Source organism: Bacillus sp. AP8 (assembly GCF_000321185.1).
Taxonomy (GTDB): Bacteria; Bacillota; Bacilli; order Bacillales; family DSM-1321; genus Bacillus_AD; species Bacillus_AD massilioanorexius.
On the sequence record NZ_CAPG01000050.1, the window covers coordinates 1 to 41418 of the forward strand.

A 41418-nucleotide genomic window follows, 5' to 3' on the forward strand; every position below is an offset into this window, starting at 1 on the left:
CCTTAGTCTGTCTCTTTCATTCGTGCTTGTAACGCATTCCACGCCTGATCTTTACCTTGTCCAGTTTCAGAAGAGAAGAGAATAATCTCATCCCCTTTTTCAAGTTGCAATGTCTCTTTTGTTACTTTTAAATGTTTTTGCCATTTACCTTTCGGAATCTTATCCGCCTTTGTTGCAATAACAATACAAGGAATATCGTAATGTTTAAAGAAATCATACATCATAACATCATCTTTTGTTGGTGGATGACGTAAATCTACAATAAGTAATGCAGATTTCAGCTGTTCTCTTGAAGTCAGATATGTTTCAGTCATTTTTCCCCAAGCTGCTCGTTCTGATTTTGACACTTTAGCAAATCCATAGCCAGGAACATCAACAAAATAAAACATTTCATTAATGATAAAAAAGTTTAATGTTTGTGTTTTGCCTGGCTTTGAAGATGTTCTCGCTAAACTTTTTCGATTTAGCATTTTATTAATAAAAGAGGATTTCCCTACATTCGAACGACCTGCTAATGCAAATTCAGGTAAATCTCCTTCTGGATATTGCTCTTTTCGAACAGCGCTCATAACAATCTCTGCGCTTGTAACCTTCATTTATTTTCCACCTACCAATGCAATCTCTAATACCTCATCGAAGCTTGAGACTGGGTGAAAGCTTAATTCTTTACGAATACTTTCCGGAATCTCATCGATGTCTTTTTCGTTGTCTTTAGGAATAATGATGGTAGTCAAACCAGCTCTATGTGCGCTTAATGTTTTCTCTTTCAATCCACCTATCGGAAGAACTCTACCTCTTAATGTAATTTCTCCCGTCATACCCACTTCCTTACGAATGGCTTTTCCAGATAAGGCAGACACAATAGCAGTAGCAATCGTAATACCAGCTGAAGGTCCATCCTTTGGAACAGCTCCCTCTGGAACATGGATATGAATATCATATTTTTCATGAAAATCTTCATTAATACCTAACTCTTTAGCTTTTGAACGTACACAAGTTAAAGCTATTTGAGCTGATTCTTTCATTACATCACCAAGCTTACCTGTTAAGGATAGCTTACCTTTTCCTGCTGACAATGATACTTCAATTTGCAAAGTGTCTCCACCTACCGTTGTATAAGCAAGACCAGTTGCAACTCCTACTGTATCATCTTTTTCAGCTTGTCCATAGAAAAATCTCTTTTTACCTAAAAATTCCTCTAGGTTTTTAGAGTTAACAATCACTCTTTTCTTCTCACCAGCTACAATAATTTTAGCAGATTTACGACAAATACTAGCTAGTTGTCTTTCTAAGCTACGAACTCCTGCTTCACGTGTATAATAGCGGATGATATCCATGAATGCTTCATCCTTTAATTGAAGCTGAGTTTTCTTTAATCCGTTTTCTTCAATTTGCTTAGGCAATAAATGTTCTTTAGCGATATGCAATTTCTCATATTCCGTATAGCCTGCAAGTGTAATGATCTCCATTCTATCTCTTAGAGGACCCGGAATCGTTGAAAGATTATTGGCAGTTGCTATAAACATTACATTGGATAAATCATACGTTTCTTCAATGTAATGATCGCTGAAATTATGATTTTGTTCTGGATCAAGAACCTCAAGCATAGCTGACGAAGGATCTCCTCTAAAATCATTGGACATTTTATCAATTTCATCTAATAAAAACACTGGATTAATTGTGCCAGCTTTTTTCATTCCTTGAATAATTCTACCCGGCATCGCGCCCACATAAGTACGTCGATGACCTCTTATCTCTGATTCATCACGTACCCCACCTAATGATACACGAACAAAATTACGATTCAATGACGAAGCAATCGATTTAGCCAAGCTTGTTTTCCCTACACCAGGAGGGCCAGCTAAACAAAGAATTGGACCTCTTAAAGATTTTGTTAATTGCTTAACGGCCAAGTACTCTAATACACGTTCTTTCACTTTCTCAAGCCCAAAATGTTCTTTATTTAAGATTCTTTCTGCTTTTGCTAGATTATGGTCATCCTTCGTTGATTGAGACCAAGGTAAAGCGATAAGCCAATCAATATAATTTCTAATAACAGAACTTTCTGCAGAGCTTGACGGCACTTTTTCATAACGATCTAATTCTTTAAATGCCACTTTTTCAACGTGTTCAGGCATTTTAGCTTGTTCAATTTTTTCAGTTAAAACTGCAATTTCTCCAGTTTTACCTTCTTTATCTCCCAGTTCTTTTTGAATAGCCTTCATTTGTTCACGTAAATAGTATTCTTTTTGCGTTCTTTCCATCGAACGTTTTACTCGTTCACCAATCTTCTTCTCTAATTGTAAGATTTCACTTTCATTGTTTATAAAAGCAATAACGATTGCTAAACGTTCTTTAATATCTACCGCTTCTAACACTTCTTGTTTTCCTTTTAATTCCAAAGGAAGATGAGAAGCAACAATATCAGCTAAACGACCCGGCTCCTCTATATCAGCTGTAGATGCATACATATCATTATTATTTTTCTTAGACATTTTTATGTATTGCTTAAATGAACCCAATAAAGTTCTCATTAACGCTTGATGCTCTGCGTCCTTTTCTTCTGAATCATCGAACGTTTTTAAAGAGGCTTCTAAATAAGTATCTCGATCATTCACTGAAATTATTTCAGCTCTTTTCAAACCTTCTACTAAAACACGTATCGTCCCATTCGGAAGTTTCAGCATTTGCTTCACTTTCGTTAATGTACCCATTTTATATATATCATCTTCATCAGGATCTTGTGTTGAAGTATCAATTTGAGTTGTTAGAAAAATCAAATGATCTTCAACCATTGCTTTTTCTAATGCTTGGATGGACTTATCCCTTCCGACATCTAAATGAAGTACCATAGTAGGGTAAACAATCAGTCCTCGTAACGGAAGGAGGGGAACGATGATTTCATTCGTATTAGCCATGTCTAACACCTCCACAAATTATGTAAATTAGCATGTATTGCTCTATCAGTCTTTAAGTCATTTTATCGTATTTAATAGCTAGTGTCTATTAGTTACCATTTCTGCTTTCTATTTGTATTTTCCCTTCATTTAAACACAAAAATCGGGCTGATAAAAAAGCCATTTTCATCACTTTTTTATCGCCCTTGTGCTTTATACATATTATGTGTACGAATAGGTTAAATCATACTGTTATGTTATAAACACTACGTTTCACTCAAAGTAAGTTTTCTTTCTGTACAATATCTATATCTTTTACAAATTCTTGTATAGGTAGGTCTTTTTTTAACGTGTGTTGTATAACTTCAGAGAAATGAGTCACTGGAATAATATTCAGTTCCGTGAATTCCTTTAACATACTTTGCATATTCTCGCGAGGTATAATAACTGTTTTTACTCCGGCTTGCAAGGCTGCTTTAACTTTTGGATAGATTCCTCCAATTGGTTTAACCTCACCATGAATACTGATTTCACCAGTCATTGCTACAGTATTATCAATCGGTATTTTATAAATTGCTGAATAAATGCCAATAGCCATAGCAATTCCAGCAGAAGGTCCATCTATAGGAATACCTCCAGGAAAATTCACATGAATATCAAATTGATCCGCTGGTACTCCCATGCTTCTTAACACCGTTACAACATTTTCAATTGAACCACGTGCCATACTTTTTCTCCGTATTGATTTACCACTTCCACCAATGCTCTCTTCTTCGACAATACCAGTAGTTGTAATTGTACCTTTTTCTTTAGTAGGGATTACCGTCACTTCAATTTCAAGAAGAGCGCCGCTATTTGGTCCATATACCGCTAGCCCATTGATTAGGCCAATTTTGGGATGCAAACTTATTTTTTTATCCATTCTAGGACTTAATTGACTACTTTGGACGATCCATTCAATTTCTTCTTCCTTCAATTCTTTACGATTTTCCGAAATAGCTAAACCTGCTGCAATTTGAATCATATTGACAGCTTCTCTTCCATTTCTAGCATATCGAGCTAGGAACTGTAGCCCTTCTTCACTAGCTTTCAACCCCACTTTATTTGCAGCATTTTTCGCAACTGTCACCACTTCATCTTGTTCTAATTCACGAAAAAAAACTTCCATACATCTTGAGCGGATAGCCGGTGGTATTTCATTAGGTGTTCTAGTTGTCGCACCTATTAAACGAAAATCAGCTGGCAATCCGTTTTTAAAAATGTCATGAATATGTACAGGAATCTGTTGATTTTCCTCAGAGTAATAAGCACTTTCAAAATGAACTTTTCGATCTTCTAGTACCTTTAATAACTTATTCATTTGGATAGGATGCAACTCACCTATTTCGTCAATAAATAGAATTCCTCCATGGGCATTTGAAACGGCTCCCTGTTTTGGCTGAGGGATACCAGCTTGCCCCATTGCTCCTGCTCCTTGATAAATAGGATCATGAACGGACCCTATTAAAGGATCTGCAATACCTCTTTCATCAAATCTTGCAGTTGTTGCATCTAGTTCAACAAAGACAGAAGAATATTGAAACGGTGAGTTCTTATTCTTTTTAGCAAAATCTAATACTAGTCGAGCTGCTGCGGTCTTCCCAATACCCGGAGGACCGTAAATAATAACATGTTGAGGATTTGGTCCACATAGAGCAGCCTTTAAAGCTTTTATACCATCTTCTTGACCAATAACCTCTTTAAAGGAAGAAGGACGAACTCTCTCTGCAAGCGGCTCAGATAATCTAATAGATCTCATTTTCCTTAGTTGCTCCATCTCTTTTCGTGATTCACGATCTATTGTCACTTTATTAGCTCTTTGTCCTCGTAATAAATTAAGAAAATACATCCCGATTACAATCCCGAAAAAAAGCTGTATGATAACGATTATATTCATCCAACTCATGATCTTCCCTCCATAATACACCAAGTTAGTTCATACATTTAAGTATCTCCTTTTATCGGAAATATTAACCCCTTAGCGTAAAGAACAATCCATTTTTTGGATTATTTTATTCATTTATGAGTTTGAAAAATAGCTATTAAAATCGATCATATATATTAGTAGTATGTAACTGCATTTTTACAGAACGACAAAAACCGCTAACCAAAATTGGATTAGCGGTTTCATTATTCATACGAAATGGACCAAAAAGGACCTGTTACGTTTGCTTATATTATGCTGAAGTTTTTGTTTCTTCTTCAGGAATAATTGTACCATCTTTAAGCACTAATTTATGCGCTTTAGTATCAGAAACTGTTTCACCTGTTATAATACATTTTTGTACATCATCGCGTGATGGTAGCTCGAACATTAAATCAAGCATAATCCCTTCAATAATGGAACGAAGACCACGCGCACCTGTTTTTCTTTCAATTGCTTTTTTAGCAATCTCCACTAACGCACTCTCTTCAAATTCTAATTCAACATCATCTAGCTCAAGCATTTTTTGATATTGCTTCACAAGCGCATTTTTAGGCTTTGTTAGAATTTCAATTAAAGCCGATTCATCAAGCTGCTCAAGGTTTGCAATTACAGGAAGACGACCGATAAATTCCGGAATTAACCCAAAGCGCAATAAATCTTCAGGTAATACTTTTGATAATAAATCTTTATCAGCTATATCAACTTTTTTATTATCAGATCCAAATCCAATTACTTTTTGTCCTAAACGACGTTTAATAATTGGTTCGATTCCATCAAAAGCTCCGCCACAAATAAAGAGAATATTTGTTGTATCGATTTGAATAAATTCTTGATGAGGATGCTTTCTTCCACCTTGTGGTGGTACACTAGCTACTGTGCCCTCTAGAATTTTTAGTAATGCTTGTTGTACTCCTTCACCAGAAACATCACGAGTAATAGATGGATTCTCTGACTTACGAGCAACCTTATCAATTTCATCGATGTAAATAATACCTTTTTCTGCTTTTTCAACATCATAATCCGCTGCTTGGATCAGCTTCAAAAGGATATTTTCTACATCTTCACCTACATAACCAGCTTCTGTTAAAGAAGTTGCATCCGCAATAGCGAAAGGTACATTCAATAGACGTGCTAATGTTTGAGCCAATAATGTTTTACCACTACCTGTAGGTCCAATTAAACAAATATTACTTTTTGAAAGTTCAACTTCATCAATCTTACTGTTAGAATTAATTCGTTTGTAATGATTATATACGGCTACCGCTAAAGATTTTTTAGCTTGATTTTGTCCAATTACATACTCATCTAGAATTTCTCTAATCTCCTGAGGCTTTGGAACATCTTTAAATTCTACTTCTTCTTCTGTACCTAATTCTTCTTCAACGATTTCAGTACATAATTCGATACATTCATCACAAATATATACGCCAGGTCCAGCTACAAGCTTACGAACTTGTTCCTGCGTTTTTCCACAAAAAGAACATTTTAAATGTCCTTTTTCATCATTAAATTTAAACAATTTCTTCACCCCTTCATAATTAATCTAATTGTCACTCTCACTGAACAATTAGCTAGAATAACGAAAACATCATTATGTATAATCTATATTCTATGTGAATTGCATTGTATCATTTTAACCAGTTTCATGAAAAATTATATGCTTTTTCACAGAGAATAGGTAAACCTAATTTTCTTCCACATATGTATAATGCCCAGTTCAAAATTGAATCAAACTTCCAGTTAAAATTATGTATTAACTTTATTAAAAATAATCTACACTTATTATAATAAAAAATCAATAAAGATACTTGTAATTATAAATTTTTTATTTTTTCTTCCTAGTATTCAAATTATTCAAAAACAAAGAAAAGCATACATAGATTATACAAAACAAGGCACGATCATCTCGCGCCTTGTTTTGTATTTTGAGACTATATATGTTTAGAAGAAATTAAGCTTGTTTGCTGTTATCTACTAAGAAGTCGATAGCTTTACGGAAAGTAATATCAGATTTTAATGCATCTGAACCACCTAAAGCTTTTTTAATATCTTCTACTGACATTTTGTACATTTCTGCCATTTTTCCAATTTCAGCTTCAATTTCTTCTTCTGAAGCTTCAATTTTCTCAGCTTCAACGATAGCTTCAAGAACAAGATTTACACGAACACGCTTTTCAGCATCTTCTTTCATTTGTCCTTTTAAAGCAGCTTCGTCTTGACCAGAGAATTGGAAGTATAGGTCTAAGTTCATACCTTGCATAGATAGGCGTTGTTCGAATTCTTGAAGCATGCGATCAACTTCGCTTTCAACCATTACTTCAGGAACGTTGATTTCAGCATTTTCAGCTGCTTTTTCAACTACTGCATCACGTACTTTGTGTTCAGCTTCGTGTTTTTTGCTATCTTCAAGAGATTTTTGAGTTTTTTCTTTAAGTTCTGCAAGTGTTTCCACTTCTTCGTCAGCATCTTTTGCAAACTCATCATCAAGCTCAGGAAGTTGTTTTGTTTTAATTTCATGAACTTTCACTTTGAATACAGCAGGTTTTCCTGCAAGTTCAGCTGCATGGTATTCTTCTGGGAAAGAAACTTCTACGTCTTTTTCTTGTCCTGCTTCAAGACCAACAACTTGATCTTCGAAACCAGGAATGAAAGAATTTGAACCTAGTTCTAAAGAATAGTTTTCAGCTTTTCCACCTTCAAAAGCTTCTCCGTCAACAAATCCTTCAAAATCGATAACAACTGTATCACCGTTTTCAGCTTTGCCTTCTTCTTTTACAACAAGCTCAGCAAAACGCTCTTGCATACGAGTTAATTCATTGTTTACATCTTCTTCAGTAACTTCAGTATTTACTGCTTCTACTTCTAAACCTTTGTAATCACCAAGTTTTACTTCTGGTTTAACTGTAACAGTAGCTTTGAAAACTAAAGTTTCGCCTTTTTCCATTTTCTCAACGTCGATTTCTGGACGATCTACTGGGTTAATTTCTGCTTCTTCAACTGCAGATGCATAAGCGTCTGGAAGAATGAAGTCTAAAGCATCTTGGTATAATGATTCTACACCAAAACGTTTTTCAAACAATTGACGTGGCATTTTTCCTTTACGGAATCCTGGAACGTTAATTTGTTTTACAACCTTATTAAAAGCAGCGTCTAAGCCTTTGTTCACTTTATCTGCTTCTACTTCAATAGTTAGAACCACGCGGTTCTCTTCTAATCTTTCTAATTTTACAGACATCTATTTCCCTCCAAAACATCTATTAATAGTTATTAAAACTTATTCATTATAAGACAAGCTTGTTTCATAGTGCTAAAACAGTCTTGTTTACATCCTTTTCATCTTACAAATGATGGGATTTTTCGTAACTATATTATTACAACCATTTCATTATATCACAGCTTTACTGTCTTTCAACAGCTTAAGCTTAAATATTATATAGAAGATATTTCTTCTAATTTATGGATGAATTGAAGTACTTCCATTACTTTTGTTTCTATTGCGTGGTAATTGTCTAGTATTTCATCTTCATTGGATTCTATTCCCTGATATTGTTCGGCAAGTATATGATAAGCTGCAGCCCAACTTTCATAGCATTCCATTGGTTCAAACGGGTATAAAACCAGCTGATGTCTTTCTAATAAATGTCTTGCTAATTCAAACAATGATGGGTTTTTTTGTTCCAAACACTTATCTAGTAATTCTTCAATGTTTCGATAGTAATCACGATTATGAATAAATTCTATTCCTGATGGAATAATAGTAGTTTCTTTCGAAAACTTAACAATGACACATTCATCTTGTATTTCTTGATCACTTAGAGCGATTAGTAGTAACGTCTTAATAAGTGGATGTCCTTCAGGAGATTGGAGAAATTCTTTAATTTCAACTAAGTATTTACGAATATTATCATCCTTAAGCTGATTAACAATAATTAATTGTTCTTGTGGTGTCTTATGTAGCAATTCTAAACTTTTTTCTATGACCGATTCATCTACTGGGAATTCACTTTGCTCCATACGCATTCTTTTACAAAATTCAAGCATATTTTCAAAATGCTCTTCTTTTTCTACTGGTAAAAGACCTTCTTCAAGCAAAGCACTTATCGTCGCTTCCATCTCTTCGTATTCGTTAAGCTGAAGTAGAACCATGATATACATTTCCATTGTTTTAGAATAGTCTCCTATTCCTCTATGAAGTATGTACTGACAATGCTCTTTTGCCTCTCGATATTTACTTAACTCTACTAAAGCTACAATTAGACCAAATCTTGCATTATAATCTTCTTTTTCTAATTCAATGGCTTGCTGCAAAAGGTCTGCCGCTTCCGCAAATCTCTTATGTAAAAGAAAATCCATTCCTCTATCAACTAGTCTACTTGCCAACTCAGGAAAAGGAATAATCTTTGCACTTTCTTTTTTCTCCTTCATATTTCATTCCGCCTTGATGCTTCTATTATTTTTCATCAGTTTACCATTTTCTAAACATCAATACAAAATTATTAGAAAAATAATCCTGCTCCTGTAAGCTTTGATGAAGTTATTTATGTACTTCCCCTCGTATCTATAATTAAACATACGAGATAAAATACTTTTTCGCATTTTTCCTAATAAACTTTCATCTTTCTACATTTTTCTATCCCAATTATTTGTCGTCTTGCAATATACGACAAATAAAAAGCAGGCATCCAAATCGGACACCCACTTTACTCTAGATCTATCTTTGAAACAGTATTATTTATGAATCAAAAATTCATATATACCTATTTTCTTCCTATATTATTACATTAACACTGTATCTACTTTATTTTCATATTCTTTTATTTTTTCATCATATTGTAAAGTAATCGAAATCTCGTCCCAACCATTCACAAGCATCTCTTTCCAATAAGGATGAATTTCAAATGAAGCCTTAAAGCCATTTTGATCACTTACTGTTTGATTTGGGAGATCGATATCAAGATGATAATCTTGTTTATCTTTTGCTACTTTCATTAAATGAGCAACCTCTTCTTCTTTTAAACGAATTGGAAGCATACCATTTTTTAAGCAATTTTGATGAAATATGTCAGCAAAAGAAGTTGCGATGACAATTTTAAATCCATAATCTAACAGAGACCATGGTGCGTGCTCACGTGAAGAGCCGCATCCAAAGTTTTCACCTGCTATTAATATACTAGCACCACGAGCTTCTGGCTTATTTAATTCGAAATCAGCGTTTTCTGATCCATCTTCGTTAAAGCGCCAATTAAAAAATAAAAATTGACCAAATCCAGTTCTTTCAATTCTTTTTAAAAATTGCTTTGGTATAATTTGATCTGTATCTACGTTTCCTCGATCTAAAACAGCTACTTTTCCATTAAAGTTTATGATAGGTTCCATAACGCACCTCCTATAAGATTGAACTATAAAGCTGGTTGCTCTTCAGAATTTTTCAATTGACGAATGTCAACGAATTTACCATATAATGCTGCTGCTGCTGCCATTTCAGGGCTTACAAGGTGAGTTCGAGCTCCTTGTCCTTGACGTCCTTCAAAGTTACGATTTGAAGTTGAAGCACAGTGTTCTCCAGCCGGAACAACATCAGGATTCATACTTAAACACATACTACAACCTGATTCTCTCCATTCAAATCCAGCGTTTTTAAATATATCTGCTAATCCCTCTTCTTCTGCTTGCTTTTTAACTGTTTGCGATCCTGGTACAACCATAGCTCTAACAACAGGGTTTACTTGTTTCCCTTTTACAATTTCTGCAGCTGCACGTAAATCTTCGATTCGGGAATTCGTACATGAACCAATGAAAACATGTTGTACATCAATGTCAGTAATAGCCATGCCTTCTTGTAATCCCATATAAGATAAAGCTCTATCTAACTCTTGTTGTTTAGCTTCATTTGCTTGCTCTGTAATAAGTGGTACATTGCCCGTTACTGGACTACACATTCCGGGATTTGTTCCCCAACTTACCATAGGTGATATTTCTGCTCCATCTATCGTAATAACTGAGTCATAGGTTGCATCCTCATCACTTGCTAATGCAGACCATTTTTGAACATACTTATCAAAATCTGCTCCCCGCGCTACATATTTACGGCCACGTAAATATGAGAATGTCGTCTCATCAGGGCTAACTAAACCCGCTCTAGCTCCACCTTCAATACTCATGTTACAAATAGTCATGCGCTCTTCCATAGAAAGATTACGTATAACATCGCCGCAATATTCAATAACATGCCCTGTACCGAAATTCACACCAAATTTAGAAATCACATACAAAATAACATCTTTTGCTGCAACACCTGATCCTAATTTTCCGTTTATTTCAAGCTTTAATGTTTTTGGCTTTGTTTGCCATAGTGTTTGTGTAGCTAAGACGTGTTCAACTTCACTTGTTCCAATACCGAATGCTAATGCTCCAAAAGCACCATGAGTACTTGTATGACTATCTCCACATACAATTGTCATACCTGGCTTCGTAATTCCAAGTTCAGGTCCAATAACATGTACAATACCTTGTTCTGGACTATCTAAATCTGCCAGCGTAATGCCAAATTCTTTACAGTTTTTTTCTAATGCTTGTAGCTGACTTTTCGCTACTTCATCTTGAATAAAATATTTATTAATAGTTGGAACATTATGGTCCATCGTCGCAAATACTTTATCTGGTCGTCGAACTTTTCTCCCCTTAACACGAATTCCTTCAAAGGCTTGCGGTGAAGTTACTTCATGAATATAGTGCATATCAATATATAGTAAATCTGGCTTATTTTCTTCACTACTTACAATATGATTTTCCCATATTTTTCCAATAATGGACTTACCCATAATTCCCCTCCTAATTAAAAAAACGAAATCTTTCCTTTTTATTTGTAAGAAAAGACACGCGCGCAAATTTCGGCGTGTCTTTCCATTTGTTCATGCTATTACGAGTATGCATTCATAATATTTGAGATTGCTTCATGGTCAAGGATGGTTGCTTTAACCTCTGCTACCATCTCTTCAGTAGTTAGCACCTTCGAGCGAGTGGATGCAATATCCTTCGTTCTATATCCTAAATCTAAAATAGAATTAACAGCTTTTTCAACAGCTTGTGCTTCTTCCTCTAATCCAAAAGATAAACGAAGCATTGAAGCTGCTGAAAGAATCGTTGCTAAAGGATTTGCAAGGTTTTTCCCAGCAATATCTGGTGCAGATCCATGAATCGGTTCATATAAATGCAATCCTGAATGTGAAAGACTAGCTGAAGGAAGCATTCCTAGTGATCCAGTTAATACTGAAGCTTCATCACTTAGAATATCTCCAAACATATTTTCTGTAACGACTACATCAAATTGTTTTGGGTTGCGAATCAGTTGCATAGCTGCATTGTCCACTAACATATGTTCAAGTTCAACGTCAATATATTCCTTAGAAACTTCTTCTGCTACTTCTCTCCACAGCTTACTAGTAGTTAATACATTTGCCTTATCAACCGAAGTTACTTTTTTACGACGCTTACTAGCTAATTCGAAGGCAAGAGTAATAATACTTTTCATTTCATCACGTTCGTAATAAAGAGTATCTACTCCACCCTCTTTTCCGTCACGCTCAACCCGTTCACTTGGCTTCCCAAAATATAAACCGCCTGTTAATTCACGAACGATTAATAAATCTACATCTTCAATGATTTCTCTTTTTAAAGGTGAAGCCTCCGCTAAGCTTTTATAATACGTAATCGGTCTTAAGTTACTATATAAATTAAGCTCTTTCCGAATTTTTAAAAGACCTACTTCTGGGCGTAAATGGGAAGGACTATGATCCCATTTTGGACCACCAACTGCTCCTAGTAAAATAGCGTCACTTTTTCTACATGTTTCTAACGTCTCATCTGGAAGTGGTGAACCCGCTTCATCAATCGCATTTCCACCAATTAAGCCGTATTCAAACTGAAATGAATGCCCGTATCTTTCAGCAACTGCTTTGAGTATTTCAACAGCTCCCTTCGTAACTTCCTTTCCAATCCCGTCACCCGGCAATACGGTAATTACTTTCTCCATACGGAACATCTCCTCTTTGTTTGAATAGTACATTACATTTTGACAGTGTCACGGTCCTTCAAATAGATAACACGATTCACTGCATTTAAATACGCTTTTGCTGATGCTTCTAGTACGTCTTGTGCCAATCCTCTACCACTTGATTCAATATCTTGATATCTCATTTTTACAAAGACTTGAGCTAATGCATCATCACCAGCTCCCACAGATTGAATGCGATAATCTAGCAATTCAACGGTATCTTCAATGCTTTTCTCAAGGGTATTATAAATGGCTTCGATACTACCAGCACCTGTCCCTGCTTCTTGAATGATTTCATTATTTGGACCCGAAAGTGTAACTGTAGCTGTTGGAACTTGATTTGTTCCGTATTGAATTTGAATAGATTCTAAGTTAAAGAACTTCTCTTCATTTGATAGCTTTTCTTCAAGTACTAATGCTACTAAATCATCATCAGTCATTTCTTTCTTTTTATCAGCCAGCTCTTTAAATGTTTTAAACAATTTGTTAGCTACTTCTTCACTCACTTGAAGATCTAACTCTTCTAAACGTGTTTTAAAGGCATGACGACCAGAATGCTTACCTAAGAACATATTCTTCACATTAAAACCAACTAATTCTGGATTAATAATTTCATAAGTAGTTTTTTCTTTTAACACTCCGTCTTGATGAATACCTGATTCATGTACATATGCATTATTTCCTATAACCGCTTTGTTGCCCGGAACAACCATACCTGTTAAACGACTTATAAGGTCACTCGTTCTTTTAATTTCATTTAATGTAATACCAGTTGTCGCTTGGTAATATTCATTTCTTGTATATAAAGCCAAAATGACTTCTTCTAATGCTGTATTACCCGCTCTTTCACCAATACCATTAAATGTTCCTTCCACCTGATTTGCACCCGCTTGAATAGCTGCAATAGAGTTAGCTGTAGCCATCCCTAGGTCATCATGACAATGTGTAGATAAAGTTACCTTATCAATAGAAGGCACGTTCTCTCTTAAGTATTTAAAGATATTTGCATATTCAAGTGGCGTTGTAAAACCAACTGTATCTGGTATATTAATAACTTTTGCACCTGCAACAATTACTTTTTCGACAATATGAGCTAAGTAATCTAGTTCCGTTCTACTAGCATCTTCAGCTGACCATTGAACAATAGGAAATTTTGAAGCTGCATATTTCACATTTGCTACAGCATTTTCAACTACTTCCTCTTTAGACATGCACAGTTTATATTGACGATGTATAGGTGATGTTGCAATAAACACGTGAAGTCTTGGTTCGGCACTTCCTTTTAAGGAATCCCATGCGATATCAATATCTTTCTGAATTGAACGAGCTAAACCTGTAACTGATGAATTTTTGATAACTGTAGCAATTTCTTTAACAGAAGCTGCATCTCCAGGAGACGCGGCTGGAAAGCCCGCCTCCATAACATCTACACCTAATCTTTCTAATTGTTTTGCTATTTCTAATTTTTCCGAAAAATTCAAATTTACGCCAGGTGATTGCTCTCCATCACGTAAAGTGGTGTCAAATATATTAATTTTTCGCAACTGCCTCCACCTCTTTCTGTTTTTGCTGCTTAACAAAAGGCATCATAGCACGAAGTTCCCGACCTACTTTTTCAATTGGATGTTCATTTTCTTTTCTTACAATCGCATTAAATTCTGGGCGATTAGCTTGGTTTTCTAAAATCCAACCTTTAGCGAAGCGACCTTCTTGAATATCAGTCAAAACATTTTTCATTTCAGCCTTTACAGAGTCTGTAATAACGCGTGGTCCTGAAACAAAATCTCCCCATTGAGCAGTATCTGAGATCGAATATCTCATATTTTCTAGTCCACCTTCATACATCAGATCAACAATCAGTTTCAGTTCATGTAAACATTCAAAATAAGCTAATTCTGGTTGATATCCAGCCTCTGTTAATGTTTCGAAACCTGCTTTTACTAGTGAAGTTAATCCACCACATAGAACAGCTTGCTCTCCGAAAAGATCTGTTTCTGTTTCTTCTTTAAATGTTGTTTCTAGTGCTCCAGCGCGAAGTGCACCGATTCCGTATGCATATGAAAGAGCTAACTCTTTTGCTTCACCAGTTACATCTTGATAGATAGCAAATAATGCTGGTACACCTGCACCTTGTTCATACGTTCTACGTACAAGATGTCCTGGACCTTTTGGTGCTACTAGTAATACATCTACATCGCTTGGAGGAACGATTTGAGAAAAATGAATATTAAATCCATGTGCAAACATTAGGGCTTTACCAGCCGTAAGACCTGGTTTAATTTCTTCATTGTAAACTTTAGGTTGCATTTCATCAGGTAATAGAATTTGGATTACATCTGCTTGTTCAACAGCTTCTTTTACTGAATATACTTCAAATCCATCTTCTACAGCTTTATTCCATGAACGACCTTGACGAAGTCCAATTACTACCTTTACACCACTATCGCGTAGGTTTTGAGCATGTGCATGACCTTGTGATCCATATCCTACGATTGCTACTGTTTTCCCTTGTAAATATGATTGATTTGCGTCTCCGTTATAGTACATTTTTGCCATGATTATAATCTCCTTTTTATATGAAAAAATTTTTATATAAGTACATTGCTAGAAACGCAATGATTTAAACTATTAAACAATTGAGAAATTGGGATTCGTATTACTTTTTTGTGTTCCTCTAGGAAATGCTGTTGTTCCAGTACGTGCTATTTCTTTAATACCGTATGGTTTTAACAGCTCTACAAAAGCTTCTACTTTTTCTGTTTCCCCTGTTATTTGAATAACTAAACTATCCTTACTAATATCAATGACTGACGCTCTAAATGGCTCTACGAGAGAATAAATTTCTCCACGAGTTTGAGGTGATACAGATACTTTAATTAAAGCTAGTTCTCTAGCAACTACTGATTGGTTTGTTAGCTCAGTTACCTTAATAACATCAATTTGTTTATTTAATTGCTTTGTCATTTGCTCAAGAATCGCTTCATGATCCACATTTACCACAACTGTCATACGGGATATTCCTTCTGTCTCAGAAGGGCCAACAGTAATGCTTTCAATATTATAATTTCTTTTAGAAAAAAGATTTGTAATTCTATTTAACACACCTGGACGGTTCATAACCGTTAGCGTAATAATGCCTCTCATAATTCATATCCCTCCATCTCATGTAGTCCTTTTCCTGGAGCTACCATAGGATATACTTTTTCCATTTTTTCTACTCTCATATCAATTAAAACTGGCTCTGGAATTGCAAAAGCTTCTTTTAATACTTCCTCCGCTTCAGACGTTGTAGAAGCTACAGAGGCTTTAATACCATATGCATCTGCTAATTTTACAAACGAAGGCTGAGTAGTTAGCAAACTATGAGAATATCTTTCTTTATAAAATAGTTCTTGCCACTGACGAACCATTCCAAGTGCATAATTATTTACAATAATAATCTTGATTGGTAGGTTCATCTCAGCAATGACACCAAGCTCTTGAGATGTCATTTGGAATCCTCCATCACCAACGATGGCAACGACCGTCTTTTCTGGTTCGGCTAGTTGAGCTCCAATTGCAGCTGGAACACAAAAGCCCATAGTACCTAGACCACCAGATGTAACCCATGCATGAGGTTTATTAAATGTATAATATTGAGCTGCCCACATTTGATGTTGTCCAACATCCGTTACAACAATAGCATCACCATTTGTATATTCATGAAGCAATTCAATAACTTTTTGTGGTTTCAGACCATCTTGACTTTCTCTATCATAATGAAGTGGATACTTTTGTTTCCAATTGAAAATAGTCTTCTTCCACTCATCACATTCGCTTTTCTTGCCATCTTGTTTAATTAAACTTAATAGCGTTTCTTTCGCATCGCCTACAACCGGAATAGCAGTTGGAACGTTTTTACCAATTTCCGCCGGATCAATATCGACATGTGCAATCGTTGCATTCGGTGCAAAAGTTTTTAAATTTCCTGTAACACGATCATCAAAACGAGCACCGATACTGATTAGTAAATCCGTTTCATAAAGGGCCATATTAGCTGCGTATTCTCCGTGCATTCCTGCCATACCAACAAATAATGGGTGATCAGCTGGAAAACCACCTAATCCTAATAATGTGTGAACAACAGGAATTCCTTGTTGAACCGCATATTCTTTTAACTGATCCGCTGCTTTTGCATGTAATACACCTGCTCCAGCTAAAATAACAGGTTTTTTCGAAGCACTAACTGCTTCAATTAACTTACGAATCTGCAAATGATTTGGCTTAAGAGTAGGCTGATATCCTGGCAAATAAATTTCAGGATCTTCATCTGCTTCAGCTTGCGAAATGGCCATATCCTTTGGAATATCGATTAAAACTGGCCCTGGTCTTCCTGATGAAGCAATGTAAAATGCTTCTTTTATAATTCGTGGGAAATCTTCTACATTTCTTACTTGATAATTATGTTTCGTAATAGGTGTGGTAATTCCTAAAACATCTGCTTCCTGAAAGGCATCTGTACCAATTACTGAAGTAGAAACTTGCCCTGTGATAACAACTAGCGGTATAGAATCTATCATGGCATCAGCTAATCCAGTAATAATATTGGTTGCCCCAGGTCCAGATGTTGCAATAACTACTCCTGGTTTTCCTGTAATTCTTGCATACCCTTCAGCTGCATGAATAGCTCCTTGTTCGTGACGAGTTAATATATGTGCAATTCCAGCATCATACAGTGCGTCATAAATCGGTAATACAGCCCCACCTGGATATCCAAACATGACTTCAACATTTTCTCTCTTTAGAGCATTTAATAAATATTCTGCTCCCGTTTTCTTAGTTTTTGCTGCTTTTTTTACGGCCATCGCTGTTTCTTGAGTCACAAAATCAACCTCCCCACAAATTCTACAATTATGATAAAACTTCTTTTGTTAACAATATGCGGCTAAAGAGATAAATAGAAAAACCCCTACACCCACAAAATGTCTATAAACATATAGACTAAGGGGTGAAGAGGCTTATTAACCAATCCACGGTACCACCCTTATTCGTACTAAATCAGTACGCACTAGTTGTTTTAGTTAACGAGTGCTGGTAACACCCGTTCAGCTTTACTTACAAATGTTTCAAGCTGACGCTCCGAGGTGAGTTCACTTTATGCTGATCATACTGGTTTCCACCCTCCCAGTTCTCTGTCATGTCAATTCATAAAGCTAATTGTCCTCTTCTACACTTATTATTTATTAAATTAGAATTTTCTAAATATTAATTGTTATTGTGGCTTATGATACGCTGATTTATCTAAACCGTCAATAGCTTTTTGCAACAATTTTTAGATAATTTGGATTAATCACTTTTTGAATCCGCTTACAATACTGTTATATAAATAAAACAATAATTTCGACATTTTCACCACATTTTGATTCTCTTTCTTTTCAATTACATTATCTACAACCAGTGGAAAAAATTTATTCCACCGGTTGTTTTTTTACATATAAGGGATCAATTTGTTCCCATACTCCATATGATGCTCTATAAAATTAGTAAATCTTTAAGTAAGTTTATCAAACCTCTTCTAGTAATGAAATTAATACTTCAACTGCTTTTGTCTGAAAGGAATTTTTAATGGCATATGAAAAATTTCTTTTTACATAAAATTCTTCAGGTGTTATTACTTTTAATGTTTTGAGCTTCTCTTCTTTTTGAAAAACAGATCGTGATAATAAGGCAATTCCTAATCCAGCTTCTACAGATTCCTTAATAACCTGTGTACTCCCAAATTCCATTTTTAGGGCTGGGTTAATATTCAGCTTTTGAAATAACTTTTCTGTTGCTTCTCTTGTCCCTGATCCATGTTCTCTTACAATCCACATTTCCTTTTCTAAATCCTTTATCGAAACTGTGTCATTAGGAAGATGATAATCCGGAGCAGCAACAATATTTAGCGTATCTTCAGCGAAATGAACTATTTTAATCTCGCGCTGCTTTCTAATCTCTCCCTCAATAATACCTATATCTAAGCTATAATTATTGACCATCTCCAAAATTTCTTTTGTATTAGCTATCGTGATATTAGGAGTGATGTTTGGATATAATTCCTTCATTTTCGCAATTATGTGAGGAAGTTGATATTCTCCATATGTATAACTTGCACCAATGGATATTTCTCCATTTACATCATTTGATAAATCTTCAAGAAGACGCTGCATTCTCCCATAAAGGTTCAATATTTCTTTTCCCTTAACATATACAATTTCTCCAGCTCTTGTTAGCGAAATGATTTTATTTGTTCTTTCTAGTAGTCTCATTCCTATTACTTGTTCCAATGATTGAATGTATTGACTAACAGCAGGTTGCGTCATATATAAATCCTCAGCTGCACGAGAAAAACTTTTTAATTCAACTACTTTAACAAAAACAGATAGCTGTTGTTTCAATTAAATCCCCCCACTATAAGTATTTACTTATGATGAATATTCAAATAAATTATTTTTCTTATAGACAAAAATTTATTATCTTAAAACTATTAGAGTATTAGGAGGATTATATATGACTAATAACAGATTAAATCAATACATACCTTTTGTTGGTGGTATTGCATTTACATTCCTCATTGCACTAATAGGCTTCCTATTCGCTAAAATACCTGGTATTCAAATGATTGGACAAATGGGTTGTGCTATTATTCTTGCAGTGATATTCCGACAAATTTGGGGTTATCCTTCAAATCTTGCAAAAGGAATTCAATTTTCGTCAAAAATTTTATTACGGTTAGCTATTATTTTATATGGATTAAAATTGAATATTTCTATCCTCTTATCTGAAGGACCAATTTTACTCATGAAAGATATTTTAGTTATAGCTTTCGCTATTTTCTTCATGCTTTGGCTATCAAAAAAATACTTCAAAGGAAACAGCAACATTTCACTTCTTCTTGGTATCGGTACTGGAGTATGTGGTGCAGCCGCGATAGCTGCTGTTGCGCCAATAGTAAAATCAGATGATGATGAAACAGCCATAAGTGTTGGTATCATCGCTCTAATTGGTACGATTTTCTCTATTGCCTACACACTACTATATCCAATATTAACAATTAGTGCATCTGATTATGGCATATGGAGTGGTTTAAGCTTACATGAGCTTGCCCATGTAGCTTTAGCGGCAGCACCAGCTGGCGAAGATCCATTAACTATGGCTTTATTAGCTAAACTCGGCCGTGTTTTTTTCTTAGTACCTCTGTGTTTTATACTCATATGGGTCATGAATCGAAAAAATAAACAAAGCAATGAACCACAAAAAATTGCATTTCCATATTTTTTAATTGGATTTGTCATAATGAGTATATTAGGTAGTTATGTTATAGGTCCAATTATAACAGTTCCTGAAAGCATCTTAAATGGTGTAAACATATTGACAACGTGGTGTTTAACAATGGCAATGGTCGGTCTTGGCTTAAATATTCATTTGAAAGAAGTCCGAACAAAAGCACTAAAACCATTAATTGCTATGATTATTACATCTATTTGTCTTTCTTTTTTAAGCTATTTAATTCTTTAAACCATTTAGATTATGAAATAGTAATCTAAATCATTAGGGTTTGCATCTTTACTATGCTATACTAACTTTACCATTTTATTTTACTTGTATTAAATAGAACCCTATCCATAATTTGTGGATAGGGTATTTTTTATTTAGGCTATTTTCGCATACTTGGTTACGTATGAACAAGTTAGTGCATTTAGGCTGAGTTGAATTCCGCTCCAGGATGCTCGCACCTTACGCTCCAAACGACTTTTTTCATCTTTATCCACTGAACTTATTTAAACACCATAATCTTTTAGAAAACAGTCTCGATTCAATACATTCATTTTTTACTTATATAAAACGTAAGTATCTTTAGTCGAAGTAGCAAAACATACTATGGTCGAAGATTAACAACATAGTTAATATATAGTGTAAACTTAACCACACTTATATCCAGCTTACCCGCCTTCTTATTCACTGTCATGATGAAGTTATAGTTTTACAGCTAGAGTGGTATAAAAAAAACAGACCCTTTACTAGAGTCTGTTTGAAAGTTATTAATTATAATTTAACAACGTTAGTAGCTTGTGGTCCACGTTGACCTTGTTCTACTTCAAAAGATACGCTTTGACCTTCGTCTAAAGATTTGAAACCTTCGCTTTGGATTGCTGAGAAATGTACGAATACGTCTTCTCCGCCTTCACGCTCGATGAATCCAAAACCTTTGTCTGCGTTAAACCATTTTACTTTACCTTGTTCCATGTTTGTTGCCTCCTAGTGTGATATCCACACATTGTAATACTATCCTTGCTCAAATCTATAGACGAGCTACTTTATCACTAATCAATTTAAACCGAACAAAAATAATTCTTCTTTAGAATAGCAGAATTCCTAAAGAAAAGCAAGAAAAGAACATAGCCCCAAACATCAAATCCACTCTTAAAATCTATATTTTTTCCATTTTAAACCAATTACTATTAGTAAAAGGTTTCCAAACGAAGATGAATTACGCATAAAAAATTCCATATAACACCACTATTAACGAAATTAGATAAAAAATAACAATTACAATACCATTTTTTATCTATAAAAACTGTTCTATTTACAATTTCCTCCTAAATTATGTTTCTTTTGTAACAGAAAAAGGAACGATTTATGAAAACAGAATAATCGACCTCACATTATCATGGGATATTTCTTAAATAAAGGCTGTTTTCTAAAAGAGTGTTGTTTTTAAATAAGATCAGTGAATAAAATGACCATAAAAAGGTTGAGTAGATTAGAATGGTCGAAACTAACGCCCACATCGCTGAAAGTGAGCATCTGTAGCGTCATTCATCTCAGTCTATATGCACTAACTCGGTCATAGGGAACAAAATATGAAAAAACGGTCTAAGTAAAACATGTATAGCTATTCTCATTTGTTTCATATATAAGTTTCAATTATGATATTACTAACAATAAGATTTTGAAAAAGGAGTGTTTTCATTGAAAAAAGCATTAATCAATGTTGATTATACTGTAGATTTTGTAGCAGAAAATGGAGCTCTAACTTGCGGAATACCTGGACAGAATATAGAAAAGAATATTGTGGCAATAACAAAGCAATTTATCGAAAACAATGATTATGTTGTATTCGCTATTGATTTACATAAAGAAAATGATTCCTTTCATCCAGAAACGAAGTTATTTCCTCCACATAATATAGAAGGAACACCGGGTAGAACTCTTTTCGGGGATTTAGACAAAGTATATGAGGATAATAAAGAGAACAAGGAACAAATCTATTGGATGGATAAAACAAGATATTCTGCTTTTGCTGGTACAGATTTAGAAATTAAACTCCGTGAAAGAAATATTACAGAAATTCATCTTGTTGGAGTTTGTACAGATATTTGTATACTTCACACAGCAGTGGATGCCTATAATAAAGGATTCAAAATTGTTATTCATTCTAATGCAGTAGCCAGCTTCAATCCAACAGGACATGAGTGGGCAATTGAGCACTTTAAGCATTCATTAGGAGCAGAAGTTCTATAAACAAGGAATCATCATCAATCTTTTAGGATACTATGTCGGATTTCAGAAATGTTAATTATCAGCAATGTCACATATTGTTGATTTTTCACAATATAAATGAGTGAAAATCCTAATAAAGAAAGCTTGTACCATCAGCTTTCTTTATTAATAAGAACGTACTTAACTTAAAACATTCCCATAATTAAAGTAAGAGCCTCTGAAAAGTGATTTTTTATCACTTTTCAGAGGCCTCTTTTTTTATTCTCTAAAACATACGGTTTTCATTTTGTATGTCAATATTCATAATCTAATATTTTACTAAAATAGAAATGCAAAACGTCTATTATTTCCTTTAATATAATCATATCTAAATGGAGACTTCATTATACGGCAATCGACAGTATGATCAGACACACGATTACAAAATCTCTCGTAATGTTACAGAAATATTACATAAAACACAAGTGTATTACATTATTCGATTCTGGGCATTTTTTCATTGTATTTAGTTCGATATAACAATAAACTATTAATTGGGTTCGAAAATATTAAATTATAACCATTTAGAAAATATGAATATAAATATAAAAGATCGGGAGATTTAAATAATATGATAAAATCGACAAAGAAAAAAGTCGCAGCTACAGTTCTTTCAGCTGCATTACTATTACAAGTTACCCCTACATTTGCAACACCAAACACAACAACTGAAACGACAACGACAATTTCTACATATGAAAAAAGAATTGAAGATTTACAAACGCGTATTCAAAAATACGATAACAGAATCATCGAATCAATTCATAATGTTCAAAAATTGAACAAACAAGTAGAAGAAAGTAAAACTCGCGTTGAAAAAACTCGTAAAGAAATCGTAGAGTTAGAAGAATCATATAATCGTACAATGGAATTATCTAAATCTCGTTTAGAAGATATCCAAATGAATGGTTCAGTATCATCTAACTTCATTGACATTCTTTTAAGTTCAGATGGAATCTCTGACTTCGTTCAAAAAACAACTGCTATGATGACTATCATGGAAAGTGATAAAGAACTATCAGAAAGTCTATTAAAGAAAGATCAAGAACTTAAAGAGAAAAAAGCACTTTTAGATAAAGATCTTGCTGCAATTCAAACTAAGCAAGAAAAAGCTAAACAAGAACAGCTTAAAATCAAACAAGAAAAAGCTAAAATTCAAAATGATTTAAAACAAGTTCAAGCAGCAAAAAAAGCAGCTGAAGAAGAAGCAAGAAGAATCGCTGAGCAACAACGTCAAGCACGTATAGCAGCTCAAGCAGCAGCAGCAAACAACACAACAACAGAAAATCAACAAACAACAACTCAGGCACCAGAATCTAATAATAATTCATCCAATAATCAAGACAACTCTGTAGCGGATATTCCAGTTTCAGCACCATCTGCTTCAGCGGCATCTGTTATTGCAAAAGCTAAACAATATCTTGGTGTGCCATATGTATGGGGCGGAACAACTCCAAGTGGATTTGACTGTTCTGGTTTCACTAGTTATGTATTCCGTTCAGTTGGAATCAGCTTACCACGTGTTTCAAGTGCGCAACAAAACTTTGGAACAAAAATTTCAACTAGCCAAGTTCAACCAGGAGACTTAGTATTTAAAGGTAAACCTGCATACCATGTTGGTATTTATATTGGAGGCGGTCAATACATTCACGCACCTCAAACTGGTGATGTTGTAAAAATTGCTTCTTATAATCCATCAAAATTCTCATCTGCATCTAGAGTATTAAACTAATATTATAATTGATTACCAAGCGATACTTACGTTGTAAGTATCGCTTTTATTATTTACCCCCTTTCTTCATATTAAAACTACATTCTAATTAAGTTTTTATTATTTTCCAATTCCTTTTAAATGTTCATGAGTTACCATTTACCCTTTTCACTTAATTATTTAATAATTATTATTTCTCCTTTCATAATTGATAGCGTTTTCTTTTTTTAATATAATATGGATATGTTACACTAGTTTCATTACAATCTATTCATAGTTTATGAGATAGAGCGATTCTAGATTGCCATTATTTTTACCCATATATAAGGAGTTTAATAGTCATGATTAACATAAACAATATTCCAGAAAGCTCTCATGTCAAACAACTTCCACTTATAGATTGGAATATACATTTTTTTGGAGCACATATGCAAACAGTCTCTAATCAATGGAAGGCTTCTGAAGAATACCACCATGCATTTGAAGTATTGGTTATTATAGAAGGTGAATTGGAAACATTTGTAGAAGGAAAATGCTACGAATTAATAGGAGGAGATGTTTTACTCATTCCACCTGGATATTCACATAGCATCTCTGCAAAATCCAATGATAATATAAAATTTTTTTGTGCCTATTTTGAAGTAGATGACCCTACTATACGCTTGGATATCATTAACTATTGTGACTTAGTTTATCAATCAAGTAATCCTTTTCACGAGAGATTCCTAGATGTACTTTTAAAATGGGTATGTTTATTGGATGAGTCAGAGACTATGTCTACTCAAATAAAGATTAAAATACAAATAATCCTTTTTGAATTACTAGCTATTTTAGTTGATGAAGTATCCTACAAGCAAAAAAATCTTGATAATGAAGTAATAGCTAATGAAAAATATGCAAAAGCAATTGCTGATGCTATTAAATATAACTTCCGAAACTACTGTATGAATATCCATCATAATTCAGATGATGAGCTTCGTGTAAAACCAATTATTATATCTCTCGGTTTAAGTCCAAACTACGGCTTAGAAATTTTTCAGAAAGTCTATCACATGTCTCCACGTAAATATTTATCAGAACTCAAATTACAAGAAGCCAAAATGCTCATCCAACAATCTGATATTACTTTAAAAGAAATCGCAAGTAGACTCGGGTATAAAAATCTATCACATTTTAGTAGACAATTTAAAAGATGGACCGGAATATGCCCATCTGAATTTCAAAAAAACCATATATCCTAACTGTAAAAATCGAATACTACGCCCTTGTTTAAGAGTAAAGTCTGTTTAAACAAAATTATGAGTGAACAGACTTTACCCTTTTTTATTTCTTATGAATCTCTTTAACTTCTCTCAATCTCCTATTTATTTTCCTCTCGATTATACATCTATATCCGTTTTTCTACCTATATATAACGTTCTTCGTTACAGCAAATTAAGAAAAATTGTGAACATTGAATTTTTGTTTGCTAATAGCAAGATATTAGTAATATACTACATAGTAGATTAAGATTTTATTGGAAAGGAATGTTAAAGATGCTTCAAAATATCGGTGTTCCGGGATTAATCCTTATTTTAGTATTAGCATTAATTATTTTCGGTCCGAAAAAGCTTCCTGAAATTGGTCGTGCTGTTGGACAATCTTTACATGAATTTAAAAAATCAACACGTGGTTTAACAGATGATCTTACAGATGAAGCAGATACAAAGAAATAAGCTTCAGAAATAACTGATAGCATTATCGTGTAAGGTGAACATTCATTTTACACTTTTTTGCTAATATGAACAGTTAGAATGCAAAATGCGCAAGGCTCTTAGCTTATGTAGCAATCTTTTTATCGCATTAACACAGAAATAAGGAAGGTTTGACTTCTACATGACAGATAAAAATTTAAATATGATTGAACATCTTGACGAGCTCCGAAAGAGAATTATTATAACTTTGGTTGCATTTATTGCTTTCTTTATTCTCGGCTTCTGCTTTGTAGAGGAAATTTATCATTGGTTCGTACAAGGTCTCGATACGAAATTAATTGTATTAGGTCCTGGTGAGATTGTTGGAATATACTTCAAAATAGCTTCGATAGTTGCAATAGCTGGAACGATTCCCGTTTTAGCTTGGCAAATATGGTTATTTGTGAGACCAGCTTTAAAGGCTAATGAAGTAAAAGTCACACTATCCTATATACCAGCACTTTTTATATTATTTCTTGTAGGTTTATCCTTTGGATATTATGTAATATTCCCTTCAGTTATGCATTTTTTAATTGAATTAAGCGGAGATATGTTTGTTACAAACTTTACCGCTGATAAATATTTTAGCTTTTTAATTAATATGTCTTTACCATTTGCTATTTTATTCGAATTACCTGTTGTTGTTATGTTTTTAACTTCTATTGGAATAGTTAACCCTTACGTATTATCCAAAATCAGAAAATACGCTTATTTCATTCTAGTTATTATTGCTATAGTGATCACACCACCAGATTTTGTTTCAGATTTCTTAGTTGTGATACCTCTATTATTACTGTATGAAATTAGTATTTCTCTTTCTAAAATTGTCTATAAACGTCGTCTAAAAAGAATGGAATTTCAAGCTGATCTTGAAATTGATTAACAAATTATCCTCTAAAAAACTTAGTAATTGTTTAAAGTCAATTGCTAAGTTTTTTTGTTGTACTAAAACTCGCTTTTAATGCGCAATTTCATTATCCTCAGGAGTCGCACCCATTGTACATTACAAAATATAGTACTCATTTAAACTAAACCAAATATTGTACATCATAAATATAAATTTTCAAGTGATTCTAATTGTATTATTCCAATTTGTATCCGTGCACAAAAATTCAGCATGATTTTCGTACGCGGAAACAATATCAATCTTAAAAATATTATTTATAATAATAAATAGACATGTGAACTTTTTCACATATATTACCTTAAGTATATTGCAAAAGGAACTTAAACGACGATGACAATTCAATCGAATAATATAGAAAAAACAATAACAAATAAAGAACTCTTACACTATGCGAGTATTTATCAAAATATTGCACATGAAACAACTGCAAGTCTCGAACAATTCGGACTTCCACTATCGAATATAACTTCTACAAAAGAAAATTATTTTCAAAAAGTGAAGAGTTTAAAAGATAAAGGTGCACTCATTAGAAATAATCAAAAAAGCATTGTTTCTAACAATAGAATTTCGACCGCTTGTGAAGCCTGCCAAACAGGTAAAGGAAGCTACACATCTTTCATATCAACAAAGTGCCATCGTGATTGCTATTTTTGTTTTAACAAAAATCAAGATGATTATCATTTTTATTTACAAAATCAGAGAAAAACAAATGATGAGTTAATTCATCTGGTTAAAAGTGGTATTAAGATAACACATCTTGCACTAACTGGAGGAGAACCTCTTCTACATCCAAAAGAAACGATTGAATTTTTCTCACTTGCAAATGAAATATCTCCGCATAGTCATACTAGATTATACACTGCTGGAGATTTATTAAATGAAGAGCTGCTTCAAAAGCTTAAGGAGTCTTCATTAGACGAAATAAGGTTCAGCATAAAATTAGAAGATTCTAAGCAAAAACAGAAACATATTCTGAATAAAATCTCTCTAGCGACTCAGTATATCCCTAGCGTCATGGTAGAAATGCCAATTATACCAGGAACTGATGCAGCAATGAAGCAACTATTACTCGACTTAGATCAGATAGGTGTATACGGCATCAACTTACTTGAGTTCTGTTTTCCCTTTAATAATGTAGAAGCGTTTAGAGAAAGAAACATGACACTAAAAAATCCACCTTATGATATCTATTATAACTTTTGGTATGCAGGTGGTTTAGCCATTGCTGAAAGTGAAGAGCTTTGCTTAGAGCTTGTTGATTATGCGATTGATCACAAACTTAAGCTGGGTGTTCATTACTGCTCACTTGAAAATAAATTTACTGGACAAATCTATCAACAAAACCATAATGTCACGCTAGATGAAACATATCATTTTTCGAATAGAGACTATTATTTTAAGACAGCTAAAGTATTCGGAAAAGATATCAAAAAAGTAGAAAGCGTATTAAAGCAAGCTAATCGATCCTTTATATCAAATACAGAATATCAATTTTTACAATTTCCATTGGATACAATCAATCTATTAAAAAATGAAGATATCGATATTCTTATCTCTTTTAACGTAGTAGAAAATGAAGACGGTAAACAAAATATTCGCGAAGTTCATCTTGAACATACAACTCCGCAATATTTTCAGTTTGAAAATTTGTAAACATATTTTCAATCTTGAAAACAGAAAGGAAGACAAAATGGAAACTACCAAACAGCAATTATCAATCGAAGAAGTTATGAATGTTTTTTATGCAAGAGATTTTGCTTATGATATCCTCCGAAGATTTTTCGTTGAAGAGCCTTCAGAAGAATATTTAAAACCATTCGTTTATCAGAATATGATTGATCTATTTCCTTTTAAGGAAGATAGATCAGAAATTCAAGAAGGAATTGATGATATTAAAGCCTATCTAGCAGAATTTGATCCTGTTCATAAACGTACAGATTTTGAAGACCTTCATTGGGATTATACAAAAATGTTCATTGGTCCAGGAGAAATCACCGCGTTTCCTTGGGAATCCGTTTATGTAAGCAAGGACAAGCTACTATTTCAAGAAACTACTCTTGAAGTAAGAAAAATATATGAAAAGTATGCTTTCCAAACGGCCGATTACATTGAGGCTGATGACCATATAGGTTTAGAACTAGATTTTATGTATCGATTAAACCAATTGTGTATTCAATCTGGAGAGTCTATTACGCCTAATTCATTATCTGAAATCAGATATTTACTAAATGAGCAGCAAACTTTTCTTAAAAACCACTTATCTAGATTTGTTCCACAATTTTCAGAATCAGTGGTGAACAATGCGGATACTAAATTTTATGTAGGTTTAGCTAAAATCCTACAACACTTTATTGCATTAGATTCAATAGTTCTTAACGAACTTTTGAATATAGATTTCATTCAAAAATAAATTATCAGGAGGGGCAAAATGATTGATCTACTAAAGAAAATCCAAGATTTTAAAATGACTCGAAGATCGTTCATTGGTTGGACTTCCGCTGTAGCAGCAACAGCAGTTGTACCTGTATCTAGAGGCCTTGTAGCAAAGGCAGAGAATAATATTGGAACAGCCGCTGAAGATGGCGAAGGCATTTGGAAGACAGCTGCTTGTTGGCATAACTGCGGAAGCAGATGCTTAAATAAAGTACTTGTAAAAGATGGTGTTGTTGTTCGTCAAAAAACAGATGACACACATGAAGATTCACCTGATTTTCCTCAACAACGTGGATGTCTACGTGGCCGTTCTCAACGTCAACAAGTATTTAATGCGGACCGTTTAAAATATCCTATGAAACGTAAAAACTGGAAGCCAGGTGGCGGAAAGAAAGAATTACGTGGTAAGGACCAATGGGTACGTATTTCTTGGGATGAAGCTATTGAACATATTGCTTCTGAAACAAAACGTATTAAAAAGAAATATGGAAACGAATCTATTTGGGTAACTGGTACAACTGAGCAAAACATTAGTAAAGTAATGTCTGCAGTTGGTGGACATACATCTAGTACAGGTACAATTTCATGGGGTGCTTGGCTTTACACATACGATATGCTTGGTGTCGGCGAAGGTTTATATGTAAATGGTATCAACGACCGTTTGGATTTACGTAATTCTCAATTAATCGTATTATGGGGTGCTAATCCAGCTTGGAGTACGATGGGTAGCGTAACTTATAACTACCTTCAAGCGAAGAAAGCAGGAGCACGCTTCATCTCAATCGACCCATTATATACAGATTCATGTAATATCTTTGGTGCAGATTGGGTTCCAGTTCGACCTGGTACAGACCACGCTTTAGCACTTGGAATTATGCATACTTTATTAGATGAAGATGATCCAAAATCAAATCCATTAGTGAAATGGGATTTCTTAAATAAATACTGTGTTGGTTTTGATGCAGAGCATATGCCAGCAGGTGTTGACAAAAAAGACAATTTCAAAGATTACTTATTAGGAACATATGATAAGCAACCTAAGACAGCTGAATGGGCTTCAGAAATCTGTGGTGTTGAACCAGAAAAAATCCGTGAATTAGCAAGAGAAATTGGTGGAACTGAGCGAGTTGCATTATTAACTGGCTGGGCACCAGCTCGTATTAACAACGGTGAAGGTTGGGTACAAGCATTCTCTACATTAGGTATGATGACTGGACAAATGGGTGGTTCAGGTAAAATGACAGGTGTTAGCTGTTGGGAATATGCAGGTAACATGGGTCCAATGCTTCTTACAGGTGGTGGTGATGGCTTACCATCGATTGCTAATCCAGTTGACAATGTAATCAATGAAAATCAAATTTTTGATGCGGTTTTAACAGGTAAATATCTACAAAAACACGAAGGTGAACGTGATGTTAATATTCAATTCATCTACCATAACTACAATGCTACTTTACAAACAAGAAGCAACATTATGAGAGGTATTGAAGCTCATCGTAAAGTTGAGTTTGTTGTATCACATGCTTATGCACTTACAACGAATGCTAGATATTCCGATATTGTACTTCCTGTTACAACAGAATGGGAAAACGAAGGAAATGTAAAAGGTGGAAACCGAGAAATTTTAATTACTTGGTCAAAAATTACTGAGCCTCTATATGAAGCTAAGAGTGACCAAGAAATTGCTAAACTATTACTAAAAGCACTTGGAAAAGATCCTAAAGAACTTTATCCAATCAGTGAAAAACAACAATACTTTAATAAATTAGCAGGAAGCATGGTTGTGAAAGACAATGGTGTTGATTATGAGCCATTATGTACAATAACAGCTGCTGATTTGAAAGAATGGGGCGTTGAAGGAACTCCTCAACAAGGTCGAATTCCTCTTAAAGAATTCGTAGATAAAGGAATTTATCAAGTACCTCGTAAAAAAGGAGATAACTTCGGATTTATCGCTTATAAAGATTTCATTGATGATCCAGTGAAAAACCCTGTATCAAGTGAAAGTGGAAAATTTGAAATCTACTGTAAAGCTCTTCATGAGGCATCAAAAACAGCCTTTACGGAGATTTCACCAATTCCTAAATATGAACCAAGAGCAGAAGGATATGAATCTACTTTTGAAAACTTTGAAACAAAGAAAAAAGGTAAATATCCTTACCAAGTGTTTAATCCACACTACTTAAGACGCTCACATAGTACGTTTGATAACGTTCCTTGGTTACGTGAAGCATGGCCAAACCCAGTATATATTAGCCAGCATGATGCTGATGAAATTGGTGTTAAAACTGGTGAAACTGTTCTATTGTCTAATGAACACGGTAAAACTTTACGTCCAGCATTGGTTGTTGAAACACTTATGCCTGGTACAATTGCTCTTCCTCACGGTGCTTGGGTTGATTTAGATGAAAACGATGAAATCGACCGTGCTGGTGCAGACAATATGTTAGTTGGATATGTACCAACTGGTCTAGGTACTTCTGGTTACAACACAGCTAGATGTAATGTTGAAAAATGGGACGGAGAACAACTAGAAGAAGACTATAAATGGGATCAACGAATCCTTGATCTTAAATGATATAAACGGAAAGGAGGTTGCTAAAAATGGCACAAATGGGATTTTTTATTAATGTAGCAGAATGCATTGGTTGTAAAACATGTGTTGTTGCTTGTAAAGATACGAATAACTTGGAGGTAGGAAGAAACTTCAGAAGAGTCTATGACTATATCGATGGAACTTATCCAAACGTTTCTATGAAGCACCTATCTATTTCTTGTAATCATTGTGATGAGCCAGGCTGTGTGAAAGGCTGTCCAACAGGAGCTATGTATAAACGTTCAGAGGATGGCGTCGTAGTTGTCGATCACGAAAAATGCGTTGGTTGTAAATACTGTGTATGGAACTGTCCTTATGGAGCGCCTCAATACAGCGAAGAATTAGGAATGATGACAAAATGTGATACTTGTCTTGATTTACGTAAAAAAGGCGAAGAACCACATTGTGTAACTTCTTGTCCAATGCGAGCAATCGAATTTGGTGAGATTAGTGAGTTACGCAAAAAGTATGGAAACAATGCTGATATTAAAGGTTTACCAAGTTCATCAATTACAAAACCAAATCTAGTTATTAAACCACTAGGTAAATAAAGGAGGGAATCTATATGCATGAATGGGCATTGTTAATATTAACTGTAGCTGTACCAGCAGCCATCGGTGGAATGCTATTTTTATGGTTTGTACATGGTATTGTAAAAAAAGATGCCGCTGATACATTTAAAATGATGAAGCTGCCACTCATCGTTATTGCTGTACTTTCACTTGTAGGATTAATCGCTTCATTCTTCCATTTAGGAGCACCAACTCATGCTTTAAATGCAGTGAGAGGATTTGGACAATCTTGGATGAGTAATGAAATTGTTGCTACAGGAGCATTTATTGCATTAGCATGTATTACTGCCGGACTAGCTATTGTTCAAAAGAAAGTCAATCCAATTTTGATGTTAATTACAGCTATTGTAGGATTAGTAGACGTATTTTGTATGGCTCAACTATACAAAGTGACTCGTGTAAATGGCTGGGATCATATGAACACTTATCTAATTTTCTTTGGAACAGTGTTTGCACTTGGACCTGTTTTAGGAGCAAGCTTATTGCTTCCTTCTGTTAAAGGTGAACAAGTAAAGAAAATCGTGAAATGGGCTTTTGCATTCGGTTTATTTGGAATCGGTATTCAAATTATCGGTGCTGCTATGTTTAATGGTTATGTTGGTGAAATCGAATTAATTTCTGGTGTGTCTGCATCTGAAAGATTAGCAACATACTCAGGATTTATTGGAATCCGTTGGATTATTGAAGCACTTGGATTAGGAACATTAGGATATCTTGCTCTTTCTTCAAGTCAGAAGAAAATCAATTTCTCAATGGTTTATGCAGCATTGCTTCTATTCATTATCGCTGAAGGTATGAGTAGATATGTATTTTATGTATTAGGAGCATAAATAATCAAATTGTTGGCCATTCTGAACGGATTGCTTACACAATAAGAAAAGGGTATTAAGCAGTGATTTTAAATCATTGCTTAATACCCTTTTAACATTACATTTCCCTTATCTATTCTTCAATAGTAACCGACCAGTCTCCGTCAGCACGTATTACTAAAACATAAACACCATCTGTATCTAATTTCTTTCTCATATTGCCTTGATATTGACCTATTTTATTTACCATTAGACTACTTCCATTTAGTTTCACTATAAAATTAGAACTTCCAGAATGGTTAAATGTAAATTTATAATTTCCCTTATCAGCTTCAAAAAAGACTACATCATCACCGTTTCCGTTAAACGATGTAGGTACCTTATTCATTTCTAGAGGGAAGCCTTGCGTAATGGTAAAGTTCCAGTTCCCTCCTGCTTTTACTTCAAGATAATATGAACCTGAAGAAGATATATTCGCGAATGTTTTACCTTTATAGCTTCCAATCTTATTAACTAACAAGTCTTGTGAATTACCATTTTCGTCCATTAACTTAACGATAAAGTTAGATGAGCCTGTGTGTTGCCCTTCAAAAACGGCAAATCCACTAGATAATTTAATAAGTTCAGTAGCAGAATCGCCACTTCCTGATAATTTAATTTTGGAATCCTCATAAGCTTGAGCTTTTGCTTTTGCTTCAACTTCTAAACCATACTTTTTAGCTTCGTCTAAATTTTCGAATTCATGAATTTCAGAAATAGTTTTTAAATCAGAAGTTAATAGAACAAGTCCATCAGTTGCTTGCATTGGAATCCCTATAACATTATTACCAAGCGAAATATAATCATGTAGTTTTACATTTAATGCATCTTGAGCTAAATTAGAAAAATCTTTAAAAGTCATCCCTACTTCAACTTGCGATTTGATTTGTTCTTTAGTTAACTCTTTTGTCTTTTCTTTTTCTTCTGTTTGTTCTTCTTTTTCTATTTTTTCATTTGTAGATTTGCTTTCATTATTTTCATTTGTCGTTGTCTCCGTATCAGGTAACGTTAAAGCACTTAATACAAAGAATACTATAGAAATGATAAACTTTTTCTTTGCTGTCCCATTCTTTTTAAACACAGCAATAATCCCTAATACTAAATAAATGACAAATACTAGAGAAAATAAACCAATTAAAAATTCCAAACTAAACCCTGCTTTCACTTTGTTAATTTTTTCACAATGTTAATATAACAAATAATGAGTAGTGAATAAAGACCAATTATGGAAGTATTTTAAAAAAAAATAAATAAAACAATTTGTGAATATAAGAAATATTTATATTTTCAAAAAACAAATAATTGTCAAACCTTGCGAAAAATATACTTAGATTTTTTACTTTCTTAACACGAAAAAGACCTCTGAAAAGTTTCACTTTCAGAGGTCATATCACTTTATGTTAGCTACCTTTTTATGAATACATTTTGTATCTAAAAAGTTAATTTTGATTTGTCATGTGCTTTGAAGTATAAATTTAGTAGGATGTCCCCCATATTTTACTTTTGACCACCCTCCATTATGGTTAGTTCGTACTATTCAAAGCCTCTTTTGGAACAGTAATATCGTCCACACCATTAAAATTTGAAAACTTACTGTTCATTTTTAAATCCATATCTACTTTTTGTCCATCTTGCTCCATTCCCATTTGTAACTTGACTACTGTACTAATAGGCAATGATGTTTTTTTATTAAATGTATAAACCAGATTCATACTCTTAATATCAAGCTGCTCCATTGCGGCTAATGTTTCCGTATTGCCACTCGCTGCTTTTTCTAATATCGTTTGAGCCATCTCTTTAATGCTCTCTCCAGGAATATCGCCAGTAAGCACATATTGCTCTTTCTCTTCTTTTAGCTTCAAATATTTTGACATTGACTTAAATTGCTCTATTTGACTATCTAGATTAGCAGATTCTTTAATACTAGTCTTAAATTGTTCGTTAACTTCATCAGGTACCTTAACCCATTGTCCATTAATATTCGAATAAATGCCCTCTTCCGTTAAATATTGAATGATCGTTTGCTCACCCATTTCAGACACAGGCATTTTAATTTCTTGTCGAGCTTTAAACGGCTCATTAATAATATCCGCTTTAGTCGTTATATCCATATTTTGTTCTTGTTTCGTTTCACCTTGCGACACAGTTATTTTAGTGTTAACCGTTGCTTCCTGAGAAAGACTCTTTACTTCTTTATTCGCTTTCATTGAATTTGCTAATAGTTCATCTACACTTGGCGCCGTAGAGGATGATTTTTCACTGCCACATGCAGTAACTCCCAATAAAAAAATGACAGACAATAATAGCAATGTTATTTTTTTCATATAAATATCTCCCTTACAAATTATTCAGGATAACCTCCATACGTTTAATAATAATACATCTTTATAATACTATTTAGTGTTTTTTAAAAAAATTTACATTTTTCCCAATAATAAGTACAATATTCTCATAAAATTTCTGATATTCCGCAATAAATTCACAAAAATAATAATTTCCTCATACAACAAAGGTTTCATTTTATTTTCATAATATTTTCAAAAATTAATCTACCAGCTTTACATTTGAATACACTACAAGACAAAACATTCCCAAAAGTAATACCATAACTAAACATTTCATGTACTCCAATGAAAAAATCCCCGCGATAATAAAAATCACACCCATTATTCCTTCAAAGCCACCAACCAATTTAGCTAGTTTATCTTTATTAGAAACACGTTTTTCATTAAATCCAGATAATAACCAAGTCTGCTTTTTAATTCCTACTAAAAAACCAAGTACTAGTAAAATTCCACCTACAATCAATAAATCGGCATTCATTTTGATTTCCCCCATTTTAAAATTTCTTAGCAATACTAGGTATAATATAAAATGCGATGAGCAAAGAAAGAATTAAATAAAGCATCATATAATCCAGTGTAAACCATGCTGTCATATCAAATTGTGACACTAATATTAGATAACAGATTAATAGACTATTCATAATAACCAAGAACCCAAATGACCAATATCGAATATTGATATTTACTCTCTCATCATATTCAATATCCTCCAAATCCAATTGTCTTCTCTTATATTTTGCGATTACAACACTCATTGCAAGAATAATCAATAATACAATTTTCAACCAGCTTTGATCTAATATAAAGATGACAAAAAGGGTTAGCAATGCAGGTAAATAAAATAAAAGTTTTCTCATGTCTACTCCTCCATCCAAAATAAATGATCTATAGGCTTTTCTAAGTATTTCGAAATTAACAAACACACTTTAATAGTAGGATTGTATTTTTGAGCTTCAATTAAATTCATCGTCTGTCTAGTTACCCCAACCAATTTAGCCAATTCTCCCTGTGTATGCTTATTTTGCTCTATTCTTACTAGCTTCACACGATTTCTAATAATTAAATCTTTCAATGATTCTTACACCTCCTACAATCCAATTATAGCATATATATATGACATATGTCATATATATATTACATATATTCATTTTACAAAAACTGTTTCCGTAAATTTTTTCCTATGAACCAGTAGTGAGTAAAAGTTGAATTCAACACCAGGATACTCATTTTCCACGGGCGTGTGGTGAACTTTCTCAGTATATAATACCGTAGGGGTCTTCCCTATCCTGCTACTCTTTCAAGAGTCTCGCACCTGATATTCTAATCGATCTATTATGCTAGTTTTATTCACCAAAACCACAAGCTTTTAGAAAAAAAACCTTTACAAAAAGAAGGAGAACTCCTTTTCTTCGAAAAGAGCTCTCCTTCTCTATCAATTATTATGACTCATTTATTTGAACAAGTTTAATAGGAACCTAACAAAATCACTAACTAGAAAAAGCCTTATGTTAAATCTACCATTACTTTAATTGTTTCTTGTGCCGAAATCGCTTTATCAAAAGCTTCTTGAAGATTATCTAATTTGTATACATGTGTGACCATTGTTGTTATTGGTGTTTTCTTTTGATTAATATGGTCTATTACTTTTACGATGTCTTCATGTGTATAAGCGCTTGCACCGACAATTTGTACCTCTTTACTCATGACTTGTGCTAAACTTAATGGTACTTCATTTTTATAAACAGCAATAATGGCGATCCTAGCGTGAGGCTTCACGATTTCCATTACTTGTTTGAATAAAACTGGAGCACCTGCAGCATCCACGAAACCATCAACATTTGGCATATCAACACCGTACACATTCACTGTTCCAAAGTGTTTACTTAAGCCTTCTGCTAGTGTTTCTTTTTTAGTATTTACTGTTTTAGCACCTAATTGCTCTGCTTTCGCTAAGCGCCAATCATCCATATCAACAACTACGACATTTTTTATACCTTCTCCGATTAAGCTTGCTGCAGCAGACAGTCCAATAGGACCTGCGCCAAGTACGGCGATATTTTCGCCTACTTGAGGTTTAATGCTGAAAGCACCATGGAAACCCACGCTCATCGGCTCCATTAAAGCTGCTTCTTCTGGAGTCACATCATCAGCAATTAAATATAGGTTATAATTCAATGCTGCTTCTTCAATTAATACATATTGAGAGAAACCACCTACTTCAAGAGAATAACGTCGTCCTGCACGTTTAGCTGTAACTGGATTGACAGCGACACGCATACCTATTGCGATGTCTTTCACTTCTGAACCAACTTCAGCGATTTCTCCAAATAGCTCATGTCCAAACTCTTGGCCGAAACGGATTCCCATTTCATTTCCTGCTTTAATAATATTAATATCTGTTCCGCAAATACCCCCACGTAAATTTCGAATTAAAACATCCTTTGGTCCAACTTTCGGAATAGATCGTTCTTCTACACGCACATCTTGTTTTCCGTGATAAATACCTACTTTCATTAATTACTTCCCCCTTTAGTCATTTCTGAAAGACTTTGAATGATAGTAGTCGCTAATTGATTCATTTCTTCTACAGATTGTTTATATTTTTGAGCCTGCCATTCCAAAATTAAACCTAATGTAGCATTTGCCCGATAAGCAACTTCAAAATCTAATAATTCCGTATATTCTCGCAGTTCCAAGAGAGAGTTTTTCACAATCTTTTTAAGGTGGCTGAAAAATAAATCGTATATAGCAAAGTGTGTATGGCGGGTAAAAACTATTTCATAATAAGATTGGTAGTCATATACATGCTGAAATAACTGTTTCAAATGTGGCTCGTATTTATCCTGAGCTGTAAGCCGATTCTGTTTTGCTTTTAGGATAGATTGATCCAATTCTCTCAATAAATGTTGTATTAATACTTCGAAAAGTTGTTGTACACTTTCGTAATGTAAATAAAATGTTCTTCTTGTAATATTAGAAGCTTCACATAATTCTGTAACCGTTATACTACCTAATGATTTTTCTTTAAGTAAATGTAGTAGTGCTCGTTCAATATTTTGTTTCGTTTTAATAACACGCATATCTTTTTCATTCAAGTGGAATCACCTATCGAATCATTTTTCTTCATCATAGTATGATTACGCCAAAAAAGATAGTGGCACACAAGTATGATTCTAGCTGATAAATGCTTAACGATTCATTGCTTGACGCATAACAGGAACAGATCCTCCATCTACACGAATATCCGTACCGTTAATATAGCTCGCTTGCGAGCTAATTAAAAAGTGTATAACATTAGAGATTTCTGAAGGTTCACCAAAACGTCCTAGTGGATTTGCTTGTTTCATAGATTCAGCTCGTTCTTTGTTTTCCGTTTCTTTTTCCCCCATCGGTGTCATAATAACGCCTGGTGATACAGAAACGAGACGAGCTCCTTTGCGTCCCCATGTCGTAGCACGTTTTTCTACTAGTTCAATAACTGCCTTTTTAGAAAATGGATAGGCCATTGCAGCATTATCTTGAACAAGTTCAACAGCTTTATCTAAAAAATCTTCAGCTAATGGATTGTTTGATAATTCTGAAAATGATGCTAAATCTGGAGCAAAGTAAGCGGACATGGATGCGATACAAACAGCTACACTGTCCTTTTGCGCAATGTCTTCAAAAGCATCTAATACCAATACAGTTCCTTTTAAATTGATTTCCAGAATTGCACGTGCACCAAATTTTGCAGGAGAAACACCCGCAGTGTGAATAATAGAGCCTAACGTTCCAAGCTGTTTTGTTTGTTCTACTAATGCCTTAACATCTTCAGAATTTGTAATATTACATATAGACGTCTGAATATTACGATATCCTTGTTCATTCAATTCATTCTTTACTTCTCGCAATCGTTCTGGCGACACATCAGCAAGAATAATCGTTGCATCTTTTTCAAACCCTTTGGCTATTGCAATACCCATACCACCAGTGCCACCAGTTATAACATGTATTTTTGTCAAATCGTTTACCTCCCCTATGCACAGAATGGAACTATCTACTTTTATTATACATTTGTATAATAAAAGAAAGCTATTATTTAGTTTATTAAGTTACATATATATCTATTACAATGAGCTAGATTGGTACAAAGGTTATTACACTTTTATTACTCTATTTAAACCTGTAATCCTATATTGTTGTGTTCTCCCTCATAATTCTTTCAACATTTCTGCTAAAAATGATTGTTCCCCCCCAAATATAAATGTCTTTGAAGATACAAAAAACCTATTCAAGATTGCCTATTTTACTCCTGACAAACATTCCGTTAAACTAAAAATAACAGATAAAAAGCAGTGAGTTTACTCACAACTTTTTATCTGTTATTAATAGAATTCGTAAGACATTCTCTCAACATGTTAAGATCAACATAAACTTTTATCTCAATTTCTTTTCTAAATAAACCATATCAACCAATTGTTTACCTCCCTCAAATATAGGGTGGTCATAATGATCCGTAAAAAAATTTTTTACTCTATATGATTCCATGAATCCACACTTTTGATAGAAAGGTATGGTATAAGGACTATCACCTGTACCAACTAACATTTTTTCACATACAGGTTGGTAGTAATTGCATACATAATCAATCATCGCTTTCCCATAGCCTCTACCCTGATATTTCGGCTCTGTAGCAATGTTTTTAATCTCATATATGTCTTTTCCATTATTGCTAACCACACAAATAGCCTTTAAACCCTTGTCGAATAGCGCAAACATATCTCCACGTTCTAGATATTTATCAACCATACTTTCTTGCTCATCCGCAAGTAATAACAAGTCAATATATTGTTTCTTATTTTGAAGCACTTTCTTAAATTCCATAATAACCTCATTTAACGCCCTTTTTATTTAGTAATAATAGCATAGCACGTCAGGAGTTCTATTTCATTAAAACTTTACTACTTTGATAAGCTAAAGACATTTATAAACTATGGAGTAGTTTACATCTTGCTGCTAGAAAGACTAAAGTTAACTTTGTTGTTACTGATCACATTGATGTGTTCGTTAAGACGTTCAAAGAAACTATCTTTAGCTATAAACAAAGTAAAGTACGTAAAGACATTATTGGATATGTGTATGGAGCTTGGAAAAACTCAATGGTTACTTTATCAAGACAATTAAATAATTGGATGCATAATTGGTTAGACTCATCTATTTAAGTCGTGCTAAGAAAACCTCACCATCTACTTCAATACTCTGCCCATCCTTAAATACAACTTCATATTTATTCACTTACTCTCACATCCTTTTAGGAATAATAAAAAGCACTCATTGTTTGGAGTGCTTTCTGCCTTCTTATCGTTTTATATTTGGGGTAACTTCAATTGTTTTCTTATTTCATACATTTCTACTGTAAGTAAATCTTCTATATCATGATAATTTCTATTTAACATTTTATAATTTTTTTCTTTATATGCATGAAACATTTCATACACTTGGTGTTAGTATATTTCCATGGACACAACTAAGTTAAGTCGATAAAATGTGCTTACAAAAGGAGTGTCCGTGATGAAACAAAAATATAATGAAGAATTTAAGAAAATGGTGGTCGAGTTGTATCGTTCTGGACAACCAGTGAAAGAATTAAGTAGCGAATATGGCGTTTCTGAAGTCACCATTTATAAATGGATTAAAACCTATTCTCCTGTTGCGACAGTTGATGAAAAAGAAGTGACACCAAACGATTGGAAACAAATGCAAAAAGAGATACTTCGTCTAAAAGAAGAGAATGAAATCTTAAAAAAGGCTATGGCC

Annotated in this window: 36 protein-coding genes and 1 other annotated feature; of the genes, 12 read left to right on the forward strand and 24 right to left on the reverse strand. The window is 33.9% G+C overall.

Translation table 11 applies throughout. The features are described 5' to 3' along the window. Positions 1-2 precede the first annotated feature (2 nt). The 14 genes from yihA to BN349_RS13210 form a co-directional block, all read right to left on the reverse strand. Positions 3-596, reverse strand: coding sequence for a ribosome biogenesis GTP-binding protein YihA/YsxC (gene yihA / locus BN349_RS13145; RefSeq protein WP_019242790.1), 594 nt, complete (start codon positions 594-596; stop codon positions 3-5). Further along, positions 597-2918: an endopeptidase La gene (lon, locus tag BN349_RS13150; protein WP_019242791.1), complete on the reverse strand. Its 2322-nt coding sequence runs from the start codon at positions 2916-2918 to the stop codon at positions 597-599. 256 nt (positions 2919-3174) lie between these two features. Further along, positions 3175-4842: an ATP-dependent protease LonB gene (lonB, locus tag BN349_RS13155; RefSeq protein ID WP_019242792.1), complete on the reverse strand. Its 1668-nt coding sequence runs from the start codon at positions 4840-4842 to the stop codon at positions 3175-3177. 271 nt (positions 4843-5113) lie between these two features. Then, positions 5114-6382 (reverse strand): ATP-dependent protease ATP-binding subunit ClpX, encoded by a 1269-nt coding sequence (gene clpX, locus BN349_RS13160; protein WP_019242793.1) that lies wholly within the window; start codon positions 6380-6382, stop codon positions 5114-5116. Positions 6383-6814: 432 nt separating this feature from the next. Continuing rightward, positions 6815-8098: a trigger factor gene (gene tig, locus BN349_RS13165; RefSeq protein WP_019242794.1), complete on the reverse strand. Its 1284-nt coding sequence runs from the start codon at positions 8096-8098 to the stop codon at positions 6815-6817. 194 nt (positions 8099-8292) lie between these two features. Further along, positions 8293-9288: a tetratricopeptide repeat protein gene (locus tag BN349_RS13170; RefSeq protein WP_019242795.1), complete on the reverse strand. Its 996-nt coding sequence runs from the start codon at positions 9286-9288 to the stop codon at positions 8293-8295. Positions 9289-9639: 351 nt separating this feature from the next. Continuing rightward, positions 9640-10239 carry a 3-isopropylmalate dehydratase small subunit gene (leuD, locus tag BN349_RS13175; RefSeq protein WP_019242796.1) on the reverse strand — a complete coding sequence of 200 codons (600 nt, stop codon included), beginning with the start codon at positions 10237-10239 and terminating at the stop codon, positions 9640-9642. Between the two features lie 23 nt (positions 10240-10262). After that, a complete protein-coding gene (gene leuC, locus BN349_RS13180) occupies positions 10263-11684 on the reverse strand; it encodes a 3-isopropylmalate dehydratase large subunit (RefSeq protein ID WP_019242797.1) in 1422 nt (473 codons plus the stop codon). Between the two features lie 98 nt (positions 11685-11782). Continuing rightward, entirely contained in the window at positions 11783-12895 is a 1113-nt protein-coding gene (gene leuB / locus BN349_RS13185; protein ID WP_019242798.1) for a 3-isopropylmalate dehydrogenase, read from the reverse strand. A 32-nt stretch (positions 12896-12927) separates the two neighbouring features. Further along, on the reverse strand, positions 12928-14460 hold the full coding sequence (locus tag BN349_RS13190; RefSeq protein ID WP_019242799.1) for a 2-isopropylmalate synthase: 1533 nt from the start codon (positions 14458-14460) through the stop codon (positions 12928-12930). After that, complete coding sequence (ilvC, locus tag BN349_RS13195; RefSeq protein ID WP_019242800.1) at positions 14447-15472, reverse strand: ketol-acid reductoisomerase; 1026 nt, start codon at positions 15470-15472, stop codon at positions 14447-14449. The genes BN349_RS13190 and ilvC overlap by 14 nt, the downstream gene beginning before the upstream one ends. Positions 15473-15544: 72 nt before the next feature. Further along, entirely contained in the window at positions 15545-16060 is a 516-nt protein-coding gene (gene ilvN / locus BN349_RS13200) for an acetolactate synthase small subunit (RefSeq protein WP_019242801.1), read from the reverse strand. After that, positions 16057-17760 carry an acetolactate synthase large subunit gene (gene ilvB, locus BN349_RS13205; protein ID WP_026089304.1) on the reverse strand — a complete coding sequence of 568 codons (1704 nt, stop codon included), beginning with the start codon at positions 17758-17760 and terminating at the stop codon, positions 16057-16059. Before ilvB ends, ilvN begins: the two co-directional genes overlap by 4 nt. A 136-nt stretch (positions 17761-17896) precedes the next feature. Continuing rightward, positions 17897-18134: a binding site (T-box leader), on the reverse strand. Between the two features lie 325 nt (positions 18135-18459). After that, positions 18460-19332, reverse strand: coding sequence for a LysR family transcriptional regulator (locus tag BN349_RS13210; RefSeq protein ID WP_019242803.1), 873 nt, complete (start codon positions 19330-19332; stop codon positions 18460-18462). Between the two features lie 112 nt (positions 19333-19444). Between BN349_RS13210 and BN349_RS13215 the strand changes: the two genes are divergently transcribed. After that, a complete protein-coding gene (locus BN349_RS13215; protein ID WP_019242804.1) occupies positions 19445-20452 on the forward strand; it encodes a YeiH family protein in 1008 nt (335 codons plus the stop codon). A gap of 528 nt (positions 20453-20980) precedes the next feature. On the opposite strand, the gene BN349_RS13220 is transcribed toward BN349_RS13215, so the two are convergent. Then, positions 20981-21181, reverse strand: a complete 201-nt coding sequence (locus BN349_RS13220; protein ID WP_019242805.1) for a cold-shock protein — start codon at positions 21179-21181, stop codon at positions 20981-20983. A 726-nt stretch (positions 21182-21907) separates the two neighbouring features. Here BN349_RS13220 and BN349_RS13225 point away from each other — a divergent pair. From BN349_RS13225 to BN349_RS13270, 10 genes are all read left to right on the forward strand, one after another. Beyond that, positions 21908-22459: a cysteine hydrolase family protein gene (locus BN349_RS13225; protein WP_019242806.1), complete on the forward strand. Its 552-nt coding sequence runs from the start codon at positions 21908-21910 to the stop codon at positions 22457-22459. Positions 22460-23048: 589 nt separating this feature from the next. Continuing rightward, on the forward strand, positions 23049-24209 hold the full coding sequence (locus BN349_RS13230) for a C40 family peptidase (RefSeq protein WP_019242807.1): 1161 nt from the start codon (positions 23049-23051) through the stop codon (positions 24207-24209). 320 nt (positions 24210-24529) lie between these two features. Continuing rightward, positions 24530-25429 (forward strand): AraC family transcriptional regulator, encoded by a 900-nt coding sequence (locus tag BN349_RS13235; protein ID WP_019242808.1) that lies wholly within the window; start codon positions 24530-24532, stop codon positions 25427-25429. Between the two features lie 294 nt (positions 25430-25723). Next, positions 25724-25903 (forward strand): twin-arginine translocase TatA/TatE family subunit, encoded by a 180-nt coding sequence (gene tatA, locus BN349_RS13240; RefSeq protein WP_019242809.1) that lies wholly within the window; start codon positions 25724-25726, stop codon positions 25901-25903. A 160-nt stretch (positions 25904-26063) separates the two neighbouring features. Then, the gene (gene tatC, locus BN349_RS13245; protein ID WP_019242810.1) at positions 26064-26804 is read left to right on the forward strand and encodes a twin-arginine translocase subunit TatC; all 741 of its coding nucleotides are present in this window, start codon (positions 26064-26066) and stop codon (positions 26802-26804) included. A 354-nt stretch (positions 26805-27158) separates the two neighbouring features. Next, positions 27159-28481 (forward strand): radical SAM protein, encoded by a 1323-nt coding sequence (locus BN349_RS13250; RefSeq protein WP_019242811.1) that lies wholly within the window; start codon positions 27159-27161, stop codon positions 28479-28481. A 37-nt stretch (positions 28482-28518) separates the two neighbouring features. Next, on the forward strand, positions 28519-29238 hold the full coding sequence (locus tag BN349_RS13255; protein ID WP_019242812.1) for a TorD/DmsD family molecular chaperone: 720 nt from the start codon (positions 28519-28521) through the stop codon (positions 29236-29238). An 18-nt stretch (positions 29239-29256) separates the two neighbouring features. Beyond that, positions 29257-31839, forward strand: a complete 2583-nt coding sequence (locus tag BN349_RS13260; protein WP_019242813.1) for a molybdopterin-dependent oxidoreductase — start codon at positions 29257-29259, stop codon at positions 31837-31839. 26 nt (positions 31840-31865) lie between these two features. Beyond that, a complete protein-coding gene (locus BN349_RS13265; RefSeq protein WP_019242814.1) occupies positions 31866-32408 on the forward strand; it encodes a DMSO/selenate family reductase complex B subunit in 543 nt (180 codons plus the stop codon). 14 nt (positions 32409-32422) lie between these two features. After that, entirely contained in the window at positions 32423-33259 is an 837-nt protein-coding gene (locus BN349_RS13270; RefSeq protein ID WP_019242815.1) for a dimethyl sulfoxide reductase anchor subunit family protein, read from the forward strand. A gap of 112 nt (positions 33260-33371) precedes the next feature. Here the strand turns inward: BN349_RS13270 and BN349_RS13275 are convergent, their stop codons facing one another. From BN349_RS13275 to BN349_RS13315, 9 genes are all read right to left on the reverse strand, one after another. After that, positions 33372-34424, reverse strand: a complete 1053-nt coding sequence (locus BN349_RS13275) for a hypothetical protein (RefSeq protein ID WP_019242816.1) — start codon at positions 34422-34424, stop codon at positions 33372-33374. A 376-nt stretch (positions 34425-34800) separates the two neighbouring features. Continuing rightward, a complete protein-coding gene (locus BN349_RS13280; RefSeq protein ID WP_019242817.1) occupies positions 34801-35601 on the reverse strand; it encodes a DUF6612 family protein in 801 nt (266 codons plus the stop codon). Between the two features lie 220 nt (positions 35602-35821). Next, entirely contained in the window at positions 35822-36100 is a 279-nt protein-coding gene (locus BN349_RS13285; protein ID WP_019242818.1) for a DUF3784 domain-containing protein, read from the reverse strand. A gap of 16 nt (positions 36101-36116) precedes the next feature. Continuing rightward, on the reverse strand, positions 36117-36479 hold the full coding sequence (locus BN349_RS13290; RefSeq protein ID WP_019242819.1) for a hypothetical protein: 363 nt from the start codon (positions 36477-36479) through the stop codon (positions 36117-36119). 2 nt (positions 36480-36481) lie between these two features. Beyond that, the gene (locus BN349_RS13295; protein WP_019242820.1) at positions 36482-36694 is read right to left on the reverse strand and encodes a helix-turn-helix transcriptional regulator; all 213 of its coding nucleotides are present in this window, start codon (positions 36692-36694) and stop codon (positions 36482-36484) included. A gap of 431 nt (positions 36695-37125) precedes the next feature. Continuing rightward, positions 37126-38136 carry a zinc-dependent alcohol dehydrogenase gene (locus BN349_RS13300; RefSeq protein WP_019242821.1) on the reverse strand — a complete coding sequence of 337 codons (1011 nt, stop codon included), beginning with the start codon at positions 38134-38136 and terminating at the stop codon, positions 37126-37128. After that, complete coding sequence (locus tag BN349_RS13305; RefSeq protein WP_019242822.1) at positions 38136-38717, reverse strand: TetR/AcrR family transcriptional regulator; 582 nt, start codon at positions 38715-38717, stop codon at positions 38136-38138. The genes BN349_RS13300 and BN349_RS13305 overlap by 1 nt, the downstream gene beginning before the upstream one ends. Positions 38718-38810: 93 nt before the next feature. Further along, positions 38811-39623: an SDR family oxidoreductase gene (locus BN349_RS13310; protein WP_019242823.1), complete on the reverse strand. Its 813-nt coding sequence runs from the start codon at positions 39621-39623 to the stop codon at positions 38811-38813. 415 nt (positions 39624-40038) lie between these two features. Then, positions 40039-40485, reverse strand: a complete 447-nt coding sequence (locus tag BN349_RS13315) for a GNAT family N-acetyltransferase (RefSeq protein ID WP_019242824.1) — start codon at positions 40483-40485, stop codon at positions 40039-40041. A 687-nt stretch (positions 40486-41172) separates the two neighbouring features. On the opposite strand from BN349_RS13315, the gene BN349_RS13325 reads away from it, so the two are divergent. Beyond that, on the forward strand, positions 41173-41418 hold a 246-nt coding region (locus BN349_RS13325), incomplete at its 3' end, for a transposase (protein ID WP_019242825.1).

Bases quoted from the DNA above. Each gene is read 5' to 3' on its own strand.
- yihA (WP_019242790.1), bottom strand. From the start codon at position 596: ATGAAGGTTACAAGCGCAGAGATTGTTATGAGCGCTGTTCGAAAAGAG.
- lon (WP_019242791.1), bottom strand. From the start codon at position 2,918: ATGGCTAATACGAATGAAATCATCGTTCCCCTCCTTCCGTTACGAGGA.
- lonB (WP_019242792.1), bottom strand. From the start codon at position 4,842: ATGAGTTGGATGAATATAATCGTTATCATACAGCTTTTTTTCGGGATT.
- tig (WP_019242794.1), bottom strand. From the start codon at position 8,098: ATGTCTGTAAAATTAGAAAGATTAGAAGAGAACCGCGTGGTTCTAACT.
- BN349_RS13170 (WP_019242795.1), bottom strand. From the start codon at position 9,288: ATGAAGGAGAAAAAAGAAAGTGCAAAGATTATTCCTTTTCCTGAGTTG.
- leuD (WP_019242796.1), bottom strand. From the start codon at position 10,239: ATGGAACCTATCATAAACTTTAATGGAAAAGTAGCTGTTTTAGATCGA.
- leuC (WP_019242797.1), bottom strand. From the start codon at position 11,684: ATGGGTAAGTCCATTATTGGAAAAATATGGGAAAATCATATTGTAAGT.
- leuB (WP_019242798.1), bottom strand. From the start codon at position 12,895: ATGGAGAAAGTAATTACCGTATTGCCGGGTGACGGGATTGGAAAGGAA.
- ilvC (WP_019242800.1), bottom strand. From the start codon at position 15,472: ATGGCAAAAATGTACTATAACGGAGACGCAAATCAATCATATTTACAA.
- ilvN (WP_019242801.1), bottom strand. From the start codon at position 16,060: ATGAGAGGCATTATTACGCTAACGGTTATGAACCGTCCAGGTGTGTTA.
- ilvB (WP_026089304.1), bottom strand. From the start codon at position 17,760: ATGGCCGTAAAAAAAGCAGCAAAAACTAAGAAAACGGGAGCAGAATAT.
- BN349_RS13215 (WP_019242804.1), top strand. From the start codon at position 19,445: ATGACTAATAACAGATTAAATCAATACATACCTTTTGTTGGTGGTATT.
- BN349_RS13220 (WP_019242805.1), bottom strand. From the start codon at position 21,181: ATGGAACAAGGTAAAGTAAAATGGTTTAACGCAGACAAAGGTTTTGGA.
- BN349_RS13230 (WP_019242807.1), top strand. From the start codon at position 23,049: ATGATAAAATCGACAAAGAAAAAAGTCGCAGCTACAGTTCTTTCAGCT.
- BN349_RS13235 (WP_019242808.1), top strand. From the start codon at position 24,530: ATGATTAACATAAACAATATTCCAGAAAGCTCTCATGTCAAACAACTT.
- tatA (WP_019242809.1), top strand. From the start codon at position 25,724: ATGCTTCAAAATATCGGTGTTCCGGGATTAATCCTTATTTTAGTATTA.
- tatC (WP_019242810.1), top strand. From the start codon at position 26,064: ATGACAGATAAAAATTTAAATATGATTGAACATCTTGACGAGCTCCGA.
- BN349_RS13250 (WP_019242811.1), top strand. From the start codon at position 27,159: ATGACAATTCAATCGAATAATATAGAAAAAACAATAACAAATAAAGAA.
- BN349_RS13255 (WP_019242812.1), top strand. From the start codon at position 28,519: ATGGAAACTACCAAACAGCAATTATCAATCGAAGAAGTTATGAATGTT.
- BN349_RS13260 (WP_019242813.1), top strand. From the start codon at position 29,257: ATGATTGATCTACTAAAGAAAATCCAAGATTTTAAAATGACTCGAAGA.
- BN349_RS13265 (WP_019242814.1), top strand. From the start codon at position 31,866: ATGGCACAAATGGGATTTTTTATTAATGTAGCAGAATGCATTGGTTGT.
- BN349_RS13270 (WP_019242815.1), top strand. From the start codon at position 32,423: ATGCATGAATGGGCATTGTTAATATTAACTGTAGCTGTACCAGCAGCC.
- BN349_RS13280 (WP_019242817.1), bottom strand. From the start codon at position 35,601: ATGAAAAAAATAACATTGCTATTATTGTCTGTCATTTTTTTATTGGGA.
- BN349_RS13285 (WP_019242818.1), bottom strand. From the start codon at position 36,100: ATGAATGCCGATTTATTGATTGTAGGTGGAATTTTACTAGTACTTGGT.
- BN349_RS13290 (WP_019242819.1), bottom strand. From the start codon at position 36,479: ATGAGAAAACTTTTATTTTATTTACCTGCATTGCTAACCCTTTTTGTC.
- BN349_RS13300 (WP_019242821.1), bottom strand. From the start codon at position 38,136: ATGAAAGTAGGTATTTATCACGGAAAACAAGATGTGCGTGTAGAAGAA.
- BN349_RS13315 (WP_019242824.1), bottom strand. From the start codon at position 40,485: ATGGAATTTAAGAAAGTGCTTCAAAATAAGAAACAATATATTGACTTG.